Genomic DNA, 42,741 nt, shown 5'->3' on the forward strand with positions numbered 1-42,741 from the left:
AGTGCCATGGATGGGGTAGTTGATGTGCGGATGGCTGTGGAATTATCGAAATTGGGAGCATTGGGGGTATTAAACCTAGAAGGGATTCACACCCGCTATCAAGACCCAGAACCGATTTTAGACCGCATCACTTCAGTTGGGAAAGAAGGGTTTGTCACCCTAATGCAAGAATTATATGCAGAACCGATTAAACCGGAATTGATTATCCAAAGGATTCAGGAAATCAAGGCAGGAGGAGGAATTGCGGCGGTGAGTGCGACCCCTGTGGGAGCGAGTAAATATGGTTTGGTGGTGGCTGAGGCCGGGGCTGATTTATTTTTCGTCCAAGCCACGGTGGTATCAACCACATTCCTATCTCCAGAGTCAGTTATTCCTCTGGATTTAGTTAAGTTTTGTCAAGAAATGCCGATTCCGGTGATTTTGGGCAACTGCGTTACCTATGATGTCACCCTAGATTTACTTAAAGCGGGAGCGGCGGGAATTTTAGTAGGGATTGGCCCAGGTGCAGCCTGTACTTCCAGAGGGGTTTTAGGGGTGGGAGTTCCCCAAGCAACGGCCGTGGCTGACTGTGCCGCCGCCCGGAATGATTATTACCGAGAAACCGGACGTTATGTGGAAATTATTGCTGATGGTGGCCTAATTACCGGAGGAGATATCTGTAAATGTATCGCCTGTGGTGCTGATGGGGTGATGATTGGTTCCCCCTTTGCCCGGGCTAAAGAAGCACCCGGACGCGGCTATCATTGGGGTATGGCGACCCCTAGCCCGGTGTTACCTCGTGGAACTCGGATTCGGGTGGGGACAACGGGAACTTTAGAACAAATTTTGCGTGGCCCGGCTCAACTTGATGACGGGACTCATAATTTATTGGGGGCGTTAAAAACCAGTATGGGAACCCTGGGAGCGCAGACCATTCAAGAGATGCAGCAGGTGGAAGTGGTGATTGCGCCTTCACTGTTGACCGAAGGAAAAGTCTATCAAAAAGCCCAACAGTTGGGAATGGGCAAATAAATTAATCGGGGTTGGGTTTCAGAATTATTGACAAAACTTGTTAAATCGTTGTAAAACTTACAACCCAACCTAGAATTATATGAAATAAAATGGCACAATAGAAGAAGCGGAGACGTATGTTTCCGTTCACTCCTCACACCACACTCCGCCTGGACTTTTGTTCGGGCGGTTTCTTGATCCTAGCAATTAAAGTCAATTGCACCGGCTGTCAATCTCCACTCTCAACAATCGTAAAAGAGAAGATCCTTTTACGGTAAGATTGGATAGGGTTATGCTAAATAACGCCCGAGTTAGCAACCTGGCCTAAAAAGACGGGGTATAGACCTCCAATTTTTCAGGGTGAGGGAGACAAAAAGCCAGCAAAAATCAGAGAGAAATTAGCTGCTCTGTGCCTTTGTCTACTTTTAGACGGTCAGTAGACGGAAGGATTAAAATGCTTGTGGACGTGATTGCCGGGAGCCAGTTAAATTTAACCTTAACTCAATGCCAATCTCGTCTGTCATACAAGAATCCATCACGAAATACTAAAGTATTTCCAATGGGACTGTCGAATTTGATAGGGTCTTTTATATATAAGGATTTCTAGGGATGTCCAACGCCTTACCAGTTACTGATGCTAGTTTTAAAGCCGATGTGCTTGAGAGTCCAATCCCGGTATTAGTGGATTTTTGGGCTCCTTGGTGTGGGCCTTGTCGTATGGTTGCACCAGTTGTAGAGGAAATTGCAGAGCAATATATTGGACAACTCAAAGTAGTCAAGCTGAATACAGATGAAAATCCTAATACTGCTAGTCAGTATGGAATTCGCAGTATTCCAACTCTGATGATTTTCAAAGATGGTCAAAAGGTGGATATGGTTGTAGGTGCTATTCCTAAAACGACTTTAGCAACTACTTTGGAGAAGTATATTTAATTCTCCTAAAAGTAACCAATAGAACACTTGAATCATTGTTGCAGGGGTTGATGACTTAACTTAAAAACAGACTTAAAAAAAGAGTGAGTTTGAGTTAGTTGATCAAAGTGGTTTTCGATTCCCAGGAAAGTGATACTTGAACCTCAAGCTGATTATTCACGGGTATTGCGTCTTGGAACCTTGGCTCTAAGGCGCTTTGTTTTAGGTGATAAATTTTATGAACTCCTCAGATATTAGTTTAGCGGTAGATTCTCTACAAGCAGATATTATCCAGTTGGTGGATAAATTGCCGAATTTAAAGCATAAAAAATGGATTTCGCGATCGCTTTCTAGTCTAGTTCGGATGGCTGGAGAGGAATTTGAAACCCTGGACTGGAAAATTATTTCGGCTTCTTTATTGGACTTAGAGCGGGGTTTTCAAATTTTTTATCCCTATCGCCATGTTCGCAAAATTTGTATTTTTGGTTCGGCTCGAATTTCTGCTGATACGCAAGAATATCGGATGGCGGCAGATTTTGCCAAATATGTCACCCAACAAGGTTTTATGGTATTAACCGGGGGTGGAGGTGGGATTATGCAGGCGGGAAATGAAGGGGCGGGTCTGGATTTATCGTTTGGGTTAAATATTCAACTTCCCTTTGAACAATCTTCTAATCCTTATATTCACGGGAATAAAAAAGCGATTATGTTCAAGTATTTTTTCACACGCAAGTTATTTTTTCTGCGTGAAAGTGATGCTTTGGCTCTGTTTCCAGGGGGTTTTGGGACTTTAGATGAAACCTTTGAATGTTTAACCTTAATTCAAACGGGGAAATTCGGCCCCGCCCCGTTAATTTTGGTGGATCGTCCAGGGGGAGATTATTGGTATGATCTCAACCAATTTATTCATAAACAAATGCTAAATCGGGGGTTGATTTCACCAGATGATCCCAGTTTTTATACAATTACGGATGATTTGTCTGTTGCTTGTGAAGCGATCGCCAGTTTCTATCAAGTCTATCATTCTAGTCGTCATGTTAAAGATAAGTTTGTCATGCGGTTAAAATCGGAATTATCTGAGCAACAAGTGGAACAACTAAATACGGAGTTTCACGATATGTTATCTAAAGGTAAGATTGAAAAAACTCAAGCCTTACCGGAAGAAGTTGGCGACGACACAGAGGAATTACCCCGTTTAACCTTCCATTTTAATCAACGTCGAGTTGGGCGATTGTATCAAATGATTTATACAATTAATCAAATGGGTGCTACTTCCCCAGAAGCGGCTCATCCAGAGCAGAAATAGCAGGTAATGGGTAATGGGTAATGGGTGATGGGTTTTGGGGAAGATATAGAATCTTTAATAAACGAGCTAAAATCGGAAATAGGACTACTTTATGAATAATTTGTTTGAATTTGAACAGGATTTTGTTGAATCTTTGCATTGTATTCCGATGATTGTGCGGTATAAACTTGATAGTTGTGGGGTGAAGTTAAAACTAGAACATTGGAATAAATTTAGTCAGGAGGCTCGTCAACAGTTAGTCCAAAATTCGATTAATACACCGGAAGAAATTACAGGTTATCGGAGTTTACTGTATGAATTAGCTGAACAATATACTAATATTCCCCTTAAGGATTTACCGATTGAGGATCACCCCCTTTGGTTAGAAATAACAAAATTACCGGATGCAGTACAGCAAAAGTTAGAAGAAATTGGTGTTAATATTACCTTAAAACAATGGCAAGACTTAAGCCATTTACAACGATTTTCCTTAATAAAATTAAGCCGTCCTAGCCATGAAAACAAAAACTTTTTACCTGCTTTAAGAGAATTTAAACTTTTAGAAAAAAACCTATAGAGTTTTTTTTTAAATACTAAGTTACCTTTTGAACCATATCGGTTAAACTAGGATTAGTTTTGCGATTTCTAAACCCATTTCATTAAACTTCAGGGCCGTTTTTTTATGGCACATAGTATAAAATCCACAATGCCCCCCCTCGATTCTGTCATTGATGAAGATGAAGATGAATCTAATTTAGATTATTTCTATGATGATCCGGGAACACCACCGGGAACATTAGATGTGGAAGCGGATGATCCCCCTCCAGAAATGGTGTTAATTGATTATAGCGACGAAATGGCAACTCGTTTAATCTTAAAAACACCGGAGGAATGTGCACCCTATTTAGATACCCATTCTGTTTCTTGGTTAGATATTTTAGGATTAGGAAATCAGGACACTTGGGATCGGATGGCGAAGGTGTTTAATTTACATCCCATTGCCTTAGAAGATGTGGTGAATGTTCCCCAACGTCCTAAAGTAGTAGAATATGATGGTCAACTGGTAATTGTGGCTTGGATGATCATGATCAAACCAGGAGAAGATCCCCTACATAAAGAACAGGTTAGTATTATTTTAGGCAAAAATTATTTACTAACGGTACAGGAAGAAGCGGAATATGATTGTTTACAACCTGTTCGCGATCGCATTCGTTATAATCAAGGAATTATTCGTAAACAAGGGGCTGATTATTTAGCCTATGCGATTTTAGATGCAATTATTGATGGTTTTTTCCCCGTATTAGAAGAATATGGCGATCTTTTAGAAGACTTAGAAGACAAGGTTGTATTTAATCCTGTACCTAAAGATCTGGCTAAAATTTATAGTATTCGTCGGGATTTATTTACCCTGCGACGAGCAATTTGGGCGCAACGGGAAGCGATTAATGTGTTAATTAGGGATGGAAGCGATTTAATTAGTCCAGAAGTTCGGATTTATTTGCGAGACTGTTATGATCATACCATTTTAGTTCGGGATATGGTAGAAACCTATCGAGAATTATCCTCGGATTTAATGGGAATTTATATGTCTACGATGAGCAATAAAATGAATGAAATCATGAAATTGCTCACCGTTATTTCGACTATTTTTATTCCCCTAACCTTTGTGGCTGGAGTCTACGGCATGAATTTTAACCCCGAAAATTCTCCTTGGAATATGCCCGAACTCAATTGGTATTGGGGTTATCCTGTCTGTTTGGGAATGATGTTTTTCATCGCTTTAGGGTTATTTTTCTTCTTCTGGAAACGCGGTTGGTTTAATAATCTTTCCGATCCTCAAGATCAAGATAAAATAACGTAGTAAGCCCTTTAGGGCTAACAGGCGTTCACGCCTGACTACGAATTGCGATAAAATCAAACTCATGACAATCTAGGATAGTCACAATTATGCTAGTAGGTCGAACTGAATGTAGGGGCGGGTTCGCCAGAATATTTGTGAATAATAATAAATCTAAATAAACCCGCCCCACCCCGCAACAGCGAAGCGCACGCACCGCCTATAAATGTAGGTTGTTTAATCATGAATTTGCAAAGTGTAACCGCCTGGGTTAAAATCTCCCTCGATATCGAATTAACTTGTTTACTGGTTGTCTAAAGCCATCCTTGCCATTCATGATCCAAAAAATCAAACCCAATCTAGTTTTGACTGTGGGAGTTGCGACACTGCTGGTAGGAGGTGGAATTGCAGCCTACTACGGTTTAGTTTCGCGTAAATTTTTAGAAGGTGTTCCCCTGGGTGCGAATGTTGTTCCCCAGGAAGCAATGGTGGCCGTATCTCTCTCCACAAATGGCCAACAATGGGATAAATTAAACCAATACGGCACAGTCCAATCTCAAGCGGCGTTGCAAGATATTCTCAAAAATTGGCAAAATCGGGTATTTACAGACAATGGCTATGATTATCAACAGGATATTCAGCCTTGGATCGGTCAAGAAGTGATGATCGCTTCTTTACCTAATTCTAGCTTGATTTCTGGGACGGCTCCTACCCCGGACGCTTCTACGACCCTGAATCAACAGGCGATGGTAATGGTATTTCCTATTGCTAACCCCACCAAAGCTAAAGAATTATTATCACGACCGAGAACACCACAACAGGGTCAAACTACTCAGCGCTCCTATCGAGGGGTTGATATTATTGAAACCCAGGGAAATCCTAAACAGAATTATTCGATTTCTGTCCTCGGACAAGATTTTTTAGTTATTACCACCGATGGGAGTACCACTGAACGGGTAATTGATACTTATCGAGGTTCAGATTCCTTAGCAAAAACCCCTGGATATGCTGCTAGTTTAGAAAAGATTAAAACCCCTAATCCCTTTGCTCAAGTTTACCTCAATATTCCCGTCGCCACAAAAATTGCCTCCTATCGTTCTCCTAATCCAATTCCTGATAAAAATTTAGAACAGGTACAACAACATCAAGGATTAGCTACTAATATTAATTTAGAAACTCAGGGCGTAGGTTTAAAATCCGTATCTTGGTTAAAACCTAATAGTCAGAAAAAATTTACTGTTGAAAATAAAGCTCAAGAGATTCTCAGGCGGATTCCAGAAAATACATTAATGATGGTTTCTGGAAGTAATTTAAAACGGGTTTGGGAAGATTACACTCAAGGGGCAAATGCTAATCCGATAGCGCCCTTGAATCCTCAAGTTTTGAGTTCGAGTTTTAAATCGGCGACGGGGATGGAGTTGGAAAAAGATGTTCTGAATTGGATGGGTGGGGAATTTTCTTTATCTTTAGTTCCAGCTAATCCAAATCCGAGAGCTTTAGAACGATTTACGGCGGGGTTAGTATTAATGGTGAAGGTTTTCGATCGCAGTGCGGCGGATAAGGCTTTAACCCAGTTAGATGAAGTGATGAAGAATAAGAAATTTAAGGTTAGTGAAATTAAAGTTAAGGAGCAATCGGCGGTGCAATGGGTGTCTCCCTTTGGGGGATTTATGGTAACTCGGGGTTGGTTAGAATCCGATGTGGCCTTTGTTACTTTGGGGGGAGCGGTAGCGGATCAAATTGTGCCTTTACCTCAAGCTCAAATCACTGCTAATCCGCTATTTCAGCAAACTGTTCCAATGGGATTAAACCCGAATAATGGCAACTTTTTTATAAATCTTGAACGGGTATTTAATCCGAATGTTAGAACTCTATCCTTACCTCAACTTCCCCCGGGTCAAAAGTTATGGATTGATGCGATTCAATCAATTGGATTAACTACTGCAATTATAAGCGATCGCACCAGCCGTTATGATATTTTTGTTAAAATTAAAACACCTAGCCCTCAACTTCCTGCAACTGCAACTCCCAAAAAAGAACCCTAAAAACCCTATTACCCAAAACCGATCACGGATTCAAGATGATTACGCAGATTAACACAGATTAAAATCCGTGAAATCCTCTTAAATCCCTGATCCCCATTACCTATTACCCATTACCTATTACCCATTACCTATTACCCGTTTCTATCACCGGATTCAGTAATTCTAAGCGAAATTCTTGGCGATTTTCAGCCTTTAAATAGCGCTGTTGAAGTGATTGCCATTTTTGCCAAGATTCATAGCGTTTTTCCGCTAGAAGATTGATAAAAGTTGGAAGTTTAGACCTAATTTTTGATGGGATTTTATCAGCTATTTTTTCCATCAAAACCATACTATCTTGAATATCTCCTAAATGTTCTTGAATGGCTTTGATATCTTCTAAATAAGTTGAATATTTAGGACTATAAAAGTTAGTAAACAAACTCATTTGATAACGCACTTTCTTGGCTTGTTTTCTTAAATCGTGCAAAGATTCTCCCTGTTGATCTAAAATTATTTCTAAGGTTTCTGAAGTAACTTCAGCAGAATTAACTAGGTCTTGATTCATTCCCACTTGCCAACCGGGATGCAAGAATAAATGACTAATTTGGGGAAGTAATAAATCCGGTAGAACTTCATCAATAGGAAGTTTTTCCAGCATTGTAAAACTAGGTTCTTTTACCCAATCTTGTAAATCTTCTTTCAAGTTTTGATATATTTTATGTTCTAAAGTCCATGCCACAACTCGAAAAACTTTGTGACGTTGTTTGACCCAATCCATTAATACTTTATCTACAATTTCTTGTTCGGATGGCGGTAATTGGGAATAGTAAGTATTTTGTAATATTTCTAATAAAACATCTAAATCTCGCAATTTTCCCAAACGACGAGCAATTTTACCGATTTTTTCATCCTCAGCCGATTCGGGTAATTTTAATACTGGAGCAAACCCAACTACCGCAGATCTTAACCGTCGCATTCCCACCCGCATTTGATGTAATTCTTCAGGATCATGATCTTTTAAAACTTCAGATTCATGACTAATAACTTTTTCCAGATGTTTCTGAATAGCTTGTACCGCCCAATATCCTAAAGTTTCGGTTTGAGGATTAGTTGTTGTTTCCATGATAAACACCCCAAAATTTTAATTAATACTTGTTTTATTATAACAATCTTAAATAGTTTTTTACAGAGAATTTTAAGATTGTTATAATATGACATTTAGTCATTAATTACACTGTTTTGTAATTCCGTGACTAACCGCTTAATCTGGGTATAGGCTTGCCTGGAAGATAGTGTTCCCTCGGTTTCTAAGCTAAAAATTTGGCTAATATCCATTACAAAGCCGTGCAATTGAGCTTGATCAGAGACAGGAGGGATCTGAGTTTCCCAATAATTAATCTGAGTCTGATCAAAAAAATCTGGGGTTGATCTCATAATTATATCCAAACTCTGCAAATTCTAGTGATAGTGTTTATTCTAAAACTAAAATCCTATCCTAAAGGAAAAAAATATTAAAGTCAAGGGATTAAAATATTATATTTTTTTACAAAAGTTATAATTAGTTTAAAAAACAATACTTTTGTTTGGGCTTTTATTTTTTTATAAAAAATAAATTAAATTTAATCCTAGGATCAACTAGATTTAACTAACTTCATCTAGCCAAATACTGAACAGCTTGATCATTCTGGGGAATAGGCTATAAACTGATAATGATAATTGATTGCTGATAACTGATGAACCTTGAATTTATTGTTTATGCTTGCCCTCGGGGAGAATTAGCCGAACAAATTGAAATCTTTTATCAAGAAAGTCTGGAATTGTGTGGATTAAATGCCGCCCATAATTATATGCCCCATTGTACCTTAACTGGATTTTTTCAGGATCAAGAATCACAAATTTCTCTCTATATTCAAGCCCTAGAAACCGCTTATAATACCGCCCAATTAACCGGGAGTGTTTTAAAAATTAATGTGACTCAAATGACGTTTCAATCTACTTGGTATGGTTTGGAATTACAAGCCCCAGGTATTCTATTATTAATGATTCATTTTAGTAAATTAGTTGATTCACCGACTGGTTTAGAAGCCTTGCGATTAAAAACTTGGCTACATTTGAGTTTAGCCTATGAATTTCAACCCCAACACGCTCAAAAATTAAAAGATTTAGCTCAAAACAGAATTAATCCCTACGCCCAAGTAGATTGGGAATTAAGGTTTTATCAGAGACATCCCGATCATTCCTGGACTTGTCATCAATCTTGGCAATTAACACCCTAGATTTCAGATAATTTTTATCCCTTGATTTATCCGTCAATTTGATTCATAATAACTGCAATGCTTTATCCCTTGACCAATGCCAAATTTTAGAAAAATTACCCACGTTATTTACGATTTAGACGGTTTACTGTTAGATACGGAACCCCTTCATACCAAAGTTAATCAAATGGTTGCCAACTATTATGGCAAAACCATTGATCATGCCCTGGGTTGTAAAGTTAGGGGGAGAAAATCCCATGATTCGGTAAAACTCTTAATTCAAGAGTTAGAATTATCAGTAACTATTGAACAATTCTTAGAACGAAAAGATGCCATTATTTATCAATTGTATCCCCATGTTTTGCCCTTAGAGGGAGCGGTTTTTCTCACCCAACATCTGTCGGCTCATAATATTCCCCAAGCGATCGCCACCAGTTCAGGAAATCGCCCTTTTACCGCAAAAACCCAAAGTCATCAACAATGGTTTTCCCTATTTCAATCTATTGTTAGAGGGGATGATCCTGAACTAAAAAATGGCAAACCTGCACCGGATATTTTCCTATTAGTAGCCCAACGTTTGGGGGCAAAACCCGAAAACTGTTTAGTATTTGAAGATGCCTTAGCGGGGGTTTCTGCGGCTCGGGCGGCGGGGATGTCCGTAATAGCAGTTCCCGCGTCAGATATGGATCAATCCCTTTATCAAGAAGCCGATCAAATTCTGGGCTCTCTCAAGGAATTTCAACCCGAATTGTGGCAGTTACCCAAGTTTTAATTAATAAATCAAAGATTAGATATTAAAGGGAAATCAGCGATCATAATTTTCCTCTTTTCCCTAATTTTTCTCAGACTAATTCAGTATTTTTAGATGATCTAAAAGAATCTTAACCTTTTTTTAACTTGACACATCAAATTTTTTTGATATGATTTAAACATCCCTAACCATAAATGTCACGAGGGATATTTTATGACTCCTAGACTGCTCAAACTGCCCAGTTCTCTCAAAACGTTCGTTTTAGCCCTTGGGACTGCTACTTTACTTTTAGCTTGTAGTCAGAATCAGACACAGCAAGTAAAACAAACAAAACCCATTCTGATTGATGGTTCTAGTACCGTTTATCCGATTACAGCAGCTATTGTTAAAGAATACAATGCTCAAAGTCCTGCTGATGATCTCGATGTTAAAGTTGATTTCTCAGGAACCGGAGGAGGGTTTAGAAAGTTTTGTGCAGGGGAAACCGATATTAGTAATGCGTCTCGACCAATCTTAAAACAAGAAATGGAAGTTTGTAAAAAAAATAATATTTCCTATCTGGAATTACCCGTTGCCTTTGATGTCTTAACGATAGTTGTTAACCCTAAAAATACCTGGGCAAATGATATCACCGTTGCCGAATTAAAGAAACTTTGGGAACCCCAAGCCGAGGGAAAAATTAAAACTTGGAATCAAATTCGTGCCTCTTGGCCGAACCAACCAATTAATCTCTATGGCCCAGGGAAAGATTCAGGAACCTTTGATTATTTTACCGCCGCGGTGGTAGGGGAAGAAAAAGCCAGCCGCAATGATTATCAAGCCAGTGAAGATGATGAAATTATTGCCCGAGGAGTGATTAATGATCCTAATGCACTCGGTTATTTTGGCTATGCTTATTATCAGGAAAGACCCGGAGATTTAAAAGCCTTAGCCGTGGATAATCAAAAGGGTTCAGGGCCGATTATTCCCTCATCTAATGCCACGGAAATTGAAAAATATCGACCCCTAACTCGCCCCTTATTTATCTATGTTAATGCGGTCGCGGCTCAAGATAATCCAGCAATGAATGATTTTCTGGATTTCTATATGCAAAAAGCGCCTAAAGTAGTTCAAAATGTGGGTTATATTGCTTTTGATCCCGAGGATTATACCAAACTCTATCGTAACTTTCATAAAACCAAAGTTGGGACGGTATTCGGTGGAAAATCGGAGTTTAATTTAACCCTGGATGAAGTGTTAACAAAACGAGCAGAATACTGATTTTTAAGGAGGTTTAATGAGTAGAAATTCACCTCAAGTTAATCCATCGGCGGTGCAAGCTGGGGGGAAACTGAGTGTTTTTGAAAAATACCTAACCGTTTGGGTATTTTTATGTATTATTGGCGGAATTATTTTAGGGCGTTTATTCCCGGGAGTTGCGGTTACTTTGGACTCGATGAGCGTCCATCAAATCTCGATTCCGATCGCCATTTGCCTGTTTTTTATGATGTATCCCATCATGGTAAAAATTGATTTTACCCAGGCTGCTAACGCTGTCCGCGCCCCTAAACCCGTATTACTAACTTTAGTTGTAAATTGGTTAATTAAACCCTTTACAATGGTAGCCTTTTCTCAGTTCTTTTTAGGATGGTTATTTCGTCCTTTAATTACTGGAACAGAACTGATTGGAGGACAGGAAGTTTCCTTGGCAAATTCCTATATTGCGGGAACTATTTTATTAGGAATTGCTCCATGTACTGCGATGGTTTTGATGTGGGGTTATCTGTGTTATGGGAATCAAGGTCATACTTTAGTGATGGTGGCGGTTAATTCCTTGGCGATGTTATTTTTATATGCACCGTTAGGGCGTTGGTTACTAGCGGCTAATGATTTAACAGTGCCTTGGTTAACGATTTTTTTATCGGTTGTAATTTATGTGGGATTGCCTTTAGCGGTGGGAATGTATAGTCGCCATTGGATTTTTAAAAACAAGGGTAAGGCTTGGTTTGAACGGGAATTTTTGCATTATTTAAGCCCGATTGCCATATCTGCATTGTTGATTACTTTGGTGTTACTATTTGCCTTTAAAGGGGAATTGATTGTTAACAATCCCTTTCATATTCTGTTAATTGCTGTTCCTTTATTTATCCAAACCAATTTTATCTTTCTGATTACCTATCTGATCGCTTTGAAAATGAAAATGTCCTATGAAGATGCGGCTCCGGCGGCGTTAATTGGGGCGAGTAATCATTTTGAAGTCGCGATCGCCACAGCAGTCACTTTATTTGGTTTAAATTCCGGTGCGGCTTTAGCAACAGTTGTGGGGGTATTAATTGAAGTTCCGGTGATGTTAATGTTGGTTAAAATTTGCAAAAAAACTGCCTTTTGGTTCCCCAGAGAACCGGAAAAAGCTAGTTTATTTGATCCGCGTTGTGTTAAGGATTAAATCCATAAATACCCGGATTTGTTAGATCATTTAGCTATTCTAAACATTGGAGATTGACCATGAAAAAAGTAATGTTTGTTTGCAAAAGAAATTCTTGCCGTTCTCAAATGGCGGAAGGATTTGCTAGAACTTTAGGAGCCGGAAAAATAGCCGTTACCAGTTCCGGTTTAGAAGCGAGTCGGGTGCATCCTACGGCAATTCAAGTGATGGATGAAATCGGAATTGATATTACCAATCAAACTTCTAACCCTTTAAGTGATTTCCAAGCAGAAGATTATAATGCGGTGATTTCTCTGTGTGGTTGTGGTGTAAACTTACCTGAATCTTGGGTAATTCGAGAAGTTTTTGAAGATTGGCAATTAGATGATCCCGACGGACAACCGTTAGAAACTTTTCATCGAGTTAGAGATGAAATTAAACAAAGAGTTCAAAAGTTAATTGATACTCTAAATTAATATTGTTACAGTGCCAGCGTCCTCCCTGGCTAGGGTAATATGAAATCTAGCTATTACCATTACCCATTCCCGATCACGGATTTAAGAGGATTACGCAGATTAAAATCCGTGAAATCCGTGAAATCCTCTTTAATCTGTGATCCCCATTACCTAATATATGTCTAATCATCCACCTCGAATTCTATTATTATACGGCTCCCTAAGAGGACGGTCTTACAGTCGTTTATTAGCAGAAGAAGCAGCCCTAATTATTCAGGATTTTGGTGCAGAAGTCAGGTTTTTTGACCCACGAGAATTGCCGATTTATGGAAGCGTACCGGATACTCACCCCAAAGTTCAGGAGTTACGGGAATTGAGTTTGTGGTCAGAGGGCCAAGTCTGGTCTAGTCCAGAACTCCATGGCCAAATTAGTGGGGTGATGAAAAATCAAATTGATTGGATTCCCCTGACCATGGGGGCGATTAGACCAACCCAGGGCCGAACCTTGGCCGTGATGCAGGTTTGTGGCGGTTCCCAGTCTTTTAATGCGGTTAACACCCTACGAATTTTGGGGCGCTGGATGCGGATGTTTACTATTCCTAATCAGTCTTCGGTGGCTAAAGCCTATCAAGAGTTCGATGAAGATGGGGTGATGAAGGATTCCCCCTATCGAGATCGCTTGGTTGACGTGATGGAGGAACTCTATAAATTTACATTGTTATTAAGAGGACAGGCTGATTATTTAAGCGATCGCTATAGTGAAAGAAAAGAAAAAGGAATTCAGGAAACAATGATTGATATTGGTAAAACTTTTATAGCAGGGAACACCGGAACAGCCCCCCCAAACCCCCCGTGCACGGGGGGCTAGGGCAGGGAGGGAACACCGGAACAGCCCCCCCAAACCCCCCGTACACGGGGGGCTAGGGCAGGGAGGGAACAGGGGAGAAAATACTTCACCGTCTGGGTTCTAAGATCCGTCTGGTGTCTTAACTGCCTTGGCGGTTGCTATAAACCCGTCCCTGGTGATCGGTTTTGTCAATATCCGTGCCAACCCGGTCAACCGTCAACATCTCAACAAAAAAGAGGGTAGAATTTCCCCCTCCGTAAAGATTGAACCCACTGTATCCTTTCCGGTGAAAGCAATACATTATGGATTGAGATAAACACCCGCTTTCAGGCAGAGTTTAGTAGGCTAGAGCCATACTACGAGTGGTTTCAGCGCCGAGATAAACCCGAATACTCAAGAAATCCGTAGGACAGGCGGTTTCACAACGTTTGCAGCCGACACAATCTTCGGTGCGGGGAGAGGAAGCTACCTGAGCCGCCTTGCAACCATCCCAGGGAACCATCTCTAGGACGTCAGTGGGGCAAGCGCGAACGCACTGAGTACAGCCGATACAGGTATCGTAAATTTTGACTGAATGAGACATTGAATGATTTCTCCAGTAGATATCAAAATGTTACAAGTTCTGCCCTAAATACAGGTTAGAAGTCCAGCTTAATAGGAGCGGGATCATCCCATATATTGCATCACAATACTCCAGTGTTTCACTTCCAATACACATAAGGCGATAAAACTTTAAACAATGTAATATTTCCCGCCTTAACAGTTCACAGTTCAGGCTCTAATTTTGTCCAACACAGACTTTGTGGAAACAACATGGCGGTCTAAACCCAGTTGTTTGGGGTCAATATCCAGGGCAAGGGCCACTAATTGGGGAAGATGGAGGACGGGTAAACCCAAGGGACGACCGATCACTTTTTCCACTTCCGGTTGACGAGAATCTAAATTCAGATGACACAGGGGACAGGGCGTAACCAGACAATCTGCACCGTGATCAATTGCCTCTTGAATATGGTTTCCAGCCATTTGAAAGGCGGATTCCGTGGCGTAACTCGATAGAGGCCAACCGCAGCATTGGGTTCTCCCCCGATAATAGACCGGAGTTGCCCCTACAGCCCGAAACAGGTTTTCCATGGATTCCGGTTGCTGGGGGTCATCATAGGGCAAATGGGTTTGAGCACGGAGGAGATAGCAACCATAAAAGGCAGCACACTTCAAACCCGATAGTTTGCGACGGACTCGGCGTTCAATTTCGGCTAAACCATAATCGGCGACTAAGGCCCACAGCAGGTGTTTAACTTCCGTTGTTCCTTGATAGGGTGAACAACCTTCTTTGCTAAGTAACCCATTCACTTTTTCAATATAGGCTGGATCATTTTCCTGAAATTCTTTTAACCGTTCGTCAACGTGACCAATTACCCCCTGACAGGTGCTGCAATGGGTCAGTAAGGGTAAATTTAGTTCTTCTGCTAAAGCAATATTCCGGGCATTGACAGTATCTTCCAACAGTCGGGAATCTTCTTTGAAGGTTCCTGAACCGCAGCAAGATGCCTTTTTCAGTTCAATTAGTTCAATACCTAACGCTTGGGTGAGAACTTGCGTAGACTGATACAGTTCTCGACAAGCTCCCTGGGCAACACAGCCAGGAAAATAGGCATATTTCAAGGATGGCATAGGAATAACCTTCTCTACGAATGTACTTACAGCGATGGCGAGGAATTAAGAATTAAGAATTAAGAATTAAGAATTTAACTTCGGAGGGTGACAAGCACGCCCAAAGACAGAGTTGCTAAATTCTCACCCATTTTAATTGATCGAGGGTTTTGTCATAACGATAGGTAAAACCATCATCAGCAACAATCGTTTGACCTCGACTGGCTTTATTTTTGATGGTACTTAAGCTATAACGGGTTAATTTTTGCATTTCTTGATGGGAAAAATGGTTTTTCTGATCAATTTCTGACAGAATTTCTACGGTTTCAAGACTTGCTTTTGTATTGTTGGGATTAAGAGGGAGCACTGAGCTCACAGGATAGTCTTTAATGTCAACTAAACGCCAACTAGAATCCTCTGACATTTCTAAAACTTTTTGATGATAATTAAACAAACTTTCCCGATGTCCGACACTAATAAATGTCTTACCAGTTTCTTGTAACTGTTTATATAAATTATCCTCATTTTTTAAGTCTAAAGCACTGGTAGCTTCATCTAAAATAACGAAGTTAGGATGATTAACTAACAGTCGAGCAAAGGCAAGACGTTGTTGTTCTCCCAAAGATAAAATACTTTCCCAAGGCAGTTCCTCATCAAAATTTTCGATTCGAGTCAGGACATTTTGTAGGTTAACTTGGTGCAAGATTTCTTTTAATTCTGAATCACTAATTGGATTTGTTGTCTGAGGATAAATTAGCTGTTCGCGCAAGGTTCCTAAAATGATATAAGGACGTTGCGGTAAAAATAAGATGTCATCTAGGGGAGGTCGCACTAAATCCCCTGTACCTGTATTCCATAACCCAGAAATGGCGCGTAAAAGAGAACTTTTCCCTCGACCACTTGGCCCTACAATTAATAAACCTTCACCGGGTTCAACTGAAACTGACAAGTGTTCGACGATGACTTTGGTAAAGTCTGGTGTTTGTAAGGTAACATCCTCAAAAGCAAGATGATCGTTTTCAATAACTTTAATGGTATTCACCGGGTTAGATTGGTACCCGACGGCTTCTAAGGCTTGGGAAAAGCTATCTAAACGTTCAATATAATTGATAAACTCACCTGACCTACCAAATTCCTCTACTAATACGGATAACGCCGTTGAAAAGAAATAGCAACAATAGCTGGCTTGGTTGACTTCTCCCAACTCAATTTGACCACTAATATATAAGGGAGAGACAATTAAGAAAGGAAATATTTGAACAATGGATTGGAAGCCTCTGTTAAAAAAATCTTGGTTTCTTTCCCAATTAACTCTATTAATAACTATTTCAATCATCTGATTGAATTTTCGCTGAATAATATTTAATTCTTTTTCTTCGCCCCTAAAAAAAGCAATGGATTCTGCATGGTTACGAACATGAGTCAGGGCGTAATTATAGTTTGCTTCCATTTCTAATTGTTGTTTGCTAATTTTATTTAATTGTTGAGTAATATAGGTAGACAGAATGTTGCCAAGAATCGTATAAATAATCAGGATAATAGAAATGGTTTGAGAAATTGACCAGAGAATGACAATAAAAACCATCATCTCCATGAACTTTTCGACGCAGGTGGTTAAAAAATTCATCGTTGTTTTAGTGATCGGCTCAATTTCTTGAGCCAAACGTTGATCGGGATTTTTAATATTTTCTTTAAAATTAATTTGATAATAAGCCCGATTTTTAAAATATTGATTCAGAATATTATTGTTGATCCATTGATACCAATCGAGTGCAATTATCTTTTTAAGAAATTTAGAAAACCCTGTTAATAAGGTCATACTCCCAAGGGCTATACTATAAATTATTACTAGACGAGTTAATTTAGATAAATCTTTTGCTTCAGTAAAATCAATTAAGTCTCTAAAAACGAAGCTATTAAAAGCATTAAAACCAACGATTCCCACCAATAATAAAAACAATAAACAGATCATTCCCCAAGAGCGAATAATCTCTGAAAAGGCTCTATCCTGGGTTTCTTTTGGATACCAATAAACTTGAAGAAACCCTAAAAATTGTTGTAGAGATTTATTAAAAGTTTTGACATCCTCTTTGAGATCGATATGCTCTGAGCTTTTTTCTGAAACATTCATTGGGTTTTCCTGATGTTACGGGAGGGAGATTATAATTTTTAATGCCTATCTATTGAGTTAGATAAGAATTAAGCATACCATAGCGAGGTATTATACAGGGGAAATATCAATGTTCTGCGAAAAGACAAGACTGACGCAAACAAAAAAAAGATTGTTTATGAAATGTTGAATAGCTGATGGGCATCTTCTAGTATTCTAACAATTTTGTCTCGATGGGGACTGTTTTTCAGATCAGGCTCTAAGTCAAATTCGGATAATCCTGCGGCTGTGTTACCCGGAAACCAGGGATCACGAGTTTTTAAGTGATTGTAACGCCTTTTGGCAAAGTCAAACATATCGTATGCTAAAGCTAAATTTCTTAACCATAAGATGACGGGAATATTGATTTCCCCAGGAGTTTCTTGATAGGAAGGTAAACCAAGATTCCAAGTATGAAACCAACTTTCGCCTAATTTAGCGATCGCTTCTGTTTCCAAACGATTTATAATTGCAGGTAAAATTTCATCGGCTTTTTCTAAAAGTTCGATCACTTTTAAATGTTCATCAAAATCCGATGGTTTGGCTGCACCTAGACTTAATGTATGAACTTGGGGATGGCTCAAACAAAACAGATCATTAAATAGCATCGGACTCAGAGGATAGCACAAGTCTACTAATTTTTGGGGCGGTTTGTAAAGCATTCCCCCTTTATCCGAAGGACTAATAATAAACACCCCCATGTCATAACGATTGGCGGCTTCAATTGCTGACCAATTGCATTGATTAATATAGTACCAATGCAGATTTACATAATCAAATTGATCGGTTTCAATGGTTTTGATGATTAGGTTTGTCGGCCCATGGGTAGAAAATCCCCTAAAGCGAACTTTCCCCTCCATTTGTAATTGTTTGATCACATCAAGACACCCACCAGGACGAATGGTTTCATCTAGTTGTGGTTTGTAATTAATACCATGTATCGTCAACAAGTCAACATAATCTAGTCCTAAATAAGCTAAGGATTGTTCAAATAAATGACGAAATTGTTGAGGATCAGATTGGGGTGTAACTTTCGTTTGTATAATCAGTTTTTGACGGGGTAGTTTCGGCAAAATTTCCCCTAACTGCATCTCAGATGTGCCATACATTCGAGCAGTTTCATGGTGATTAATACCAATTTCTAGGGAGCGGCGGATGGTCGCTTCTAAATTTTGTTGATTATCCAGGGGAATTTGTTCTTTAGGATACTCTTTAAACTCATCATAAATGTAACGCATACCCCCGCAAGAAAAAATAGGCATGGGAATTTCTGTACGTCCAAATCTACGATATTGCATAATTTAATTATTAGACTTAATGTAGTAAGTACCTGGACACAATTAAACGTAGGGTGAGCTTCGCTCACCACAAGCCCAAAACCCTTACATAGGAAGGATAGTGAGCGAAGCTCACCGTTTACAAAACTTAACACAGTGTTGTTTTTTTATGTCCGACTACTTAAATTAGTTTAACCTGTAAATTATGGCATAAAGGTAAAACTTGGCTACAGTTTTTCCTTTTATTGTTCCATTCATTGGTATTAAGACTTGCCCTGATTCTAAAATAGAAAAATCTGGCTTGGGAAAAAGATTTTCTATCTCTTCTAAGGTTACTTCACCTGGAGTAATTCCATAAGTTGAAACTTTTTTTACTTTTAAGGGATCATCTAGTCTGACATCATCCCCGAAAATATTTCTAGGGTCAGAACTAATATCAAGCAAACAAAGTGTTCCTGTCTTACCGATTAAAGTTTTAAGGTGGTCAACAAATAATGGTCGATCTTCTATGTTAATTTGGTGCATGACTGAACGCATATAAATATTAGCATCTCCAAAACACTTGTGTATATTTTGACCATCTTCTTGGTTACACACAAGTTTATAAGTAATCGCTAATCCAACTTTTTGTGCTTCAATGGTAGCTAAATTTAATGCCGATTCGCTCACGTCTATCCCGATTACTTTGGGAAATTTTTCTGCTAACAATTGAGTTATATTTCCATCTCCACAACCAAAATCTATCAGGGGTAAATCAGGATTTTTAAACATTTTTTTAAGCCAATCTAAATCAATCCCAATTCCTGAATGAGCATCAACATTCCAAATTACCTGAGAACGATCTTCAATAGAATCCCAATATTGATTCCATTTGGTCTGATAATCGCTAGACATTTTGATTCATCCTTACTTAATTAAACCAAAAGTATCTTCAATTAATTTAAGGATTTTGTCAAGCTCAAAGTTAAATTTTAATGGTTAGATTTCTGATCGTTTTAAGTCCAATGTATTAGGGACTATAAAATCAGAAGTCTTGATGGTTGAATGTTCTTGTAAAGTTGCTCTGATCTCCTTTAAATCTTCTTCAGTTAACTCAACTTGTTGATTGTTGAGATTGGCTTTCGATAAAATAGTATCAGCTTGTGAATCTTTCTGCAATACTTCAAATACTTGGATTAGGTTGGTAGTGGGTAGATCACAGTATTTTAATATCTCTATAATTGTCTGTTGTGGTGCTGTTATCAAATCCTGAAAACGAATCGCTAGAGCTAAAACTCCTTGCTGATGGAGTCGCAAATAACCTTCCATGACTGACAACCATGCTAAGGTTAAAATTTGCAGATAAGATAAGGGTTGATCCTGTTCATCCTGATGAATTAGGGGACTAACTTGACTGACTTGATTTTGCATTGCTTTTAGAGAATCAACTGTATTAGGAATTTCTCCTAAAGATGCACGAAAAACAGACTTCATCCAAGTTTCAGTATCCCGATATAAGAAAATAATTTTGGCTTTGGGAAAATGCTTAAAGATTAGATCTGCTATCTCAATTCCATAACTTCTCAATTTAATCACCCATCTATATGAATGATCATCTAATCGTGAGGATGTACATAATATTTTGGTACAGCTTTCTATTAATTCACTAATTTCAGCATCATTACTTCCATCCCATTGACGCATAATGACAAGCTGATCATAGACACCTGGTTCAGAAAGACTTAGGGTATTTTCTAGCTGATTAAATGCCGAATGAACTAGGGTTGATCCACAGCGTCCTACTGAATAAACAATTACAAGATTTTCAGGGATTTCTAGTTGTTTTCCGATTTCTAATAATTCCGAAAAAGTAATGGCAATTAGGTTTTTTGCATGGTCATATTGCGCTTGATAAAAAAAAGGAAATTGATCAATATCAACCTCTGGATCAGTTTCTACAAAAATTGCCCATTTTCTGGAAAAATCAAGGCAATATAAACTAATATTAGGCTTTTCTAAGATAATATTAATATCAACCGTATTTGCTTCTTGATAATGAAAATCATCTAGGGAAGGAATACTTAAGAAATAGGGTTTATTTTTGCTCTGGATTTTAAAAAATTTGGCTGGCATTGTGATAGATTTAAGTTAAGATATCGTGTAAAGATCAAATCCCCATTTACGCCAACCCCTAATAATATCAGAGTTGATCAAATCTGAGAAAGAAGGAAGCTCTTGATCGGGAGGTAATTAGCTAATATAGTGATATTAGCATGAAATCACACGATATTCGGTTATCATTACTAAACAAAAAACATGAAAATAGCATTCTTTGATTATGTTTGGACTTTTGCTGAACCTCCCAAATTTGGATCAGGTATCCTCTGTTACCAGTTAGCACTTCGTTTAGCTCGCGACAATGATCTGATTTTCTATGGTTCAAAAGCTGCTCATCACCAAGAGTTAGAATATTCAGAAGATGGAATTACATATCGGAGGATTCCCAATAACTTTATTGATAAAATATTAGGCTTATTATATGTACTGGATGACTGGAAAATCTTTCCAGCAAAACGTCCTTTTTTTACTTCAATTTTATCTGATTTCAAATATTATTGGCAAATAGCAAAAGATTTGCAATCCCAGAATTGTGATATTATTCAGATTAACTTTGCCTTTCATGTTTCCCCACTAATTCGAGCTTTTAATCCGCAGGCAAAAATTGTCATCTTTCTACAGACTGAGTGGTTAACACAACTTGATCCTAAAATGATTGAACGGAAATTAAAAGCGGTGGATCTTGTGATTGGATGTAGTGACTATATTACCAATCAAATTCGGACAAGATTTCCTAATGTTCCTTGTCAAACAATTTTTAATGGCGTAGATATTAATCATTTTGTTGTTAATAATGAAGCCAAAAAAAATCAAAAAAAAGAGATGAAAACTCTTCTTTTTGTGGGTAGAATTTCACCCGAAAAAGGGCTACATATTTTACTAGAAGCGTTTAACAAAGTGATCTTGCAGTATCCCCAAGTACAGCTTAAACTGATCGGGCCAGAAGGAAAATATGGCGTATTACCCATACAAATGATTAATACAGAAGATCCATATTTTCAAACTCTCATTCCATTTTACCAGGGAGAATATAGTGATCAACTGCGACAAATTATTTCTCCCAATGCAGCTAATTCAGTGTGTTTCTTTGGGCCGGTTGAACAACTGGATTTAGTTGAACATTATCAAGATGCGGACATTTTTATCTTTCCCTCTGTGTGGAATGAACCTTTTGGAATTCCCTTAGTGGAAGCGATGGCTATGGAATTACCTGTTATTGCGACTTATAGCGGTGCTTTTCCAGAAATTGTCGAGGATGAAAAAACGGGTTTATTGGTGGAAAGAGGTAACGCTGATGCTCTAGCTGAAGCAATTTTACGCCTTCTTTCGGATGAAAATCTTAGTCAAGAAATGGGAAAAGCTGGACGCCAAAGAGTGGTTGACAAGTTTTCTTGGGAACAAATTAGTGAAACTCTATTGGTAGAGTTTCATAAAATTTGTGATCCTACTTGTTAAATAGATTAGGGTACTGCGATGATATTTGATGTTTAATTCTGCCTACCTACTTATAAGTATTTTCGTGTTTCGCGTCCCACTCTTTATAATAATCATCAACGGAAATGGGAGGATATTTAAGAGGATTATCCTCGGTGACACAAGTTTCAACACAGCGAATTTCTGCGTCATTATTAGGAGTTATCTTAAAGGCAATTGAGTACCTAGAACGAGCCTTATAGAAGTCTTCTTCTGGAATTGAAACTTGATGCAGCGTGGAATAAAGCTGATCATTTGTCCATCTTTGGATCAGATCTTCCATAATGACTACTACTGTACCAGGAATTGGAAGAACAGGAATCCATTCCTCACCAGGAGGACAGATTTCTAAACCTTTACCGTCATCTTGGAATATTAACCCAAAGGTTCCTGAACCATAATGGGGTTTAGCGCGAGTTTGGTTTAGCTTTATAGGTTGGGTCAGGGGTAGGTAATGAGCTAAAAACGAATAGCAATTTCTGTCAGAAATTACATCTGTAAAAACTGTTTCCGGTACTTTTAAGGCAATAGCAAGTGCTTGGAATAACTTCCATGACATTTTCTCACATTCTTGGAAAAATTGGATAAAAGTATCTCGAAATTCTGGTAGATTTTCAGGCCATTGATTAGGAGCAGTAGCCATATAGCGACCAGAACTTATTTCCTCTGGAGTTCTTTCTAACCCATAATGAAATACTTCTCTGAAATCTTTTCCCTCTTGATCTCGTGCTTGCTCATATCCTGGATTCATCTTGCTCATGGCAATTTTTTGTTTCTCTTCTAGTGGTAGAGCAAAAAAAGCCTGAGATTGAGCAAAAGCTTTGTTAACTAAATCGGGGGAAAAACCGTAATTTTTTAGATATATACAACCAACTTTATCAAAAGCTTCATAGATTTGTTTGGCCACAGCTTCCTTTTCCTTTGTGTTACCATCAAAAAAGGGTTGAAAATCAATTACGGGAACTATTTTATTCATGGTAATATCTTTGGTCATTATTCTCGATTCAATATTTAATTTATCGGTAAAAATCAAGAAAACAATATTTTGAAATAAAAATTCATAATCCTGATTTTAAAAGCCAAATAGACGGTCAATATAGCCCGTCTATTGTCTGAATCAACATAGATTTATAAAATATGATGCTCAATTGTTGCTGCTAAATCGGCTAAGGTTGGGTTAGCAAAGAAGTTACGCAGGGGTAAATCGATCAGCAATTTTTTAGTAACTTTATCTATGACTTGAAGAACTTTTTGAGAAGTTCCTCCCAGTTCAAAAAAGTTATCATCAATGCTAATATCTTCTAAATTTAACACTTCTTGCCAAATCTTGAGCAAAGATTCTTCAGTTAAATTCCGTGGTTTAATGAAGTCAGTTGATTTAACTTCCTTAATTGGTGAAGACCAGTGATAATTATTGATTGAGTAACGTTCCTGTTCAGAAAAAGGAGAAATAGCCATAATTTTTTCCTGGGGATTAACAATAATACTTTCTAAAATTTTGAGAAACTGCTCTCCCATTTTAGCTATACTTGTAGTAGTAAATAAATCAACTTTATAAGCTATAATTCCTTCAATGCCGTTATCGGTTTCTTCGAGAGAGAGCATTAAATCATGTTCTGCCGTATCAGTTTCTTTATCTATTTTTGGGAACTGATTTTTTAATGTAAAATCAGCAAATTTTAAATCGTATTTAGGAGGATTCTGAAAAAGAAATATAACCTGATTTAGCACAGCATATTGAGGCTCTCTGATCGGTCTTAATTCTTCTACTAAATTAATCATAGGAATTTCCTGATGAGCATAAAATCCTAAGCTCGTCTCCTTAACTCGACGCAGTAATTCTCGAAAATTGGGATTACCTCCTACATTTGTATACAAGGGGAGAAACTGCACAAAAAGTCCAATTAAATCCTGTGTTTCGGGTCTGTTACGATTGGCAATAATACCACCAACAATGATGTCTTCCTGTTGTGTATAGTAAAGGATGAGTGCTTTAAAAGTCGCTAACAAAGTCATATATAAAGTTACTCCTTCTTGCTGGCTGAATCTTTTTAAAGCATCAGTTAATTCTGGGGAAATAGTAATAGGATGATGGGCTTGCTTAAATGTTAGCCTAGAGGGCCGTGGATGGTCAGTAGGGAATTTTAAAATTGGTGGATTAACGCCGATATGCTTCTTCCAGAAATCAAGCTGAGATTGCCATGATTTGTCTTCTATAGATTGCCATTGCCACAGGGCAAAATCGGAATATTGAATCGGTAAAGGGGGTAGTGGTGAAGGTTTACCCTCAGAAAACGCTTCATAAATTAAGGTTAATTCCCGAATCAAAACACCGAAAGACCAACCATCAGAAATAATATGGTGCATAGTGACAACAAACAGATAGTCATTTTCAGCTAATTGTATAAGTTTACTTCGGAATAATGAACCTTGTTCTAGGTCAAAAATTCGAGCAATTTCTTCTGATGCTAATCGTTCAGATTCTCGCTCCCGTTCTATTTCACTTAACCCTTGGAGATCAATAATTGAAAAATCAAAACGGGGTTCAGACGAAATTTTTTGGAAAACTTGTCCGTCTATACAAATAAAATTAGTTCGCAAAGTTTGATGACGTTTAACAATTTCTTTTAAGCTTTGCTCTAGTACAGGAACGTTAAGTGAGCCTTCAATTCGATAAATTAAGGGTAGATTATAGACAGAATTATCGGGATAAAATTGGTTGAAAAACCAAAGCTCTAACTGAGTTAAAGAAATTGGTACTAATTCAGAATCAGAGGTTTGGCGTGTAATCGGAATAATTTCTTGTTCTAATTCTTGATAACTTCCGATCTCAATCTTTTTCGCTAATTCAGCAATAGTAGGAGATTGAAATAGACTTCTGATGGGCAATTCCAAATTAAAAGCTTTGCGGGTCATCGCAATAACTTGAGTCGCGAATAAAGAATGCCCCCCTACAGTAAAGAAGTTGTCATTGACCCCGATTTTAGTTAATCCTAAAATATCTTGCCAGATGGCTGTTAATATTTCTTCTGTAGGAGTGGATGGGGCGACATAAATTTGACTTAATTCGGGTCTGCTAGTTGTGGGTTTTGGGAGTTTTCGCCGATCAACTTTGCCATTAGAAGTTAAGGGAAAAGATTCCATCGGGACGAAGGCGGAAGGAATCATATATTCTGGAAGTTGTTCTTGGAGAAAGTGACGCAGTTGTTCAATAGTAATTGTTTGTGATTGCAGGGGAACAAAATAAGCACATAAATATTTTTCTCTAGCACTTTCCCCATAGACTTTAACCACAGCTTGACTTAGGAAGGGATGTTTATTTAATACGGCTTCTAATTCCCCTAATTCAACACTATAACCCCTGATTTTTACCCGGTCATCTATTCGTCCTAAAAACTCAATATTTCCATCCGACAAATAACGAGCTAAGTCTCCCGTTTTATACAGACGTGAATAAGAATCTTGATCAAAAGGATTAGGAATAAATTTTTCTGTGGTTAACTCTGGGCGATTAAAATAACCGCGAGCGAGTCCGGCACCACTAACATATAATTCTCCTATACTACCTAAAGGAACAGGTTGGAAATTACTATCTAATAAATAAACTTTGACATTAACAGCCGGTTTACCAATGGGAGGATAAAGGGGCCATTCTTCAGGTTGATGGCTAAAACGATAAGCGGTGACTAAATCAGCTTCAGAAGGCCCATAAAAGTTATACAGGGTGCAGTTTTTTAAACTTTTAAACATTTCAACCATCGGTTGAGTAATTTGCAGTTGTTCTCCGGCAGTTATGGCCTCTTTTAAATTCTTAAAAAGATCGGGTTTTGCTCCATAGAGTTCGGCAATTTGCTGCCACAAAGTCACAGGAAGAATAACTTTTTCAATAGGATTATTTGCAAGTAAATTGACTAATTTATCTAAATCTAGGCGGGTATCTTCAGAAGCAATATATAAAGTTCCTCCAAAACACCAAGCCGCAACTATTTCGTGATAGCTAACATCAAAGCTAAAAGATGCAAACTGAAGAACACCTCCTCCTGTCAGCATTTGATCTCGATGGTGTTCAACTAAATTGGTGAGGGAGCGATGGGGGACAGCCACACCTTTAGGAACTCCTGTGGAACCGGAAGTATAAATCAGATAAGCTAAATGATCATTATTGACTTCAATCGTAATATTTTGATCGGATTCTTGAGTAATATCATCCCATTTATCTTCTAATATCAGCAGATGATGGGAGAAATTTTGAGACAGCATTGAAGCAAAAGAATTTTGTGTTAATACAACTTTTGTCCCACTATCTGCCAGGATAAAATTAATTCGTTCCTCTGGATATTTAGTATCAATCGGAACACAAGCTCCTCCAGCCTTGAGAGTCCCCAAAATTGCTACAGCCATATCTAAAGAGCGTTCAAGACATATCGCAACTAAACTATCGGGTGTAACTCCTAAGCATTGTAAAGAATGTGCTAATTGATTCGCCTTTTGGTTTAACTGTTGATAGGTTAACTGTTGATTTTCATAGACTACTGCGACTGCATTTGGTGTTTTTTTAACCTGTTCCTCAAATAATTGATGAATACATTGGCTAATCGGAAATAAAGATTCAGTATGGTTCCATCTCTCTTCTAACAGCATTTCCCGTTCTGATTGAGTAAGAATCGGTAAATCTTTAGGGAAACGATGGGGATTAATCACCATTTCTTCGAGTAAAGTTTGCAGATGACCCAGCATCCGTTCAATCGTTGGGACATCAAAACGATTTTCCTCGTAATTGATGATTAATGCCATTTCTTGAAGCGGAACAGCACGCAGAACAAGCGGATAATTAGTTTGTCCGATGTCTTCAATATTAATAATTTTTATCCCCCCAGGAAGTTCGGAAAAATTTGCGGTTGCAGGATAATTTTCAAAGGCGATAATGCTTTCAAATAAAGATTCGTTTCTGGGAATTTCACTCCATCCTTGAATGTCTACCAGTGGAGTATAAGAATATTGTTCTCGCTGAATGTGTTGTTCTTGTAATTGATGTAACCAGGGTAATAATTCTGTTGTTTCTGGGATTAATACCCTAGCAGGTAGGGTATTAATAAATAACCCGACCATTGATTCTACTCCTGATAAACTAGGGTGACGACCAGAGACAACACTTCCAAAAACGATATCTTCCTCACCGCTATAACGACTCAGTAATAACGCCCAAGCTGCTTGTACTAAAGTAGAAAGAGTCAGATGGTTTTGAGCTACAAAAGATTTTAAGTTGGCGGTGGTTTTAGCTAATAGATTGATTTGGCAGATATTGTAGGTTTTATCATTCCTTTCGCGGGCTTTTTCCCCGATTAAAGGAGTCGGAATATTAAACCCCAGAAGGGTTTTTCGCCAAAATGTTTCTGAGGCGGAAATATCTTGCTGTTGTAACCAATTAATATAGTCTTGGTAAGGGCGAGGTGTTGGTAAATAACACTGTTTTCCTTGCTTAATTGCATCGTAAAAGGTGAAGATTTCTTGAAAAAGAATCGGCCAACTCCAACCATCACAGAGGATGTGATGAAAACTCCAGATCAGTTGATAAGTTTGATTCTCTAATTGAATTAAGGTACATCGCATCAGAGGAGCTTTATCCGTTTCAACACCTCGTTGTCTATCTTCTTCTAAGAAACGATTCAGGTGAGTTTGTTGATCACTCTGAGACAGGGATCTCCAGTCTATATTAACCCAAGGTAATTTAACTTTTTTTCGCACGATCTGAAGGGGCTTTTTACGATTTTTCCAAATAAATTGGGTTCGTAAAATCGTGTGTCTATCTAGTATTTGTTGCCAAGATTTTTCAAAAGCAGCAATATCTAGTTCTCCCTGAAATGTTAATTGAAATTGATCAAAATAAGTATTAGATTCTGGGTTATAGAGAGTATGAAATAACATCCCTTCCTGAGTAGGAGAAAGGGGATAAATCGCTTCGATATCTTTGCTTTTGTTGGAATTATTTGAGTTAACCATGAGTTGAGTTTATTGTTTGTTTTTTTTATGAAAAATTAAATTCATGACTTGAGTATAACTAGAACTATGAGTCAAGATATTTAAAACATATACTTAGATCATAAATTTGTAGAAATTATCTAAGTTTTCTTAGAAAGCTCCAGAAGATAAACCTCCATCCACCGGAATTGTTATTCCTGTGATATAGCTGGCACATTCTGACGATAAAAAAGCGACTAAATTAGCTACTTCACCAGAATTACCAATACGACGAAGGGGAATATTATTCATAATTCCGGCTCGAATATTATCCACGGTTACACCTTGTTTTTCAGCATTCACCGTTAAATATTGTCGATGTCTGGGTGTATCAATAATACCGGGATTAATAGCAGTCACTAAAACATTATACTTAGCCACTTCAGTTGCGACTGCTTTAGTGAAGTTAATTAACCCGGCATTAGCAACTCCTGATTTTACCAGACGGGGAGAAGGTTCTTTTCCTGATGTTCCAATAATATTAATAATTCGTCCCCATTGCTGATTTTTCATAGTAGGTAAAACTAGATTGGTCATGCGAATGTAGCCCATTAATTTTCCTTCAAATACGCCTCTCCATTCTGCATCTGAGATATCTTCTATTGATTCTCCAGAAAAACTAGCCCCTTCTGAGTTATTAATTAAAATATCAATTTTGCCCAATTTAGTAAGGGATATTTCTACTAGCTTTTGCGAGTCCGATTCGTTTTGAACATCGGCAATTACAGGGATTACTTCGACATTAAAATTCAGTAAAGATTGACTGGCTTTCTCCAGTTGTTCACCATTCCTACCGCAAATGATTAATCGGCAGCCTTCTTCGGCTAATCTTTCGGCTACAGCAAAACCAATTCCTGCACTAGCTCCTGTTACTAAAGCAACTTTTCCTGTTAATCCTAAATCCATAATTATTCGTCCTCTAATGTATAAACATTTATTGTGTAATGAAAATATCAAGTAAAGATACTGTTTCGTCAGTAAAATTAGATATTTCGTGCGGTATCTCAGGGGGTGCATAGTAAATATTACCATAAGCTAGTTGCTGTTCTTCCCCCCCTACATAAACATCAAGTTTTCCATTAAGAATAATTCCCATTTTTTGGCAACTAGACTGATGTTTAGGGATGGTTTTTCCTGGAGGAATCTGAGTAATCATAATCTCAAACCAAGAACCCGTAACCGATTGACAAGGTAAACCAGTGGCATGATTTTCAGTGGGAGTCACGCGCAGGATTGTGGGTTTATCTTCTCCTTGTCTGGGAGGGTTGATGATTCTTTTGACATCAAATCCTAAGATGGTTTCAGGCAAAAGATTAGCTGAACCGTGAAGAACATTAGCCCCGGCAACATAGAGATGATCTAAAGGTTGAATAACAGTTTTATTCCCGTTGAGATTCATTTCCAAATTGCCGTTAAATATCATTCCGATTTGACTTTCTGTGTGTTGGTGCAGGGGAAAAATAGCACCTGGTGCAATGGCGGCTAATTGGACGACTGTATCCTGACATTGGAATGCCAATAACTCCACTTCTCCATTGATATTAATTGTTTTTCCTTCGGGGAAAAATGTAGGCATTTTGATCTCCTTAATTAAGTTTTCTCAAAAATTAATTCTTAATTATTTATTCTCTATGGACTGTTCCTTTTTTATGAAAAATAGACCAACTCATCTCAATTTTCCCATATTCTGCAATAAACTCTAAATCATTTTCTTTGAGAGCATTCTCATTGGTAATTGCTAAATCTGCTAACCCTTGCTTCACTTGAATAGCGGCTGCACTTGTAGAATTAACAAACTCCACTTTAATATTTTTTTGATTGGGGTAGCCGGGTAATAAATAAGGGAGTAAAGGAAAGGGAGCAGGATGAGTAACTAGGGTGCAATTTTCCCAAACTAATTCTTCATTTTTGCGCTTGGCTAATCCATAAACTGGTGTGGGATAGGTAAAAACAAAACCTAGTTTTAAACTGGGTTCCATATAAAAATCATTAACTCTTTCATAAGCATGGGGAACCAAAGCCAAATCCACCCGATCTTGGAGCAAAGATTCTTTCAACTCTGTAAAGGTATCAAATAAATGACTGGTAACAGAAATTTGTTCCGCTTGCCATTGAGTAATCAGATAATTTAAGGTCTGTTCACTACTGGTTTCTTTTGGCCCTAAAGTGCCAACGATTAAAGTTTTTACATCAGGTTGGGGATAACAAAATTCCATTGAAAACTTTAACATGGTTTTAAGGCTCCAGATTTTTTGAGGACTGATAAATTAGCATTTTTGAGCATTTTTGGTTGCTCTTGTCAGGATTTAATCTAGTTCTAAAAGCAGTTCATCTAATTCTGCTTGATTGAGATCAGCATCGGGAAAATCCGATGGAGTATAACCTCCGTCTCCTGACAAACAATGATTAATAATTATTTCTAAAGATTCTTGATAAGCATTAGCTAAATTTTCTATCGTTGTTTTTTGATGAAAATTCTCACTATATTGCCATTCCATTTCTAGTTTCCCCTCGACAACGATTCCATTAATATCAATTAAATGGCAACGTTGCCCCAAGGAACTATGAATAGAACCACTCGCTTCTTTAGAAAATTTCCAGTCAACAGAAGCTATTTGTGGGCGAGTAAATTGCCCCAAATAATTAAAGCTGATTTCTGGTTTCGGATAACTTCTTAGACGGGATTGAATGGTTAAATCTGGGTTAAGATAATATCCAATTCCATAATCAACTCCCCGATTTGGAATTTGTCTTAATTGCTCTTTAACTGACTTGAGACATTCACCAGGATGGTCAATATTTTTTAAAGTCAAAATGACAGGAAAAATACTGGTAAACCAACCAATAGTTCGGGACAAATTCAGGGAATTGATTACATTTTCCCTGCCATGACCTTCAATGTCAATCACAAGATCACAAAACCCTGTCCAACCAGCAAAAGCTTGTACTAAAGCCGTCAGTAATACATCATTAATTTGGGTGTTATAGGCTTGTGGAACATCCTGTAACAGTAAGCGAGTTTGTTCTTCCCCCAGGGTAAAAGAGACCGTTTTCGCATGAGCAACGGTATTAGACTTGGTATCAGCTTGATAATCCAGGGGAAGATGGGGAATTGAGGGAAAATCCTGCTTTAACCAGTAATCTAAGTAAGACTTGTGTTCTGGGTTTTGAGCATAATTTTGGATTTCCTCAGCCCAATTTTTAAAGGAGCTAGTTTTTAGGGGTAATTCCAGAAGTTTTCCAGTTTCTAATTGGTGGTAACTGGTGAGTAAATCTTCTAGGAAAATCCGCCAGGAAACCCCATCGACTACTAGATGATGAATAATAATTAACAATCGTCCTGCGTCACCTAATTGAAAGAAAATCGCCGAAATTAAGGGGCCTTTTTCTAAATTTAGGGAGCGCTGTTGAGCCTCTGAAATTTCTGCCATTGTGGTCAATTGTTCACCCGAAGACATCGGGGATAAATCCATGACTTCAAAACCAAAAGACTCCCAATCATCGCTGTGATACTGTTGCCATTGTCCCTGTTTATGCAGAAAGCGTAAACGCAAAGCATCATGATGATACAGTAATTTGGCAATGGCTGGTTTTAATAAATCCGGTTGTAGATAGGCCGGAACTTCTAACAATACCGATTGATTAAAGTGATCGGGTTCGGGTAAATTTTGCTGAAAAAACCACTGTTGAATTGGCGTTAAAGGAACTTGACCGCTAACCAAATCTTGGATGATTTGAGTCACAGGAGCTTTTTCAGTTACTGTTGCTAATTGGGCAATAGTTTGATGGCTAAATAACTGTTTTGGGGTAATTTCTAGTCCCGCTTGATTGGCTTTAGCAATGATTTGAATGCCTAGGATTGAATCTCCTCCCAATTCAAAAAAGTTGTCATTAATACTAATTTTTTTGAGTCCTAGAATTTCTTGCCAAATTGCAATCAGAATTTTTTCTGTGTCTGTAGTAGGAGTAATATTTCTGACATCTTCATCCTCTAACTCAAGTGCTGGTTGAGGTAGAGCCCGGCGATCAATTTTACCATTAGCAGTTAGGGGAAAAGCTTCTAAAATGATCAAGAAAGAAGGAATCATATATTGAGGTAACTTTTCTTGCAAAAATAGACGCAATTCCGAAATACTTAGTTTTTTATGGCCGATGATGTAAGCACACAAGCGCTTCACACCTGGTTGATCTTCTCTGGCAATAATTATTGCCTCTTTAACTTGAGGATGTTGATTGAGGACGGTTTCTATTTCCCCTAATTCAATTCTAAAACCTCTAATTTTGACCTGATCATCAATACGACCCACAAATTCAATTTGTCCATCGTTTCCATAACGAACCAAATCACCTGTTTTGTAAAGGCGATCGGTTGGTAACAACACTTCACTATTGTCTTGTCTAATCCTAAAAGGATTCGGAATAAATTTAGAATCAGTTAACTCTGAACGGTTCAAATAGCCTCGTGCTAATCCCGATCCCCCAATGTATAATTCCCCCGGAATTCCAATAGGAACAGGTTGTTGATACTGATCTAAAATATAGACTTGAGTGTTAGCAATTGGACGACCGATGGCAGGTGCTTTTTCTGCTGATAAATTAGGGGTAATTTTTTGTGATGTTGTTACTACTGTATTTTCTGTTGGCCCATAGTTATTCACCAATATAAACGGAATCGAGGTCGAAGGAAAATCACTCAGTTTGTCTCCTCCAGTTAACATTAATCTTAAACTACAGATAGAAAGCCAATCTAGGGAAATCAAGATTTCTGCCAAGGGAGTTGGTATGAAAGAAACGGTTATTTTTTGATCCATTAACCACTGTTTAAGCTGGTTCGGTGATGTGAGCAGATATTGGGGAACAATAGCCAGACAAGCACCGCAGGTTAGATAAGGCCAGATTTCCCATACTGAAGCATCAAAAGCAATTCCTGCTAATTGAGTCGCTCGATCTGTTTCCGTAATATTAAAGGCATTTTGATGCCAAAAAATAAGATTTAATAAACTTTGATGTTCAATTAAAACGCCTTTTGGCTGTCCTGTAGAACCGGAGGTATAGATGATATAGGCTAAGTTCTGGGAAGTGATCTGATTGATGGGATTATCTTGACAATTCTGATCAATGATTTCCCAATCTTTATCTAAGCAAAACTTCTGTCCTTGATAGTTGGGTAAACAGTGAACTAAAGTTTTCTGAGTTAATAATACAGATACCGCAGAATCTTCTAGCATATAAGCTAGACGTTCTGATGGATAGTTGGGATCTAAAGGTAAATAAGCTGCACCCGCTTTAAGAATTCCTAAAAGTCCGATGATCATTAAAGGCGATCGCTCTACACAAATCCCTACTAATTCCTCGGTTTTAATCCCTAAACTTTGTAGATAATGGGCGAGTTGATTTGCTTTTTGATTTAACTGTTGATAGGTGAGGGATTCCTGTTCATAAATGACCGCCACAGCATCAGGATTTTTGGCAACCTGTTCTTCAAATAACTGATGAATACATTGATGATCCCGATAGGGGACTTGAGTTTGATTCCATTCCACTAATATTTGTTGTTTTTCTGAGTCAGTAAGTAAGGGTAATTCCCCGACTTTTTGCTGAGGATTCGTCACAATTCCCTTTAATAAAGTTTGGAAATGACCAATCAGGCGGGTGATTCTTTCGACGGTAAAGAGGTCGCCATTATATTCCCAATAACCTTCTAAATAAGTTCCTGGCTCTGTCTCTATTTCTTCTAAAATTAAGGTCAGATCAAATTTCACTCTGACGTTTTCTACCGCCATAGATTTCGCCCTTAACCCCGGTATGTCTAAGGCCGTTAGAGGGGTATTTTGTAGGGCAAACATCACTTGAAATAGGGGATTATAACTCAAGCTCCGTTCTATCTGTAAGCCATCTACGACTTGCTCAAAAGGGACATCTTGGTTCGCATAAGATTCTAAGACAACATTGCGAACTTGTTGCAATAATTCTGAAAAAGAAAGATTCCCTTCTAGGGAATTTCGCATCACTAAAGTATTAACAAAAAAACCAATCAGGGGTTCAATTTCTTGTCGATTTCGGTTAGCCGTGGGAGTTCCTACCAGAATATCTTTTTGGCTGCTATAACGAAAGAGTAAAGTGTTTAAAGTAGCCAGTAAGGTCATAAATAGAGTAACCCCTGATTTTTGACTGAGACTTTTCAGTTTTTCTGTTACATCCGAGTCGATTTTAAAGCAAATACTAGAGCCTCGAAAACTGGGGATGGGAGGACGAGGTTTGTCTGTGGGAAGTTCTAATAAAGGGGGAGCGGCAGCTAATTGTTTTTTCCAATAGTTTAGCTGGTTTGCTAAAACTTCTCCTTGTAACCATTGTCTTTGCCAAACTGCAAAATCTGCATACTGAATCGGTAATTTGGGTAAAGAAGCGGTCGAATTTGATAATAATGCTTGATAAAAGCTAGATAATTCTTTAAATAAGATCCCTTTTGACCAACCATCTATAATAATATGATGAATAACTGGAACTAAAATATAATCTTCATATCCCAAATCAAAAAGAGTAAATCTTAACAACGGAGATTGAGTTAAATCGAAGGGTTTTTGTAGTTCTTGAGCGACGATTTCTTCTACTTTTTCTATCGGTAAGTCTTTTAACTCAACTATTAACAAATTCACCTTCAGGGAGGGAGCAATTTTCTGGATGGGTTTTCCTTCGACCATCGGGAAGGTTGTCCGCAAAATTTCATGACGTTGAATAATGGCGTTGAGACTCTGCTCCAAAATATCAATATTTAAGTTTCCCGTTAAACGGATAGCTGGACACTCATTGTAAGCAGGATTTTGACTATCCATCTGATAGAGAAACCACATCCTCTGTTGAGCAAAAGATAGGGGTAAATCTTCATCCCTTGAAACGGGAATAATAACTGATTCAAGAGAGTTAGGGGATGGTTGGGTTTCTCTGCTTAAAAAGTCGAGAATTTCAGATTTTCTTGTCCCAATTTCTTGCTTGATTTCGGCTGTCATTACTCCCTGGGGAGCCTGATATTTTAACTTTTCTTCCTCAAGCCAAAGTTTGATCTCTAAACTATTTAAGTAAGATAAAAATTCTACTACTTTCATTCGGTGTCTTTTTCCTAAATTTCTGTTTGTGTGAATAGCGGTTTAGCTGTTTTGTATTTGGGTTCGTTCAGGAGATCAATTTAACCGAGTTACCGTTGCATTGACTCATCAACTTTATCGGTTTATAGCTCTAGTTTCATCGACCCATTGCCGATGAAAATTGTTGTTTAACCAGGTCTAAACTCCGAGGTTCGCTCTTGGGAGAAAACAGTCCATCAGCTTCCCATTTACTCTGATCCAGACCTATAGCCCAAGCATTTAACCAGGGGTGAGAGTGGATTTGAGATAATAGTTCCGGCTTTGTATCTTCTAGGGCTAATTGAAAAATCACTTGTGCAAATTCTTCAAATAATTTTAGGCTGGCTCGATAAGCTTCAATGATTTCTGTTTCGGTTTTATTGGATTGTAAATTACGGGTTCGCAGTTGATTAACAAAGGGAATCGCTAAATAATCAATAAATTCAAAGTTAACCCGATGCAAGGATTGATTCGCCCAATCTCGAAATAGCTGTTGCATCCGATAGGAAAGGGGAAAAAATTCTCCATTGATCTGTTGAACTTTCATTCTAAATTCCGGGTCAAGGAAGATAGAATTAAACATCATTAAACCACTAAATGTCCATCCTGCTAAACTATCCCAGATCATTTTTGTCGCCATCACTATCCCGTTCCCCATACAGTTGTAGGAGTTTTGAATATTAAACGTTAACCCATCATTATTGGTTAAGTAAAAGTAATTAGCATCCTCCACTTTTTCCTGAACCAGTTGACCTTCTAGGTCAAGTTCAATCAGTTGAGTTGTTAAGGAATTGCCAAAACCAATATTATCTGAACCTGGGGAATAAAAGGGGTCAGGAAATGTTCCGGCTTCCCCAACACAAGCCCAACGATTAAGGGAAAATACTTGTTTAGACGAGTAAGTATATTTAGGCATTTTTCTAAAGTCTTGAGGTTGTTTACCCTCTAAATGAGAAGCCAAAACAGGTTCGTTTTCCTTTAACCACTGATAGGCTAATTCATAGTTATGATAATTCTTTAACGGGTGAATATCTTGACGCGCAACAATGCCAATACTGGTATAACCCGTGGATAAAGGAATTAACCACACCCAGTATCCTTCACCGCATAAATGATTCGTAGAATAATAACGGTTTTTGTTAGGAACGCGATTATGCCATTTTATTTCACTGCTGGGAACAAAATCGCTTAAATCAAACCGACCATCAACCCGAAACCAAGCCGCACCAAATTGCTGATTATTAGGTTTATCTAAGCCCAGTTTTCTCTGTAGAAATCGACGACGACCCATGGCATCTACGACCCATCGGGCTTGAATGCTATGAGTTTTTTTATTTTCTCCACTTCCTTGAGTATAAATAATTTTATGATGCTGCTGTAAGCCTTCAGCAAGATCGATTTCTTGAACTAAACAATCTTCTAGTAGTTCGATTCCTGCGTCTACATTAAACTGGCGTAAATCATTTTCTAATTTACCTCGATCAATTTGATAAGAATTAGGAAGATGAAACTCTGATAATCCCAGTTCAGGTCTTTTGTGAAACTCCGTTTCTCGATTATTGAAAAAATATCGTAATCCAAGTTTTGTTAAATGTTGCTGTTCAAAGTAATCGGTTAACTGGATGGTATTCGCTAAATAAAATGCTCCCACTTCGACTGTGGACTCTCCCACTTTAAAACCAGCTTCGGGTAAAGGGCGAGTCATTCTATCGAGAACAACAACCGAAAGATTAGGTTTTTTAAGTTTTAACTGTCTTGCTAACGTTAAACCCGCCAATCCACCCCCACAAATCACCAGATCATAGGCTTCTTCTTGACTTAAATTCTCGGCTTGTTGGCGCAATAATGCGATCAGTTCCTCTTTCTGCTCTTTTAATCCTTCGAGTAAGTCGGGAGTCATTATTCCCTGGGGTGAACGATAGCGTAGCTTATCATTTTCAACCCAGATTTTGACACCTAAATGATTAAGGTGAGACAAAAATTTGACTGTTTTCATAAACTCAATTTTCCTCAACATACGAATAAACTATCCCACAACTTATCAAGCCAAAAAAAGAGCCAGCATTTTTACACTCGATTGCTATGTCAGCCACAGAAGCAAGCTATGGCTAAAAGAAAAGAATGATCTTAAATTCTGGTCATTTATAGCATATCCCTGATCAGAAATCTTAAAGAGGTATACATAATTTTACATTGTACAGGAAACGAACTCTAAAAAACCTCAATCAACATATTTTCATAACTCTCCTTCTTCGTAATCTTCTTGGGTTTCTCTCATAGCACTGTGACTATTTTTGGCTACATTAAGCACCTCAAGGGTTTGAGTTAAACTAGCCACAGTCGGGTATTCTAATAAACTCTGTAAAGATAATTCCACCGGGAAAACATCCCGCAAACGAGATATGACTTGACTGGCCAGCAATGAATGTCCTCCAAGTTCAAAAAAATTGTCGTGAATACCGATTTGGGGTAGGTTAAGGACATTTTGCCAAATTTGAGCGACTTTACCTTCTGCTTCCGTTCTGGGTGCTATCCATTCGCTATTTTCTTGACCCTGAAGTTCCCTGATTAATTGTTGTTTATCAATTTCACCCTGGTCTGTAAGAGGGAGGGATTGTCTAGGAATCAATGAACAGTTATAGGGAGTTCCAAATCGATCTTTTAGGGTTAAATGATCGGCTAAATTAATCGGATTAGGAGGTGATTTCGGGACGTAATAAGCCGTTAATTTCTGTAATCCCTCAGACAAAGATGTAAAACGTTTAATTTTAGAATTGCTCCCATCTAAACCGATCATTAACTGTCCTTGGTTATGATATAAACTCGCTAAAAATGAGTCTAATCCTTGCTGTACTGTCATATCGTAATACCCTTGAGATTGGGTTAGATATTGCATCTGATAGCCTTTACTAATTCCTGTTTCTTTCCAAGTTGTCCAACTATAACAATAACTTGGGAATAAATTTTTAGATTTTTGATAGTTATTAAGATGTTCTAGGAAAGTATTCGCCGCCGCATAGGAACCCAAACTTGCTCCTCCAAAAAAACTAGCTAAGGATGAAAAACTGATGAAAATTCCCTGAGATTCTTTGATCAGTTGATGTAAGATCCAAGTGCCTAATACTTTGGGACGAAGAATGGCTGCTAAACTTTGTTTTGTTTCCTCCAGCAGCAAACAATCTTTATAGATTCCTGCTAGATGAATAACTCCATCGAGTTCTCCTTTCCAGTGCTGTTTCACCTCGTCTACAGCTTGCTGTACTTGAGTGTAATTAGCAACATCTACCGCTTGGTAAATTACTTCTCCCCCCAGGTTTTCTAAGGCTTGTAAATTTTTGATTTTCAAAGAAAATTTATCTTCTTTTTTCAGATGATCATTCCAGAGATGTTTTTCCGGTAAAGCAGTTTTTCCAATCAACAGTAACCGAGCCTGATAATTTTTAAGCAAATATTGAGCAACTTGTATTCCTATTCCTCCTAAGCCCCCAGTAATTAGATAAATTCCCCCTGGTTTAAAGGGTAATTCTTGTTTAAGTTGTTCAGGTAAATTGACTTTTTCCAAGCCAGAAATGAAACGCTTTCCTGCTCGATAGGCAATTTCTCTGTCCCTTGATAAAACGTAAAGTTCTTGGAGAAGATCAGCCCCATTGATTTCATTTTTATCAATGGGTAAATCGAGATGACGACTATTTAACCAAGGAATTTCTTGAGCTAGGCTTTTAATCAGTCCTAAAACGGGAGATTTTTCATAAGCAATTTCATCAGCTTTAGTAACAAATTGGCTATGGCTAGAAACAAATAACAATTGAATTGTTCGGTTTAAATCGTGAATTTTAGCTAGGGCTTGAACGAGGAACAATAAACTATAGATTCCTAGATTTTGTGCTTTTTCTAGCTGCTCTATACTATCAATTTCTCCCGAATATTTTTGATACGTCCAGAGATGAATAATATTCCCAATAGTAATTTTTTCCTCTGCTAAAGATGCCATTAAATGTTGATAGTGTTCTGCTTCCCCTGGTTTTATTGTATAGCGATCGTTACTTAATTTAGAAAATTCTTCTCCCGCCAAAACCGTTACAAAGGGTAAGTTTTTGGCTTGGATTTGTGCAGCTAAAAATTCTCCTAAACCTAACTGATCCAAAAAAATTAAAGTATAATTGTTAGAAAGTTCTGGCTTCAGATTAACCGGAGATCTGGACTTCCAAACTTTCCGGTAAAACCAATCAGGAATAGTATTCGCATTTTCTAATAGAATATCTATCTCTTTAAGAACAGGATTAAATTCCCCGGCTTCAAAACGTTTAGTTAATTGCGATCGCTGAATTTTACCGATAGAAGTTTTGGGGATTTCGTTTTTATTTAAGGGGATTAAATATTCGGGATTCACGCCAAAACTGTTAATCACTTTTCGTCTAATCTTTTTCAGCAGTTCAGGTAAATCCTGGGGATCGATTTCTACACTAAAAAATAAAGCTAATTGATCTGTACTACTCTTAGGATCATGAACAGCACAAGCGGCGGTATAAGATGCTGCTACTTCTTCAATGGCTTCAACAACTGTTTCAATTTCGTGACTGTAATAATTCACCCCATTAATAATAATCGTTTCTTTACTTCTTCCTGTAATCACTAAATGTCCGTTGCTAATAAATCCTAAATCTCCTGTCTTAAACCAGCCATCTTTTAAAAAAGCTTCTTGATTTGCTTCTGGGTTTTTGTAATATCCCGGTGAAACTGGATCTCCTTTGACTTGTAAATGACCAATCGTTTCTTCTGGAAGTAGGGAATTTTCTTGATCAACAATTCTAATTGATACGCCAGGAATAGGTAATCCTAAATCCGTAAAGGTTGCGCTATTGGGATGTTCAGGATGGACTCTTTTTAAAGTATGAGTCAAGGAATATTTATCAACCGTATGAAAGAGTAAAGGCTGTTCTGTTGTCGGTTGATAATAAGTAATTCCCGATCCCATTTCCGCCATCCCAAAAGCAGGACAAATCGCCGTTTTTTTTAAGTTATATTCGCTATGAAGTTTGTTAGTAAATTCTCCGACCGCTTGATCAGAAACCGCTTCACCAGCTACTAAAAAGAATTTAATTGAGTCTAAATTCCAAGTCTGATGGGGTTCTTTTTTAAGAGCTTCATTGATCAGATTATAAGCAAAATTAGGAGCCCAACTATGAGTAATCCGGTATTGATGAATTAAATCTAACCAATTGAGAGGACGACCTAATATATATTCCGTTTGAACATAGACCATTTGGCATCCTAAATCAACACAGCGAATATGCCAGTCAGAAATGCTCCCGATATGGTCAAAAGGCAGCCAATTCAGGATAATATCGTCGTTATTATATTCACAAATTATGTTGGTTCCTCTCGCACGAGAGATAATATTTTTATGGGTTAATGATATACATTTAGACATTCCCGTGCTACCTGATGTCAGGTTGAAAAAAGCTATATCATCAGGTTGACTAATATGGGGATGATGGGGGGAGTAGGTTTTTAATTCTTCAATAAAACTCAGTTTAATGGGTTGATTAGATAGCCATTTTTCTAATTTTTTTACGTCTTGTTGTCGGGATTCATTCGTGATCATTAGAGGATGTTCTAACAATTCCCAGACCTGACAAATTTTATTAATTTCATGATTAATCTCTTTGTAGGTGGGTGGGACTGAGAGAATCACAGGAATAAAGCCCCCTAAAATACATCCCCAAAATGCGGAAATGATGTCATAATTTTCCGATAATTGGAAAATGACTTTATCTTGATTCTGTAAACCTAGCTTTTGTAATCCTGTTTGTATTCTTTGGGCTTGTTCCCATAATTGTTGATAGGATTGAAATATCTGAGAACCATTAGACTGAATATAGATAATTCCTCTATTCGGATAGTTTTCGGCTGTTTTCTGGATCAGGTCTCCCAAGGTTTTTGGCTGTAGTACAGACTCTACTAAAGGTTGTCCGTGACTAATAGCTTGTTGAGCATTAGAAGCGTGAATGGGTAGAATGATCTGGGTTTCGATTTCTTGATTCTGCTTCTCAACTATTTCTGGTTGTTTTAATGGCAATAATTCCGATAGATGTAGCGGGAGATTTTTGTATTTTTGGGAAGTAATGACCACAGCAACTTGCTCAATCCCTGATAAAGACTGTAGTTTTTTTTCGGTATTATTTACTAAATTTTCGTCGATAATTTCTATATTTTTTAAGGCTAACTCATCGACACAACCAGTATTTGTTAAGGGTAAGTTAGAAACTTGCACATAGAGAGTGGGTAAGAGATGATCGGGTAATTTTGACCCCACATTAGAGGATAATTGTTCTAGTTTTCCAGTTCCAGAGTAAACGATATAAGCGACTAATTCACTATCCCGTACAAGTAAATAGCAATCTTCTATCAAGGGATTTGATAACAAGACTTCCGCGATTTCATGGCAATTTAATTGTGAATTTTGTTGATTAGTAGTCATAAAAAAAATAACTGGATATACTTTTTGAAAGCCTCTCAAAAATGAGCTTTTAGAGTTGAACCTGTTAGTTTATTATGATACCATAGAAAAGAAAACAGCTTAATTACAAACAGAAAGAAAAAGATTGCATTGTTTTGATTTGAGCATTAGTCTTTGTCTTTGTCAATTATAATTTAGAAAAAGCCGTTAGTCAAGGAAAAATTAGTAGCTATGGGTTAGCTACTTGGGATGGCTTCCGAGTCCCACCAACCCACCCCAACCATCTTGATTTAGCCAAGGCAAAAGCGATTGCATCTCAAGTGGCCCCCAATGGCAAGGATCATTTCAAATTCCTTCAGTTACCTTTCAATGCCACGATGCTAGAGGCATTAGTTCAACCCACTCAACAAGTGAAACGAACATGGCTTCCTGTCCTAGAAGTGGCTCACCGTTTGGGTCTATCCGTGATTTCTAGTGCCTCCATTGGTCAGACCAAGGCCGTTGGTCAAATTCCAGAAGCTCTGGAAGGAATACTTGATCAAACCCCGTTAACGCCGACCCTGCAAGCGCTTCAGTTTACTCGTTCTTGTCCCAAATTATAGTTAAAGATTAGTTACAATTTGTGATTAAATATTATGTAGGATTAAGCAATCTTAGTAATGGAGAGATTGACTCTGGCTGATTTGTTCGGTGAAAACTTGGTTTCAACTTCTCCGACAGTTTGGCGCCCACAGCT

General features: G+C 38.0%; 31 protein-coding genes (2 of these 31 only partly in view). 15 read left to right on the forward strand and 16 right to left on the reverse strand.

What is annotated here, in order from left to right:
• The 6 genes from NMG88_RS18360 to NMG88_RS18385 all read left to right on the forward strand — a co-directional run.
• On the forward strand, positions 1-1,011 hold the 3' portion of the coding sequence (locus tag NMG88_RS18360; protein WP_026785702.1) for a GuaB3 family IMP dehydrogenase-related protein. Its footprint begins 153 nt before the window's first position; only the last 1,011 of its 1,164 coding nucleotides appear in the window; its start codon lies beyond the left edge, outside the window; its stop codon occupies positions 1,009-1,011.
• A 588-nt stretch (positions 1,012-1,599) separates the two neighbouring features.
• Positions 1,600-1,923, forward strand: a complete 324-nt coding sequence (gene trxA / locus NMG88_RS18365; protein WP_042153525.1) for a thioredoxin — start codon at positions 1,600-1,602, stop codon at positions 1,921-1,923.
• 217 nt (positions 1,924-2,140) lie between these two features.
• Positions 2,141-3,208, forward strand: coding sequence for an LOG family protein (locus NMG88_RS18370; protein WP_026785704.1), 1,068 nt, complete (start codon positions 2,141-2,143; stop codon positions 3,206-3,208).
• A 91-nt stretch (positions 3,209-3,299) separates the two neighbouring features.
• The gene (locus NMG88_RS18375) at positions 3,300-3,764 is read left to right on the forward strand and encodes a nitrate reductase associated protein (protein ID WP_227397701.1); all 465 of its coding nucleotides are present in this window, start codon (positions 3,300-3,302) and stop codon (positions 3,762-3,764) included.
• Positions 3,765-3,869: 105 nt separating this feature from the next.
• The gene (corA, locus tag NMG88_RS18380) at positions 3,870-5,048 is read left to right on the forward strand and encodes a magnesium/cobalt transporter CorA (protein ID WP_227350426.1); all 1,179 of its coding nucleotides are present in this window, start codon (positions 3,870-3,872) and stop codon (positions 5,046-5,048) included.
• Positions 5,049-5,395: 347 nt separating this feature from the next.
• On the forward strand, positions 5,396-7,069 hold the full coding sequence (locus tag NMG88_RS18385) for a DUF3352 domain-containing protein (RefSeq protein ID WP_227350425.1): 1,674 nt from the start codon (positions 5,396-5,398) through the stop codon (positions 7,067-7,069).
• Positions 7,070-7,193: 124 nt separating this feature from the next.
• On the opposite strand, the gene NMG88_RS18390 is transcribed toward NMG88_RS18385, so the two are convergent.
• Entirely contained in the window at positions 7,194-8,171 is a 978-nt protein-coding gene (locus NMG88_RS18390; RefSeq protein ID WP_254035687.1) for a CHAD domain-containing protein, read from the reverse strand.
• 95 nt (positions 8,172-8,266) lie between these two features.
• A complete protein-coding gene (locus tag NMG88_RS18395) occupies positions 8,267-8,482 on the reverse strand; it encodes a DUF7219 family protein (protein ID WP_235751302.1) in 216 nt (71 codons plus the stop codon).
• 299 nt (positions 8,483-8,781) lie between these two features.
• Here NMG88_RS18395 and NMG88_RS18400 point away from each other — a divergent pair, with 299 nt between their 5' ends.
• The 6 genes from NMG88_RS18400 (at position 8,782) to arsH (ending at position 13,781) form a co-directional block, all read left to right on the forward strand.
• The gene (locus tag NMG88_RS18400) at positions 8,782-9,324 is read left to right on the forward strand and encodes a hypothetical protein (RefSeq protein WP_235765671.1); all 543 of its coding nucleotides are present in this window, start codon (positions 8,782-8,784) and stop codon (positions 9,322-9,324) included.
• 76 nt (positions 9,325-9,400) lie between these two features.
• On the forward strand, positions 9,401-10,075 hold the full coding sequence (locus NMG88_RS18405) for an HAD-IA family hydrolase (protein ID WP_042153510.1): 675 nt from the start codon (positions 9,401-9,403) through the stop codon (positions 10,073-10,075).
• A 192-nt stretch (positions 10,076-10,267) separates the two neighbouring features.
• A complete protein-coding gene (locus tag NMG88_RS18410; protein ID WP_052369453.1) occupies positions 10,268-11,314 on the forward strand; it encodes a PstS family phosphate ABC transporter substrate-binding protein in 1,047 nt (348 codons plus the stop codon).
• A 16-nt stretch (positions 11,315-11,330) separates the two neighbouring features.
• Positions 11,331-12,479, forward strand: coding sequence for an ACR3 family arsenite efflux transporter (gene arsB, locus NMG88_RS18415; RefSeq protein WP_227397699.1), 1,149 nt, complete (start codon positions 11,331-11,333; stop codon positions 12,477-12,479).
• Positions 12,480-12,538: 59 nt separating this feature from the next.
• Positions 12,539-12,934 carry an arsenate reductase, glutathione/glutaredoxin type gene (arsC, locus tag NMG88_RS18420; protein WP_042153505.1) on the forward strand — a complete coding sequence of 132 codons (396 nt, stop codon included), beginning with the start codon at positions 12,539-12,541 and terminating at the stop codon, positions 12,932-12,934.
• Positions 12,935-13,091: 157 nt separating this feature from the next.
• Positions 13,092-13,781 (forward strand): arsenical resistance protein ArsH, encoded by a 690-nt coding sequence (arsH, locus tag NMG88_RS18425; RefSeq protein WP_227350423.1) that lies wholly within the window; start codon positions 13,092-13,094, stop codon positions 13,779-13,781.
• Between the two features lie 316 nt (positions 13,782-14,097).
• On the opposite strand, the gene psaC is transcribed toward arsH, so the two are convergent.
• The 6 genes from psaC to NMG88_RS18455 all read right to left on the reverse strand — a co-directional run bounded on the left by psaC (position 14,098) and on the right by NMG88_RS18455 (position 20,948).
• Entirely contained in the window at positions 14,098-14,343 is a 246-nt protein-coding gene (psaC, locus tag NMG88_RS18430; RefSeq protein WP_026785716.1) for a photosystem I iron-sulfur center protein PsaC, read from the reverse strand.
• Positions 14,344-14,531: 188 nt separating this feature from the next.
• Entirely contained in the window at positions 14,532-15,431 is a 900-nt protein-coding gene (locus NMG88_RS18435) for a CoB--CoM heterodisulfide reductase iron-sulfur subunit B family protein (protein ID WP_264478043.1), read from the reverse strand.
• 115 nt (positions 15,432-15,546) lie between these two features.
• Entirely contained in the window at positions 15,547-17,541 is a 1,995-nt protein-coding gene (locus tag NMG88_RS18440; protein ID WP_254035688.1) for an ABC transporter ATP-binding protein/permease, read from the reverse strand.
• Between the two features lie 155 nt (positions 17,542-17,696).
• Positions 17,697-18,857 (reverse strand): aldo/keto reductase, encoded by a 1,161-nt coding sequence (locus NMG88_RS18445; protein ID WP_235751299.1) that lies wholly within the window; start codon positions 18,855-18,857, stop codon positions 17,697-17,699.
• A 165-nt stretch (positions 18,858-19,022) separates the two neighbouring features.
• Positions 19,023-19,730, reverse strand: coding sequence for a class I SAM-dependent methyltransferase (locus NMG88_RS18450; RefSeq protein ID WP_235751298.1), 708 nt, complete (start codon positions 19,728-19,730; stop codon positions 19,023-19,025).
• Positions 19,731-19,814: 84 nt separating this feature from the next.
• Positions 19,815-20,948 (reverse strand): sulfotransferase, encoded by a 1,134-nt coding sequence (locus NMG88_RS18455; RefSeq protein ID WP_254035689.1) that lies wholly within the window; start codon positions 20,946-20,948, stop codon positions 19,815-19,817.
• A gap of 183 nt (positions 20,949-21,131) precedes the next feature.
• On the opposite strand from NMG88_RS18455, the gene aerI reads away from it, so the two are divergent.
• Entirely contained in the window at positions 21,132-22,388 is a 1,257-nt protein-coding gene (gene aerI / locus NMG88_RS18460) for an aeruginoside biosynthesis putative glycosyltransferase AerI (RefSeq protein WP_254035690.1), read from the forward strand.
• A gap of 46 nt (positions 22,389-22,434) precedes the next feature.
• Here aerI and NMG88_RS18465 read toward each other — a convergent pair whose 3' ends face one another.
• From NMG88_RS18465 to aerA, 8 genes are all read right to left on the reverse strand, one after another.
• Positions 22,435-23,400 carry an isopenicillin N synthase family dioxygenase gene (locus NMG88_RS18465; RefSeq protein WP_235765667.1) on the reverse strand — a complete coding sequence of 322 codons (966 nt, stop codon included), beginning with the start codon at positions 23,398-23,400 and terminating at the stop codon, positions 22,435-22,437.
• Between the two features lie 134 nt (positions 23,401-23,534).
• The gene (gene aerG / locus NMG88_RS18470) at positions 23,535-28,406 is read right to left on the reverse strand and encodes an aeruginoside biosynthesis non-ribosomal peptide synthetase AerG (RefSeq protein ID WP_254035691.1); all 4,872 of its coding nucleotides are present in this window, start codon (positions 28,404-28,406) and stop codon (positions 23,535-23,537) included.
• A gap of 129 nt (positions 28,407-28,535) precedes the next feature.
• Entirely contained in the window at positions 28,536-29,330 is a 795-nt protein-coding gene (aerF, locus tag NMG88_RS18475) for an aeruginoside biosynthesis putative reductase AerF (RefSeq protein WP_235751292.1), read from the reverse strand.
• Positions 29,331-29,358: 28 nt separating this feature from the next.
• The gene (aerE, locus tag NMG88_RS18480; RefSeq protein ID WP_254035692.1) at positions 29,359-30,000 is read right to left on the reverse strand and encodes an aeruginoside biosynthesis protein AerE; all 642 of its coding nucleotides are present in this window, start codon (positions 29,998-30,000) and stop codon (positions 29,359-29,361) included.
• Positions 30,001-30,046: 46 nt separating this feature from the next.
• Entirely contained in the window at positions 30,047-30,655 is a 609-nt protein-coding gene (aerD, locus tag NMG88_RS18485) for an aeruginoside biosynthesis prephenate decarboxylase AerD (RefSeq protein ID WP_254034230.1), read from the reverse strand.
• A 75-nt stretch (positions 30,656-30,730) separates the two neighbouring features.
• Complete coding sequence (aerB, locus tag NMG88_RS18490) at positions 30,731-35,527, reverse strand: aeruginoside biosynthesis non-ribosomal peptide synthetase AerB (protein WP_254035693.1); 4,797 nt, start codon at positions 35,525-35,527, stop codon at positions 30,731-30,733.
• Positions 35,528-35,663: 136 nt separating this feature from the next.
• The gene (locus NMG88_RS18495; protein ID WP_235751288.1) at positions 35,664-37,541 is read right to left on the reverse strand and encodes a TubC N-terminal docking domain-related protein; all 1,878 of its coding nucleotides are present in this window, start codon (positions 37,539-37,541) and stop codon (positions 35,664-35,666) included.
• Positions 37,542-37,781: 240 nt separating this feature from the next.
• Positions 37,782-42,026 (reverse strand): aeruginoside biosynthesis non-ribosomal peptide synthetase/polyketide synthase AerA, encoded by a 4,245-nt coding sequence (aerA, locus tag NMG88_RS18500; protein ID WP_227365869.1) that lies wholly within the window; start codon positions 42,024-42,026, stop codon positions 37,782-37,784.
• Positions 42,027-42,382: 356 nt separating this feature from the next.
• On the opposite strand from aerA, the gene NMG88_RS18505 reads away from it, so the two are divergent.
• The gene (locus tag NMG88_RS18505; RefSeq protein WP_227350419.1) at positions 42,383-42,607 is read left to right on the forward strand and encodes a hypothetical protein; all 225 of its coding nucleotides are present in this window, start codon (positions 42,383-42,385) and stop codon (positions 42,605-42,607) included.
• A 96-nt stretch (positions 42,608-42,703) separates the two neighbouring features.
• Positions 42,704-42,741: the beginning of a circadian clock protein KaiA gene (locus tag NMG88_RS18510; protein WP_323285771.1), read on the forward strand. 889 nt of this gene lie beyond the right edge of the window; 38 of the gene's 927 nt are visible here — the first part of the coding sequence; its start codon is at positions 42,704-42,706; the stop codon falls past the right edge of the window.

Origin of the sequence: Planktothrix agardhii (assembly GCF_904830935.1) — a bacterium.
Classification (GTDB): Bacteria; Cyanobacteriota; Cyanobacteriia; order Cyanobacteriales; family Microcoleaceae; genus Planktothrix; species Planktothrix agardhii.

Coding starts and splice junctions, on each gene's coding strand:
- trxA (WP_042153525.1), top strand. CDS start 1,600: ATGTCCAACGCCTTACCAGTTACTGATGCTAGTTTTAAAGCCGATGTG.
- NMG88_RS18370 (WP_026785704.1), top strand. CDS start 2,141: ATGAACTCCTCAGATATTAGTTTAGCGGTAGATTCTCTACAAGCAGAT.
- NMG88_RS18375 (WP_227397701.1), top strand. CDS start 3,300: ATGAATAATTTGTTTGAATTTGAACAGGATTTTGTTGAATCTTTGCAT.
- corA (WP_227350426.1), top strand. CDS start 3,870: ATGGCACATAGTATAAAATCCACAATGCCCCCCCTCGATTCTGTCATT.
- NMG88_RS18390 (WP_254035687.1), bottom strand. CDS start 8,171: ATGGAAACAACAACTAATCCTCAAACCGAAACTTTAGGATATTGGGCG.
- NMG88_RS18395 (WP_235751302.1), bottom strand. CDS start 8,482: ATGAGATCAACCCCAGATTTTTTTGATCAGACTCAGATTAATTATTGG.
- NMG88_RS18400 (WP_235765671.1), top strand. CDS start 8,782: ATGAACCTTGAATTTATTGTTTATGCTTGCCCTCGGGGAGAATTAGCC.
- NMG88_RS18405 (WP_042153510.1), top strand. CDS start 9,401: ATGCCAAATTTTAGAAAAATTACCCACGTTATTTACGATTTAGACGGT.
- NMG88_RS18410 (WP_052369453.1), top strand. CDS start 10,268: ATGACTCCTAGACTGCTCAAACTGCCCAGTTCTCTCAAAACGTTCGTT.
- arsB (WP_227397699.1), top strand. CDS start 11,331: ATGAGTAGAAATTCACCTCAAGTTAATCCATCGGCGGTGCAAGCTGGG.
- arsC (WP_042153505.1), top strand. CDS start 12,539: ATGAAAAAAGTAATGTTTGTTTGCAAAAGAAATTCTTGCCGTTCTCAA.
- arsH (WP_227350423.1), top strand. CDS start 13,092: ATGTCTAATCATCCACCTCGAATTCTATTATTATACGGCTCCCTAAGA.
- psaC (WP_026785716.1), bottom strand. CDS start 14,343: ATGTCTCATTCAGTCAAAATTTACGATACCTGTATCGGCTGTACTCAG.
- NMG88_RS18435 (WP_264478043.1), bottom strand. CDS start 15,431: ATGCCATCCTTGAAATATGCCTATTTTCCTGGCTGTGTTGCCCAGGGA.
- NMG88_RS18440 (WP_254035688.1), bottom strand. CDS start 17,541: ATGAATGTTTCAGAAAAAAGCTCAGAGCATATCGATCTCAAAGAGGAT.
- NMG88_RS18445 (WP_235751299.1), bottom strand. CDS start 18,857: ATGCAATATCGTAGATTTGGACGTACAGAAATTCCCATGCCTATTTTT.
- NMG88_RS18450 (WP_235751298.1), bottom strand. CDS start 19,730: ATGTCTAGCGATTATCAGACCAAATGGAATCAATATTGGGATTCTATT.
- NMG88_RS18455 (WP_254035689.1), bottom strand. CDS start 20,948: ATGCCAGCCAAATTTTTTAAAATCCAGAGCAAAAATAAACCCTATTTC.
- aerI (WP_254035690.1), top strand. CDS start 21,132: ATGAAAATAGCATTCTTTGATTATGTTTGGACTTTTGCTGAACCTCCC.
- NMG88_RS18465 (WP_235765667.1), bottom strand. CDS start 23,400: ATGACCAAAGATATTACCATGAATAAAATAGTTCCCGTAATTGATTTT.
- aerG (WP_254035691.1), bottom strand. CDS start 28,406: ATGGTTAACTCAAATAATTCCAACAAAAGCAAAGATATCGAAGCGATT.
- aerF (WP_235751292.1), bottom strand. CDS start 29,330: ATGGATTTAGGATTAACAGGAAAAGTTGCTTTAGTAACAGGAGCTAGT.
- aerE (WP_254035692.1), bottom strand. CDS start 30,000: ATGCCTACATTTTTCCCCGAAGGAAAAACAATTAATATCAATGGAGAA.
- aerD (WP_254034230.1), bottom strand. CDS start 30,655: ATGTTAAAGTTTTCAATGGAATTTTGTTATCCCCAACCTGATGTAAAA.
- aerB (WP_254035693.1), bottom strand. CDS start 35,527: ATGAAAGTAGTAGAATTTTTATCTTACTTAAATAGTTTAGAGATCAAA.
- NMG88_RS18495 (WP_235751288.1), bottom strand. CDS start 37,541: ATGAAAACAGTCAAATTTTTGTCTCACCTTAATCATTTAGGTGTCAAA.
- aerA (WP_227365869.1), bottom strand. CDS start 42,026: ATGACTACTAATCAACAAAATTCACAATTAAATTGCCATGAAATCGCG.
- NMG88_RS18505 (WP_227350419.1), top strand. CDS start 42,383: ATGCTAGAGGCATTAGTTCAACCCACTCAACAAGTGAAACGAACATGG.